Annotated in this window: 51 protein-coding genes (2 of these 51 cut by a window edge); 3 read left to right on the top strand and 48 right to left on the bottom strand. The window is 69.7% G+C overall.

Features of this window, described 5'->3' with window-relative positions; genetic code table 11:
* From MRBLWO14_RS18125 to MRBLWO14_RS17915, 43 genes are all read right to left on the bottom strand, one after another.
* Positions 1-536 carry the 5' portion of an alpha/beta hydrolase gene (locus tag MRBLWO14_RS18125; protein ID WP_341934443.1) on the bottom strand. Its footprint begins 262 nt before the window's first position, so the window shows 536 of its 798 coding nt (coding positions 1-536); the start codon lies at positions 534-536; its stop codon lies beyond the left edge, outside the window.
* A gap of 118 nt (positions 537-654) precedes the next feature.
* On the bottom strand, positions 655-2,106 hold the full coding sequence (gene pyk, locus MRBLWO14_RS18120; protein ID WP_341934442.1) for a pyruvate kinase: 1,452 nt from the start codon (positions 2,104-2,106) through the stop codon (positions 655-657).
* A gap of 54 nt (positions 2,107-2,160) precedes the next feature.
* Positions 2,161-3,627 carry a glutamate synthase subunit beta gene (locus MRBLWO14_RS18115; RefSeq protein WP_341934441.1) on the bottom strand — a complete coding sequence of 489 codons (1,467 nt, stop codon included), beginning with the start codon at positions 3,625-3,627 and terminating at the stop codon, positions 2,161-2,163.
* Complete coding sequence (gene gltB, locus MRBLWO14_RS18110; protein ID WP_341936233.1) at positions 3,620-8,143, bottom strand: glutamate synthase large subunit; 4,524 nt, start codon at positions 8,141-8,143, stop codon at positions 3,620-3,622. Before gltB ends, MRBLWO14_RS18115 begins: the two co-directional genes overlap by 8 nt.
* Before the next feature lie 135 nt (positions 8,144-8,278).
* Positions 8,279-9,307, bottom strand: a complete 1,029-nt coding sequence (gene lgt / locus MRBLWO14_RS18105) for a prolipoprotein diacylglyceryl transferase (RefSeq protein WP_341934440.1) — start codon at positions 9,305-9,307, stop codon at positions 8,279-8,281.
* Positions 9,308-9,317: 10 nt separating this feature from the next.
* Positions 9,318-10,121: a tryptophan synthase subunit alpha gene (gene trpA / locus MRBLWO14_RS18100; protein WP_341934439.1), complete on the bottom strand. Its 804-nt coding sequence runs from the start codon at positions 10,119-10,121 to the stop codon at positions 9,318-9,320.
* Positions 10,118-11,386, bottom strand: coding sequence for a tryptophan synthase subunit beta (gene trpB, locus MRBLWO14_RS18095; RefSeq protein WP_341934438.1), 1,269 nt, complete (start codon positions 11,384-11,386; stop codon positions 10,118-10,120). The genes trpA and trpB overlap by 4 nt, the downstream gene beginning before the upstream one ends.
* Positions 11,386-12,159 carry an indole-3-glycerol phosphate synthase TrpC gene (trpC, locus tag MRBLWO14_RS18090; RefSeq protein ID WP_341934437.1) on the bottom strand — a complete coding sequence of 258 codons (774 nt, stop codon included), beginning with the start codon at positions 12,157-12,159 and terminating at the stop codon, positions 11,386-11,388. Before trpC ends, trpB begins: the two co-directional genes overlap by 1 nt.
* On the bottom strand, positions 12,159-12,404 hold the full coding sequence (locus MRBLWO14_RS18085; RefSeq protein WP_341934436.1) for an HGxxPAAW family protein: 246 nt from the start codon (positions 12,402-12,404) through the stop codon (positions 12,159-12,161). The genes trpC and MRBLWO14_RS18085 overlap by 1 nt, the downstream gene beginning before the upstream one ends.
* Before the next feature lie 47 nt (positions 12,405-12,451).
* Positions 12,452-13,042, bottom strand: a complete 591-nt coding sequence (locus tag MRBLWO14_RS18080; RefSeq protein WP_341934435.1) for a Trp biosynthesis-associated membrane protein — start codon at positions 13,040-13,042, stop codon at positions 12,452-12,454.
* A complete protein-coding gene (gene hisI, locus MRBLWO14_RS18075; protein ID WP_341934434.1) occupies positions 13,039-13,398 on the bottom strand; it encodes a phosphoribosyl-AMP cyclohydrolase in 360 nt (119 codons plus the stop codon). The genes MRBLWO14_RS18080 and hisI overlap by 4 nt, the downstream gene beginning before the upstream one ends.
* Positions 13,395-14,156, bottom strand: coding sequence for an imidazole glycerol phosphate synthase subunit HisF (gene hisF / locus MRBLWO14_RS18070; RefSeq protein ID WP_341934433.1), 762 nt, complete (start codon positions 14,154-14,156; stop codon positions 13,395-13,397). Before hisF ends, hisI begins: the two co-directional genes overlap by 4 nt.
* Positions 14,156-14,998 (bottom strand): ATP phosphoribosyltransferase, encoded by an 843-nt coding sequence (gene hisG / locus MRBLWO14_RS18065; protein WP_341934432.1) that lies wholly within the window; start codon positions 14,996-14,998, stop codon positions 14,156-14,158. Before hisG ends, hisF begins: the two co-directional genes overlap by 1 nt.
* Positions 14,999-15,036: 38 nt before the next feature.
* Positions 15,037-15,300 carry a phosphoribosyl-ATP diphosphatase gene (locus tag MRBLWO14_RS18060; protein ID WP_096716093.1) on the bottom strand — a complete coding sequence of 88 codons (264 nt, stop codon included), beginning with the start codon at positions 15,298-15,300 and terminating at the stop codon, positions 15,037-15,039.
* Entirely contained in the window at positions 15,297-15,977 is a 681-nt protein-coding gene (gene rpe / locus MRBLWO14_RS18055) for a ribulose-phosphate 3-epimerase (RefSeq protein ID WP_341934431.1), read from the bottom strand. The genes MRBLWO14_RS18060 and rpe overlap by 4 nt, the downstream gene beginning before the upstream one ends.
* On the bottom strand, positions 15,964-17,478 hold the full coding sequence (locus MRBLWO14_RS18050) for a transcription antitermination factor NusB (protein ID WP_341934430.1): 1,515 nt from the start codon (positions 17,476-17,478) through the stop codon (positions 15,964-15,966). The genes rpe and MRBLWO14_RS18050 overlap by 14 nt, the downstream gene beginning before the upstream one ends.
* Entirely contained in the window at positions 17,475-18,422 is a 948-nt protein-coding gene (fmt, locus tag MRBLWO14_RS18045; protein WP_341934429.1) for a methionyl-tRNA formyltransferase, read from the bottom strand. The genes MRBLWO14_RS18050 and fmt overlap by 4 nt, the downstream gene beginning before the upstream one ends.
* Positions 18,423-18,487: 65 nt before the next feature.
* Positions 18,488-20,446, bottom strand: a complete 1,959-nt coding sequence (locus MRBLWO14_RS18040; RefSeq protein WP_341934428.1) for a primosomal protein N' — start codon at positions 20,444-20,446, stop codon at positions 18,488-18,490.
* A 7-nt stretch (positions 20,447-20,453) separates the two neighbouring features.
* Entirely contained in the window at positions 20,454-21,647 is a 1,194-nt protein-coding gene (gene metK, locus MRBLWO14_RS18035; protein ID WP_341934427.1) for a methionine adenosyltransferase, read from the bottom strand.
* A 93-nt stretch (positions 21,648-21,740) separates the two neighbouring features.
* The gene (gene rpoZ / locus MRBLWO14_RS18030; protein WP_045258544.1) at positions 21,741-21,998 is read right to left on the bottom strand and encodes a DNA-directed RNA polymerase subunit omega; all 258 of its coding nucleotides are present in this window, start codon (positions 21,996-21,998) and stop codon (positions 21,741-21,743) included.
* 66 nt (positions 21,999-22,064) lie between these two features.
* Positions 22,065-22,973, bottom strand: a complete 909-nt coding sequence (gmk, locus tag MRBLWO14_RS18025; protein WP_341934426.1) for a guanylate kinase — start codon at positions 22,971-22,973, stop codon at positions 22,065-22,067.
* Complete coding sequence (pyrF, locus tag MRBLWO14_RS18020; protein ID WP_341934425.1) at positions 22,966-23,811, bottom strand: orotidine-5'-phosphate decarboxylase; 846 nt, start codon at positions 23,809-23,811, stop codon at positions 22,966-22,968. The genes gmk and pyrF overlap by 8 nt, the downstream gene beginning before the upstream one ends.
* Positions 23,808-27,095 (bottom strand): carbamoyl-phosphate synthase large subunit, encoded by a 3,288-nt coding sequence (gene carB, locus MRBLWO14_RS18015; RefSeq protein ID WP_341934424.1) that lies wholly within the window; start codon positions 27,093-27,095, stop codon positions 23,808-23,810. The genes pyrF and carB overlap by 4 nt, the downstream gene beginning before the upstream one ends.
* A complete protein-coding gene (carA, locus tag MRBLWO14_RS18010; protein WP_341934423.1) occupies positions 27,095-28,240 on the bottom strand; it encodes a glutamine-hydrolyzing carbamoyl-phosphate synthase small subunit in 1,146 nt (381 codons plus the stop codon). The genes carB and carA overlap by 1 nt, the downstream gene beginning before the upstream one ends.
* Positions 28,237-28,773, bottom strand: a complete 537-nt coding sequence (locus MRBLWO14_RS18005; protein WP_341934422.1) for a hypothetical protein — start codon at positions 28,771-28,773, stop codon at positions 28,237-28,239. Before MRBLWO14_RS18005 ends, carA begins: the two co-directional genes overlap by 4 nt.
* On the bottom strand, positions 28,770-30,074 hold the full coding sequence (locus tag MRBLWO14_RS18000) for a dihydroorotase (protein WP_341934421.1): 1,305 nt from the start codon (positions 30,072-30,074) through the stop codon (positions 28,770-28,772). Before MRBLWO14_RS18000 ends, MRBLWO14_RS18005 begins: the two co-directional genes overlap by 4 nt.
* A complete protein-coding gene (locus MRBLWO14_RS17995; protein WP_341934420.1) occupies positions 30,071-31,036 on the bottom strand; it encodes an aspartate carbamoyltransferase catalytic subunit in 966 nt (321 codons plus the stop codon). The genes MRBLWO14_RS18000 and MRBLWO14_RS17995 overlap by 4 nt, the downstream gene beginning before the upstream one ends.
* On the bottom strand, positions 31,033-31,563 hold the full coding sequence (gene pyrR / locus MRBLWO14_RS17990; protein WP_341934419.1) for a bifunctional pyr operon transcriptional regulator/uracil phosphoribosyltransferase PyrR: 531 nt from the start codon (positions 31,561-31,563) through the stop codon (positions 31,033-31,035). The genes MRBLWO14_RS17995 and pyrR overlap by 4 nt, the downstream gene beginning before the upstream one ends.
* Before the next feature lie 82 nt (positions 31,564-31,645).
* On the bottom strand, positions 31,646-33,223 hold the full coding sequence (locus tag MRBLWO14_RS17985) for a Rieske 2Fe-2S domain-containing protein (protein ID WP_341934418.1): 1,578 nt from the start codon (positions 33,221-33,223) through the stop codon (positions 31,646-31,648).
* Positions 33,224-33,297: 74 nt separating this feature from the next.
* A complete protein-coding gene (locus MRBLWO14_RS17980) occupies positions 33,298-36,225 on the bottom strand; it encodes a DEAD/DEAH box helicase (protein ID WP_341934417.1) in 2,928 nt (975 codons plus the stop codon).
* Between the two features lie 63 nt (positions 36,226-36,288).
* Entirely contained in the window at positions 36,289-36,699 is a 411-nt protein-coding gene (nusB, locus tag MRBLWO14_RS17975; RefSeq protein WP_096716109.1) for a transcription antitermination factor NusB, read from the bottom strand.
* A gap of 3 nt (positions 36,700-36,702) precedes the next feature.
* Positions 36,703-37,263 carry an elongation factor P gene (gene efp / locus MRBLWO14_RS17970; RefSeq protein WP_091233358.1) on the bottom strand — a complete coding sequence of 187 codons (561 nt, stop codon included), beginning with the start codon at positions 37,261-37,263 and terminating at the stop codon, positions 36,703-36,705.
* A gap of 75 nt (positions 37,264-37,338) precedes the next feature.
* Positions 37,339-37,776 carry a type II 3-dehydroquinate dehydratase gene (gene aroQ / locus MRBLWO14_RS17965; protein WP_341934416.1) on the bottom strand — a complete coding sequence of 146 codons (438 nt, stop codon included), beginning with the start codon at positions 37,774-37,776 and terminating at the stop codon, positions 37,339-37,341.
* Complete coding sequence (gene aroB, locus MRBLWO14_RS17960; RefSeq protein ID WP_341934415.1) at positions 37,773-38,861, bottom strand: 3-dehydroquinate synthase; 1,089 nt, start codon at positions 38,859-38,861, stop codon at positions 37,773-37,775. The genes aroQ and aroB overlap by 4 nt, the downstream gene beginning before the upstream one ends.
* The gene (locus tag MRBLWO14_RS17955; RefSeq protein ID WP_341934414.1) at positions 38,858-39,376 is read right to left on the bottom strand and encodes a shikimate kinase; all 519 of its coding nucleotides are present in this window, start codon (positions 39,374-39,376) and stop codon (positions 38,858-38,860) included. The genes aroB and MRBLWO14_RS17955 overlap by 4 nt, the downstream gene beginning before the upstream one ends.
* Positions 39,360-40,589 (bottom strand): chorismate synthase, encoded by a 1,230-nt coding sequence (gene aroC, locus MRBLWO14_RS17950; protein ID WP_341934413.1) that lies wholly within the window; start codon positions 40,587-40,589, stop codon positions 39,360-39,362. The genes MRBLWO14_RS17955 and aroC overlap by 17 nt, the downstream gene beginning before the upstream one ends.
* Positions 40,590-40,637: 48 nt before the next feature.
* The gene (locus MRBLWO14_RS17945) at positions 40,638-41,453 is read right to left on the bottom strand and encodes a shikimate dehydrogenase (protein WP_341934412.1); all 816 of its coding nucleotides are present in this window, start codon (positions 41,451-41,453) and stop codon (positions 40,638-40,640) included.
* Complete coding sequence (gene mltG, locus MRBLWO14_RS17940; RefSeq protein WP_341934411.1) at positions 41,450-43,018, bottom strand: endolytic transglycosylase MltG; 1,569 nt, start codon at positions 43,016-43,018, stop codon at positions 41,450-41,452. The genes MRBLWO14_RS17945 and mltG overlap by 4 nt, the downstream gene beginning before the upstream one ends.
* Positions 43,019-43,020: 2 nt before the next feature.
* Complete coding sequence (gene ruvX, locus MRBLWO14_RS17935; RefSeq protein ID WP_341934410.1) at positions 43,021-43,494, bottom strand: Holliday junction resolvase RuvX; 474 nt, start codon at positions 43,492-43,494, stop codon at positions 43,021-43,023.
* On the bottom strand, positions 43,491-46,151 hold the full coding sequence (gene alaS / locus MRBLWO14_RS17930) for an alanine--tRNA ligase (RefSeq protein WP_341934409.1): 2,661 nt from the start codon (positions 46,149-46,151) through the stop codon (positions 43,491-43,493). The genes ruvX and alaS overlap by 4 nt, the downstream gene beginning before the upstream one ends.
* Positions 46,152-46,224: 73 nt before the next feature.
* Positions 46,225-46,413: a hypothetical protein gene (locus MRBLWO14_RS17925; protein WP_096716118.1), complete on the bottom strand. Its 189-nt coding sequence runs from the start codon at positions 46,411-46,413 to the stop codon at positions 46,225-46,227.
* 116 nt (positions 46,414-46,529) lie between these two features.
* Positions 46,530-47,159 (bottom strand): 30S ribosomal protein S4, encoded by a 630-nt coding sequence (gene rpsD / locus MRBLWO14_RS17920; RefSeq protein WP_096716119.1) that lies wholly within the window; start codon positions 47,157-47,159, stop codon positions 46,530-46,532.
* A gap of 160 nt (positions 47,160-47,319) precedes the next feature.
* Positions 47,320-48,693 (bottom strand): replication-associated recombination protein A, encoded by a 1,374-nt coding sequence (locus tag MRBLWO14_RS17915; RefSeq protein WP_341934408.1) that lies wholly within the window; start codon positions 48,691-48,693, stop codon positions 47,320-47,322.
* 109 nt (positions 48,694-48,802) lie between these two features.
* On the opposite strand from MRBLWO14_RS17915, the gene MRBLWO14_RS17910 reads away from it, so the two are divergent.
* From MRBLWO14_RS17910 to MRBLWO14_RS17900, 3 genes are all read left to right on the top strand, one after another.
* Positions 48,803-49,126: a hypothetical protein gene (locus MRBLWO14_RS17910; RefSeq protein WP_341934407.1), complete on the top strand. Its 324-nt coding sequence runs from the start codon at positions 48,803-48,805 to the stop codon at positions 49,124-49,126.
* A gap of 91 nt (positions 49,127-49,217) precedes the next feature.
* Complete coding sequence (locus MRBLWO14_RS17905) at positions 49,218-50,570, top strand: DUF349 domain-containing protein (RefSeq protein WP_341934406.1); 1,353 nt, start codon at positions 49,218-49,220, stop codon at positions 50,568-50,570.
* Positions 50,571-50,631: 61 nt separating this feature from the next.
* Entirely contained in the window at positions 50,632-51,183 is a 552-nt protein-coding gene (locus MRBLWO14_RS17900) for a hypothetical protein (RefSeq protein ID WP_341934405.1), read from the top strand.
* Here MRBLWO14_RS17900 and MRBLWO14_RS17895 read toward each other — a convergent pair.
* The 5 genes from MRBLWO14_RS17895 to ruvB all read right to left on the bottom strand — a co-directional run.
* The gene (locus MRBLWO14_RS17895; RefSeq protein ID WP_341934404.1) at positions 51,170-53,419 is read right to left on the bottom strand and encodes a bifunctional (p)ppGpp synthetase/guanosine-3',5'-bis(diphosphate) 3'-pyrophosphohydrolase; all 2,250 of its coding nucleotides are present in this window, start codon (positions 53,417-53,419) and stop codon (positions 51,170-51,172) included. The genes MRBLWO14_RS17900 and MRBLWO14_RS17895 overlap by 14 nt on opposite strands.
* 68 nt (positions 53,420-53,487) lie before the next feature.
* Complete coding sequence (gene secF / locus MRBLWO14_RS17890; protein ID WP_341934403.1) at positions 53,488-54,477, bottom strand: protein translocase subunit SecF; 990 nt, start codon at positions 54,475-54,477, stop codon at positions 53,488-53,490.
* Positions 54,477-56,207 carry a protein translocase subunit SecD gene (secD, locus tag MRBLWO14_RS17885; RefSeq protein WP_341934402.1) on the bottom strand — a complete coding sequence of 577 codons (1,731 nt, stop codon included), beginning with the start codon at positions 56,205-56,207 and terminating at the stop codon, positions 54,477-54,479. The genes secF and secD overlap by 1 nt, the downstream gene beginning before the upstream one ends.
* 52 nt (positions 56,208-56,259) lie before the next feature.
* Positions 56,260-56,694, bottom strand: a complete 435-nt coding sequence (locus tag MRBLWO14_RS17880; RefSeq protein WP_341934401.1) for a preprotein translocase subunit YajC — start codon at positions 56,692-56,694, stop codon at positions 56,260-56,262.
* A 73-nt stretch (positions 56,695-56,767) separates the two neighbouring features.
* Positions 56,768-57,671, bottom strand: partial view of a Holliday junction branch migration DNA helicase RuvB gene (ruvB, locus tag MRBLWO14_RS17875; RefSeq protein WP_341934400.1) — the 3' portion only. It continues 122 nt past the right edge of the window; 904 of the gene's 1,026 nt are visible here — the last part of the coding sequence; its start codon lies beyond the right edge, outside the window — the gene reads right to left on this strand; its stop codon occupies positions 56,768-56,770.

Genomic DNA, 57,671 nt, shown 5'->3' with positions numbered 1-57,671 from the left:
GTGTCGTACGACGTCATGTGGCGGGCCTGCGTGAGGTACCAGCGGGGTCCGCAGCGCAGGTAGTCGGAGAAGACGAGGGCGTTGGGGGCCGGGGCCTCTCGAACGGTGTCGACGGCGAGGGCGGCGGCTTGCGCGAGGAGCGAGCGATGCGCTGCGTCGACCACCGGGCCGATCAGGACGAGGCCCTCCACACGCGTGGGATCCGCCCGTGCCGCCTCCAGCGCCCACTGCACGCCCATCGAATGCCCGACGAGCACGACTCGGCTCAGATCGAGAGCGCGGAGCGCGCCCGCGAGGATGCAGCCCATCGCCGGGACGTCGAGATCGTCGCGCGGCATCGGAAGCCCACCGAAACCGGGGAGGTCCACGGTCACCACACGACCGCTCCGACTGAGTGCGTCGCGCAACGGCGCGAAGTACCGGTGCGACATGCCGATGCCGTGGACGAGGACGTACGTCTGCTCGGAGGCGGGGCCGCACGTCTCGAACCGGAGCGCCTGCCCACCGATGACGACCCGCTGGCGGGCTGTGCTCATACCCTTCAGGCTAGCCCCGCGCGCGTCGGGCCGCGAAGCCTTGACAACGGCACCCTGCGTTCACGGACGACGAAGGGGCGGGACCGCAGTCCCGCCCCTTCTCGACCGATCGATGCGGTCAGACCGTGGCTTCCTTGTAGATCGGAGCCGCGCCGTTGACGGCGTCTCCGACCTTGTGCACGCGGATGTCGTTGGTCGACCCGACGATCCCGGGAGGGGATCCGGAGATCACGACGACCTTGTCGCCCTCTTCGGCGAGGCCGTGGGAGAGGAGGTAGTCGTCGACCTGCAGGTACATGAGGTCGGTGTGCTGCACCATGTCGACGAGCGTCGACTGGATGCCCCAGGTGAGCGCCATGCGGCGCCGGATGTCGGGCTCGGGGGTGAAGGCCAGCATCGGGATGCGCGAGCGCAGCCGCGACAGGCGACGAGCCGAGTCGCCCGACTGCGTGAAGACGCACAGGAACTTGGCGTCGACGAACTCCGCGACCTCGAGGGCCGCGAGCGTGATCGCACCACCCTGCGTGCGGGGCTTGGCCGTGAGCGGAGCGATGCGCTCGAGACCGTGCTCCTCGGTGGACTCGATGATGCGAGCCATGGTCTCGACGACGACCACAGGGTAGTCGCCGACACTGGTCTCGCCCGAGAGCATCACGGCATCCGCGCCGTCGAGCACGGCGTTCGCGACGTCGGAGGTCTCGGCACGCGTGGGCACGGGGCTGTTGATCATCGACTCGAGCATCTGCGTCGCGACGATGACCGGCTTGGCCATGCGGCGGGCGAGCTCGACGGCGCGCTTCTGCACGATCGGCACCGCCTCGAGGGGAAGCTCGACGCCCAGGTCGCCACGGGCGACCATGATGGCGTCGAATGCGTCCACGATCTCCTCGAGCGCGTCGACCGCCTGCGGCTTCTCGACCTTGGCGATGACGGGGACGCGGACGCCCTCCTCCGCCATGATCTCGTGCACTCGGGTGACGTCGGCGGCGTTGCGCACGAACGACAGGGCGATGAGGTCGGCGCCGGTGCGCAGGCCCCAACGAAGGTCGTCCTCGTCCTTCTCGCTGAGCGCGGGGACGTTGACCGCGACGCCGGGCAGGTTGATGCCCTTGTTGTTCGAGACCGCTCCGGCGACCACGACACGGGTCGTGACGGTGACACCGTCGGTGTCGACGACCTCGACCCGGACCTTGCCGTCGTCGATGAGCAGGAAGTCTCCGGGCTTCACGTCCTGAGGCAGGCCCTTGAAGGTCGTGCCGCAGATCTCGCGGTTCCCGATGATGTCCTCGGTGGTGATCTTGAACGTGTCGCCCACCGCGAGCTCGTAGGGGCCGTCCTCGAAGCGGCCGAGACGGATCTTCGGACCCTGCAGGTCGACGAGGATCGCGACGGCACGACCGGCGTCCTCCGCGGCACGACGCACGTTGGCGTAGTTGTTCTCGTGCACGGAGTAGTCGCCGTGGCTGAGGTTCAGGCGGGCGACGTCCACGCCGGCGTCGATGAGTGCACGCACGGTCTCATAGGTGGAAGTTGCGGGGCCCAGGGTGGCGACGATTTTCGCGCGTCTCAACAGATTCTCCAGGGGGAAGGGGGATAAAAATCGGGCGACGGTGCCTGGCTCAGCCTACGCGTGAGCGAGACCGATCGCGACCTGATGCGGGCCCACCGGCTCCGGCAGCACGGTCTCGCCCATCAGGAAGCGGTCGACGTTCGCCGCGGCCGCACGGCCCTCGGCGATCGCCCATACGATGAGCGACTGGCCACGACCCGCATCGCCGGCGACGAACACGCCGGGGATGCTGGACTCGTAGCCCTCGTCGCGCTGGAACGCTCCCCGGTCGGTCAGCTGCGGGCGGGTGTCGTCCGTGTAGCCGTCCTGCTCGGGCCCGGTGAAGCCCATGGCGATGAGCACCAGGTCCGCGGGGATCTCGCGCTCGGTGCCGCTCTTGGGTACGCGACGACCGTCGACGTACTCCGTCTCGGCCACGCGCAGCGCGCGGACCTCGCCGACCTCGTTCGCGAGGAACTCGACGGTCGACGCGAGGAAGACGCGCTCACCGCCCTCCTCGTGCGCGGACGAGACCTCGAAGATCGTCGGCATCATAGGCCAAGGCTGGTGCGCGGGGCGCTCGGTGCCCGGCTGCACGCCGATCGCGAGGTTGGTCACGCTGAGAGCGCCCTGCCGGTGCGCGGTGCCGATGCAGTCCGCACCGGTGTCACCGCCGCCGATGACGATGACGTGCTTGCCCTCGGCCGTGATCTGCTCGGGGACCTTGTCGCCGGCGACCGCGTGGTTGGACTCGACGAGGTACTCCATGGCGAAGTGCACGCCGTCGAGGTCGCGTCCGGGGATCGCGAGGTCACGGGGAACCGTCGCGCCGGTGGCGATCACGACCGCGTCGTAGCGGGCCCGCAGGTCGGCCCACGAGATGTCCTTGCCGATCTCGACGCCGGCGCGGAAGCGGGTGCCCTCCTCCTGCATCTGACGCAGACGGGCCTCCAACTGTCCCTTCTCCATCTTGAAGTCGGGGATGCCGTAGCGGAGCAGGCCGCCGATGCGGTCGTCGCGCTCGAAGACCGCGACCGTGTGTCCGGCGCGGGTGAGCTGCTGCGCAGCGGCGAGCCCCGCGGGGCCCGATCCGACGACGGCGACCGTCTTGCCGGTGAGGCGCGCGGGCGGCTGCGGCTCGACCCAGCCCTTGGCGAAGGCCTCGTCGATGATCGAGACCTCGATCTGCTTGATCGTCACCGCGGGCTGGTTGATCCCCAGCACGCACGAGCTCTCGCAGGGCGCAGGGCACAGACGGCCCGTGAACTCCGGGAAGTTGTTCGTCGCGTGCAGGCGATCGATGGCCGCGCGACCCTCGCCGCGCCACGTGAGGTCGTTCCACTCCGGGATCAGGTTGCCGAGCGGGCAGCCCTGATGGCAGAACGGCACGCCGCAGTCCATGCAGCGGCCGGCCTGGCGCTTGAGCACCGCCTGATCGCCCGCCTCATAGACCTCTTTCCAGTCCATGATGCGCACGGGGACGGGGCGCCGCGCGGGCACCTCGCGCTCCGTGACCTTCAGAAAACCCTTGGGATCAGCCACCGGTCACCTCCAGGATCCGGTTCCAGACGACGTCGCCGTCAGGGTCGATGCCCTCGGCGACTGCTTCCTCGCGCATGCTCCGCACCGCGGCGTAGTCACGCGGGAGCACCTTCGTGAACTGGCCGGCGATCTCGTCGAACCGCGCCAGGATGTCGGAGCCGAGCGGCGATGCCGTGCGCTCCACGTGCTCGGCGATCAGGCTGCGCAGCACCTCGAGATCGGCCCGGTCGAGGGGCTCGAGCAGCAGCTCGCCGCTGCCGAGGGACTGCGCGTTGATCTTGCCGGTGTCGAGCGACCGGATGTACGCCACTCCTCCGGACATGCCGGCACCGAGGTTCCGCCCCGTCGTACCGAGGATCACCGCGACGCCGCCCGTCATGTACTCGAGCGCGTGGTCTCCGACGCCCTCGACGACGGCCGTCGCACCGGAGTTGCGCACCAGGAACCGCTCGCCGACGACACCGGACAGGAACATGGTCCCTGCGGTGGCGCCGTAGCCGATGACGTTGCCCGCGATCACGTTCTCGTGCGGCGCGATCCTCGACCCGCGCGGCGGGCGGATCGTGATGTCGCCGCCGGAGAGGCCCTTGCCGACATAGTCGTTCGCGTCTCCCTCGAGACGGAGCACGATACCCGACGGCAGGAATGCTCCGAGGGACTGACCGGCCGTGCCGTGCAGCGTGACGTCGATCGTTCCGCGCGGCAGTCCGTCGGCGCCGTGGCGGGACGTGACCTGGTGGCCGAGCATCGTGCCGACCGCGCGCTCGGTGTTCGCGATGGGCAGTTCGGCCACCACGGGCTCGCCGTTCAGCAGAGCGGGTCCCGCGATGTCGATCAGCTGTACGTCGAAGTGCTTGTCGAGCTCGTGATCCTGCGTGCGGCGGCTGCGGCGCGGCTCGCTCGCAGGGAACGCCGGACCCTCGAGCACCGGGCTCAGGTCGAGACCCTCCGCCTTCCAGTGCTCGACGGCCGCGTCGACCTCGAGCAGCTCGGCGCGTCCGATGATCTCGTCGAGCGAGCGGAAGCCGAGCTCGGCGAGGATCTCACGCACCTCTTCCGCGATGAACTCCATGAAGTTGACGACGAACTCGGGCTTGCCGGTGAACCGCTCGCGCAGCACGGGATTCTGCGTCGCGACGCCCACGGGGCACGTGTCGAGGTGACACACGCGCATCATGATGCAGCCGCTCACGACGAGCGGGGCTGTGGCGAAGCCGAACTCCTCGGCGCCCAGCAGAGCGCCGATGATGACGTCGCGACCGGTCTTCAGCTGCCCGTCGACCTGCACGACCACGCGGTCGCGCATGCCGTTCAGCATGAGGGTCTGCTGCGTCTCGGCCAGGCCGAGCTCCCAGGGCGTACCCGCGTGCTTGAGCGAGTTCATCGGGCTCGCGCCCGTCCCTCCGTCATGACCCGAGACGAGGATGACGTCGCTGAGCGCCTTCGCCACGCCCGCCGACACCGCGCCGATGCCGGACTGGCTCACGAGCTTGGTGTGGATGCGCGCCTCGGGGTTAGCCCGCTTCAGGTCGAAGATCAGCTGCTTGAGGTCTTCGATCGAGTAGATGTCATGGTGAGGGGGCGGCGAGATGAGCCCGACGCCCGGCGTCCCGCCGCGGGTGCGAGCCACCCACGGATACACCTTCTGCGGCGGCAGCTGTCCGCCCTCACCGGGCTTGGCGCCCTGCGCGAGCTTGATCTGGATGTCGTCCGCCTCGGTGAGGTAGAGGCTCGTGACGCCGAAGCGTCCGGAGGCGACCTGCTTGATCGCGCTGCGGCGCTCGGGATCCATGAGCCGGTCGACGTCTTCGCCGCCCTCGCCCGTGTTCGACTTGCCGCCGAGGCGGTTCATCGCGATCGCGAGGGTCTCGTGGGCTTCCTTGGAGATCGAGCCGTAGCTCATCGCTCCGGTCGAGAAGCGCTTGACGATCGCCGAGACGGGCTCGACCTCGTCGATCGGCACCGGCTTGCGTGTGCCGGTGCGCAGGGCGAACAGACCGCGCAGCGTCTTCAGCTCGGCGGCCTGATCGTCGACGAGCCTGGTGTACTGACGGAAGATGTCGTACCGACGCTCACGCGTGGAGTGCTGCAGCTTGAACACCGTCTCCGGGTTGAAGAGGTGCGGCGAGCCGTCGCGACGCCACTGGTACTCGCCGCCGCTCCAGAGCCGCTCGTGGGCGCGAGCCGCGGCATCCTCGGGATAGGCGTAGTCGTGACGGGCCTGGTTCTCGGCGAAGATCTCCTCGATGCCGATTCCGCCGAGCTTCGACTCCGTGCGCGTGAAGTACTTGTCGATGAACTCCTCGCTCAGCCCGACCGCCTCGAAGACCTGCGCGCCAGCGTACGACGACACGGTCGAGATGCCCATCTTCGACATGATCTTCAGCACGCCCTTGCCGAGCGCGTAGATCAGGTTCTTGACGGCCTTCTCGGGGCTGATGCCGGTGATGTATCCGGTGCGGACGAGGTGCTCGACCGTCTCCATCGCGAGATAGGGGTTGATGGCCGAGGCGCCGTAGCCGATGAGGGTGGCCACGTGGTGGACCTCGCGCACGTCGCCGGCTTCGACGATCAGACCGACCTTCATGCGATTCTCGCGGCGGATCAGGTGGTGGTGCACTGCCGAGACCATGAGGAGCGACGGGATCGGCGTGAGGTCCTTGTTCGAATCGCGGTCGGACAGGATGATGAACTCCGCGCCGCTCGCGATCGCCTCGTCGACCTCGTCGCACATCTCGGTGAGACGCTTCTCGAGCGTGTTGGAACCGACGTCGAAGTGGTACAGGCCCTTGATCGTCACGCTCGAGCGGTCGGGCAGCGCCTTGTCGATGTGGCGGATCTTCGCGAGCTCGTCGTTGTCGATGACCGGGAAGTCGAGCGACACCGTACGCGTGTGGTCGGGACCCCAGCTGAGCAGGTTGCTCTCGGGGCCGAGACCGAGCTTGAGGCTCGTGACGACCTCTTCGCGGATCGAGTCGAGCGGCGGGTTGGTCACCTGCGCGAACTGCTGCGTGAAGTAGTCGAAGAGCAGACGCGGACGCTTGCTCAGCACCGCGATCGGCGTGTCGGATCCCATCGCGCCCAGCGGCTCGACGCCGTGCTGGCCCATCGGAGTGAGGAGGACGCGGACCTCTTCCTCCGTGTAGCCGAAGGTGCGCTGGCGACGGGTGATCGATGCCGGCGGATGCACGATGTGCTCCCGCTCCGGGAGGTCCGCGAGGCGGACGGCTCCGGCATCCAGCCATTCCTGCCACGGGTGCATCGTGGCGAGGTCGTGCTTGATCTCCTCGTCCTCGATGATGCGCTGCTGCGCGGTGTCGACGAGGAACATCTTGCCGGGCTGCAGGCGTCCGCGGCGCTTGATGCGCTCGGGCTCGAAGGTGAGCACTCCGGTCTCGGAGCCGATGACGATCAGACCGTCGGTCGTCTCGGTCCAGCGTCCCGGGCGCAGTCCGTTGCGGTCGAGGGTCGCTCCGACGAGCGTGCCGTCGGTGAAGATGAGGGCGGCGGGGCCGTCCCAGGGCTCCATCTGGTTGGAGTGGTACTCGTAGAAGGCACGCAGCTCGGGCGAGATGTCCGACTGCTTCTCGTAGGCCTCCGGCACCATCATCATGATCGCGTGGGGCAGGCTCCGACCGGTGAGGGTCAGGAGCTCGAGGACCTCGTCGAACGACGCGGAGTCGCTCGCGCCGTCGGTGCAGATGGGCAGCAGGGGTGAGACGTCGCCGAGCAGCTCGGACTCCAGCTGCGACTGACGAGCGCGCATCCAGTTGCGGTTGCCGCCGACGGTGTTGATCTCGCCGTTGTGCGCGAGCATGCGCAGCGGCTGCGCGAGCGGCCACGACGGGAACGTGTTCGTCGAGTAGCGCGAGTGCACGACGGCGAGCTCCGACATGAACCGCTCGTCCTGCAGGTCGGGGTAGAACGGCTCCAGCTGCAGCGTCGTGACCATGCCTTTGTACCCGAGCGTGCGGGCCGAGAGCGTGACGAAGTAGGCGCCGAGCTCGTGACCCGCGCGCTTGCGCAGACGGTAGGCGACCCGGTCGAGGGCGATGCCCGTGAGCGGCGCGTCGGAGTGCGATGCGCCGCCGGCGCTGACGAAGAGCTGCTCGAACGCGGGGCGGGCCTCATCGGCGAGCTTGCCGAGGTGCTCGTTGGCGGTGGGCACCTCGCGCCAGCCGAGCACGCGGAGACCCTCGGACCTGGCGATCTTCTCGATGCCCGCCTTCTGCTCGCGGCGGACGCTCGAGTCGCGCGGCAGGAAGGCCAGGCCGGCGGCGTACTCCCCCACCGGCGGCAGCTCGAAGTCGGTCACGGCACGGAGGAACGCGTCGGGCATCTGCGTCAGGATGCCGGCGCCGTCTCCGGTGCCCGCGTCGGAGCCGATGGCTCCGCGGTGCTCGAGGTTGCGCAGCGCCTCCAGGGCGAGCGCGATGATGTCGTGGCCCGCCTCACCGCGCAGGGTCGCGACCATGGCGAGGCCGCACGCGTCCTTCTCGAACGCCGGGTTGTACATGCCCTGCTTCGGGGGGTAGGCGCCGGAGGCGCCATGGGGAGGCTGAAAATACACCTGAACCGTCCTCAGATCTACGGATGACCCGGGGACGTCATTGGCCGGGCTGATGCGATGGGGTCCGCACGGACCGGTCGGCTATCGGGCGCCTTCCGTGTCCGTGGGAGCGGTGCTTGTGGCGCTGGCTCCTGCGGCGACTTCTTCGGACGGAGGCTCACTCAGGTCCACGAAGTCGGAGGGATTGTCCTGCGAGTCTACATCAGCGTCCAGATCCTTCCGCCCGCGGCCCGGCTGGTACGGCGAGGGCTCCAGGCCGAGGTGACGCCGCGACTGGACGACGAGGATCGCGAGACCGACGACGATGCCGATGATCGCGGCCCAGACGTTGCTGCGCAGCCCGAGGATGATCTCGCTCGGGTCGATGCGGATCGACTCCCACACGACGCGGCCGGCGCTGTACCAGATGAGGTAGATCGCGAACAGGCGGCCCCACTGGAGGCTGGTGACCTTGCGGCTCAGCCACAGCAGGACGACGACGCCGAGGAGGTTCCAGATGACCTCGTACAGGAACGTCGGGTGGAAGAGCGTTCCCTCCGGGAGGCCAGGGGGGAAGGCGGAGTTGTCCGACTCGATCTCGAGACCCCACGGGAGATCTGTCGGGAGACCGAACAGCTCGTGGTTGAACCAGTTGCCGAAGCGGCCCATGGCCTGGGCGAGCAGCAGTCCGGGTGCGAGGGCGTCGGCGAAGGTCCAGAAGCGGATGCCGGTCCACCGGCATCCGAGGTACGCGCCGATCGCGCCGCCGATGAGAGCGCCGAAGATCGCGATGCCGCCCTCCCAGATCGCCCAGACGGAGCCCGGCTCGAAGGGGTTCCAGGTGTTCTTGCCCTCGCCGAAGTAGAAGCCGGGGTGGGTGAGCACGTGGAAGATGCGCGCGCCGACGATGGCGAGCGGCACGGCGAGGATGGAGATGTCGATGACGACCCACGGCTCCGCACCGCGACGAGTGAGGCGGCGGTTCGTGAGGAACACGGCGGCGATGATGCCGGCGATGATGCACAGCGCGTAGAAGTGGATGCGCAGCGGTCCCACGTCGAAGTACGAGACGGGAGGACTGGGGATGCTGGCGAGCACGCCGCTGAAGGTGCTGTGAAGCGCGTGGGACATGAGTGCGATTCTAGTTCTCGTGTACGGGGCGTGCCGAGACGGTCCCGGCGGCCAGGGTGCGGGTGACCTCGGCGAGAGCGGGGACGCCCCCGTCGCGGAGGGCGCGGACGAGTGCCGTGCCGACGATGGCGCCGTCGGCGTACTCGGAGACGCCGGCGATCTGCTCGGCGGTGGAGATGCCGATGCCGACGCACGCCCGGGTGGCGCCGGCCGCGCGCAGACGGTCGACGAGCGTGCGTGCCGCCCGGTCGAGCTCCGCCCGTTCGCCGGTGATGCCCATGGTCGACACGGTGTAGACGAACCCGGTCGAGGACTCGACGACGAGCGAGAGGCGCTCGTCGGACGAGGTCGGGGCGGCGAGGAACACGCGGTCGAGGCCGGTGCGGTCGCTCGCCGCGATCCACTCCCCTGCGACGTCGGGCGTGATGTCGGGCGTGATGAGCCCCGCGCCGCCTGCCGCGAGCAGGTCGTCGGCGTAACGGTCCACTCCGTACTGGAACACGGGGTTCCAGTAGGTCATCACGAGCACGGGGACGTCGGTCGCCTCGGTGATCGCTCGCACCGCGGTGAACAGGTCTTTCATCTTGAAGCCGTTCGCGAGCGCCGCGGTGGTGGCTTCCTGGATGATGGCGCCGTCCATGACCGGATCGCTGTAGGGCGGGCCGAGCTCGATGATGTCGACGCCGTTCTCGGCGAGGGCGATGGCCGCCTGGATGCTCGTGTCGAGATCCGGGAAGCCGACGGGGAGGTAGCCGACGAACGCGCTGCGGCCCGCCGCGTGCGCGGCCTCGATGGCCTGTTCGACGCGACTCATAGCTCGGGCTCCCCCTTCGACGCTGCGGCCTCGGCCGCGCTCTCCTGCTCGACGTCGTGGTCGAGGGCCGCTCGGTCGTAGAGGTCGAAGTAGCGTGCGGCCGTGTCCATGTCCTTGTCCCCCCGGCCGGACAGGCAGATGGCGAGCACGGCATCCGGGCCCATCTCCCGCCCGAGGCGGAGCGCACCCGCGAGGGCGTGCGCGGACTCGACCGCGGGGATGATCCCCTCGGTGCGGCTGAGCAGGCGCAGCGCCTGCATCGCCTCGTCGTCGGTCGCCGGGATGTACTCGGCGCGACCGAGGTCGGCCAGCCAGGCGTGCTCCGGGCCGACGCCCGGATAGTCGAGGCCTGCGGAGATCGAGTGGGACTCGACCGTCTGCCCGTCCTCGTCCTGCAGGACGTAGGTCTTGGCGCCGTGCAGGATGCCGGGGCGACCCCGCTCGATCGATGCGGCGTGCTTGGGCGTGTCGACCCCGTCGCCTGCGGCCTCCACGCCGTAGAGCTTCACCTCGGGGTCGTCGAGGAAGGCGTCGAACATGCCGATCGCGTTGGATCCGCCGCCGACGCAGGCGATCACGGCGTCGGGGAGACGGCCGGTGACGTCGAGGAGCTGCTGCCTCGCCTCTTCGCCGATGATCTTCTGGAAGTCGCGCACCATCGCGGGAAACGGGTGCGGGCCCGCCGCCGTGCCGAAGATGTAGTTGGTCGTCTCGACGGACGCCACCCAGTCGCGGTACGCGTCGTTGATCGCGTCCTTGAGCGTGCGCGATCCGGACCGCACGGGCACGACCTCCGCGCCGAGCAGGCGCATGCGGGCGACGTTCAGCGCCTGGCGCTCGGTGTCGACCTCGCCCATGTAGATCGTGCAGTCGAGGCCGAACAGGGCGGCGGCGGTCGCGGTGGCGACGCCGTGCTGACCGGCACCGGTCTCGGCGATCACGCGGGTCTTGCCGAGGCGCTTCGTGAGCAGGGCCTGACCGAGCACGTTGTTGATCTTGTGGGAACCGGTGTGGTTGAGGTCCTCGCGCTTGAGGAAGACCCGCGCACCGCCGGCGTGCTCGGCGAAGCGGGCCACCTCGGTGAGAGGCGACGGACGACCCGCGTACGAGCTCAGCAGCGAAGCCAATTCCGACCGGAACTGCGGATCTGCGATCGCCTCGCCGTAGGCGACGGTCAATTCGTCGATGGCCGCGATCAGCGACTCGGGCATGTAGCGCCCGCCGTAGTCGCCGAACAGCGGGCCGTGCTGGTCACGCAGGCTCATCACGCCTCCAGGAAGCTCTTGAGAGTGGCGATCGGGTCGCCCGTCACGAGGGCCTCACCGATCAGGACGACGTCGGCACCCGCGGAGCGGTAGTGCGTGACGTCGGCGGGTGTCAGCACCGCCGACTCGGCGATCTTCACCGCGGAGTCGGGGATGCGCTCGACCAGGCGACCGAAGAGATCCCTGTCGAGCTCGAGGGTCGTCAGGTCCCGAGCGTTGACACCGATGAGGCGCGCTCCGAGATCGATCGCGACGTCGAGTTCATCGGCCGAGTGCGTCTCGACCAGCGGCGTCATCCCGAGCTCGAGCACGAAGTCGTAGAGCTCGCGCAGCACGGCGGGCTCGAGGCCGGCCACGATGAGCAGCACGAGGTCGGCGCCCGCAGCCCGGGCCTCGAGCACCTGGTAGCGGGTCGCGATGAAATCCTTGCGCAGCACCGGCAGGGCGACGCGGGCGGTCACGGCCTCCAGATCGGCGAGACTCCCGCCGAAGCGCCTCTCCTCGGTGAGCACGCTGATCGCGGATGCTCCCCCGAGCTCGTACAGCGAGGCCTGCAGCGCCGGGTCGGGGATCTCGGCGAGGGCGCCGCGAGACGGACTCGCACGCTTGACCTCGGCGATGATCTTCACCCGCTCCGCCGGAGCGAGGAACGACAGCGCATCCTTCGCCGCAGGGCGCGCGAGGGCGACGCGCTCGACATCGGCCAGCGGCCGGGTGAGTGCGCGACGCTCGGCGTCTGCGACAGCGCCGGCCGTGAGGTCGGCGAGGACCACTAGTGGCCCTTCGGGGAGTACTTGGGACCCTTCACGCCGTAGCCGGCCCGGGCGAGCAGCCAGCCGACCAACGCGCCGACCGGGATGATGACGGCACCCACGTAGATCAGCGGCACCCAGAACCCGGCGAACTCGGCGAGGCAGAACGCCACCGTCGCGAGCGTGAACCCGAAGAGCATGATGATCACGGCCGTCCAGGCGGCAGGCGAGTGTCCGTGGCCGGGATCGGCGATCGGGTTGGTCATGTTCTCCTCCGGGGACGGCGTGCGGGATCGGGTCAAGTCTATCGGGGTCAGCGCGTGGGATCGGTTCCGCGCGACAGGTCGTCCCAGGAATCGATCGCGTCGACGGGACCCGCCGTCTCGGCTGCGTGCGGCGCATCGGTGCGGAATCGGCGGCCGCCGGTCTTCCAGCGACGCCACGTGACGAGCACCACCAGGGATGCGGCGAGCAGCACGACCCACCCGATGAGAGCGATCGGCGGCCATGCGGACCGTTCCATCCCGACGACGACATCGGCGATCGCCGCGCTGCCTGCGAGACCGGTCGTCTCCGTCACGGTCGGCCCCACGGCCGCGAGCGGATCGGAGAGGAACAACTGCAGTGTGGTCCAGCCGAGGAAGACGGCGGAGGCCGCGCCCAGCACTCCGAACACGAGGCGGAGCACCGGGCCGACGATCGACATCGCGAGCCCGAGCGCCAGCACGGCGAGGCTCAGCGGTGCGAGCAGCGGCAGCGCGGACGCGCCGGGAACGAGGATCGCCTCCCCGGCATCCGCCCGTTCCACCGTCAGCCAGGTCTGTGTCGACGAGATGATGCCGACGGCCCCCGCGAGGAGGAAGCCGAGCACTGCGATCGAGCGGCCACGACGAGCCAGGCTCATGCGCTCGCGCCCCCGTCGACCGCTTCGAGGTCGGTCGTGTCGAAGCAGGTGCGCGTGCCGGTGTGGCACGCGGGCCCCGTCTGGTCGACACGCAGGAGGATGGCGTCTCCGTCGCAGTCCAGTCGCGCCTCGCGCACGACCTGAGTATTGCCGGAGGTGTCGCCCTTGCGCCAGTACTCACGGCGCGAGCGCGACCAGTACACGGCGCGCCCGGTGGTGAGCGTGCGGCGCAGCGCCTCGGCATCCATCCACGCGAGCATCAGCACCTCGCCGGTGTCCCACTGCTGGACGATCGCCGGCGTGAGCCCGTCGCCATTGAAGACGACCTGGGATATCCGCTCCTCGACCGAGCTCATCGGACCACCACTCCCTCCGCGCGCAGCGCGTCCTTCACCTCTCCGACCGTCAGGGCGCCGGTGTGGAACACGCTGGCGGCGAGCACGGCATCCGCGCCGGCCTTGATGGCGGGTGCGAAGTGCTCGACCGCACCGGCGCCGCCCGAAGCGATCACGGGGACCGCAGCCACCTCGCGCATCAGGCCGACGAGTTCCAGGTCGAACCCGTCGCGGGTGCCGTCGGCGTCGATGGAGTTCACGAGCAGTTCGCCGGCACCGCGCTCAGCCGCCTCGCGTGCCCACTCCAGAGCGTCGAGGGTCGTCTGCGTCCGTCCGCCGTGCGTGGTGACCACGAATCCCGACGGGGTGGAGCCACCGCGTTTGACGTCGAGAGACAGCACGAGCACCTGCGCGCCGAACCGATCCGCGATCTCACCCACGAGGTCGGGTCGGGCGATCGCGGCCGAGTTCACGCCGATCTTGTCGGCGCCGACTGAGAGCAGACGCGCCACGTCGTCGACGGAGCGCACTCCCCCGCCGACCGTCAGCGGCACGAACACCTGCTCGGCGGTCCGCTGCACCACGTCGTACGTCGTCGCGCGGGCGTCGACCGTGGCGGTCACGTCGAGGAAGGTGATCTCGTCCGCGCCCTGGGCCGCATAGTGCCTGGCGAGCTCGACGGGGTCGCCCATGTCTCGGAGGTTCTCGAAGTTCACGCCCTTCACCACACGGCCGGCCGCGACGTCGAGGCACGGGATGACCCGGCTCGCGAGCGTCATCAGAGCCTCGCGTTGTGGATCGCGGTCACGAGGATCGCCCGTGCGCCGAGGGCGTACAGCTCGTCCATGACCGGGTTGACCCTCGACCGCGCGACCATGACGCGCACCGCGACCCACTCCGGATCGCGCAGCGGAGACACGGTCGGCGACTCGATGCCGCCGGCGACCTTCACGGCGTCGTCGAGCAGCGCGACGGGCAGGTCGTAGTCGATCATGACGAAGCGGCGTGCGACCATGACGCCGCGCAGTCGGCGCAGCAGAGTCTCGGATCCCTCGGCATCGTGGGGGCCTGCGATCAACACGGCCTCGGATTCGAGGATCACCGGGCCGAAGACGTCGAGGCCCGCCTGGCGGAGCGTCGTGCCCGTCTCCACCACGTCGGCGACGGCGTCGGCCACCCCGAGCTGCACGGCGGACTCCACTGCGCCGTCGAGCGGAACGAGATCGACCGCGATGCCCCGCTCGTCGAGGAACGAGTCCACGAGACCCGGGTACGACGTCGCGATGCGCAGACCGTCGAGCTGCGCCACGTCGGTGTACCGGCCGGCCGGCGCCGCGAAGCGGAAGGTCGACCCCGCGAAGCCGAGGGCCTCGATCTCACGAGCGCCGGGCATGCGGGCGTCGAGGAGCAGATCACGCCCCGTGATGCCCACGTCGATGGCACCGGATCCGACGTACGTCGCGATGTCCTTGGGGCGGAGGAAGAAGAACTCGACGTCGTTGTCGGCGTCGATCACGTGCAGGGTCTTGGTGTCGCGGCGACCGGCGTACCCGGCCTCCGCGAGCATCTCGGCGGCGGTCTCGGACAGAGACCCCTTGTTGGGAACGGCGATGCGCAGCATGAACGGCTTTCAGTTCGGAGTGGAGGGGTCGGGGCGCATCACAGATGTCGGTAGACGTCCTGCAGGCTCAGGCCCTTCGCGATCATCATCACCTGCACGTGGTACAGCAGCTGCGAGATCTCCTCGGCCGCGGCCTCGTCGGACTCGTACTCCGACGCCATCCAGACCTCGGCGGCCTCTTCGACGATCTTCTTGCCGATCGTGTGCACGCCGCCGTCGAGCTCCGCGACGGTGCCCGATCCCTCGGGACGGGTCTCCGCCTTGTGGCTGAGCTCAGCGAACAGCTCGTCGAAAGTCTTCACGATTCCAGGCTAGCGGCTCGCGCGCGGTCCCTGAGTCGGGTGACGGCGGCCTCCACGTCATCCGCGCCGTAGACCGCCGATCCGGCGACGAACGTGTCGGCGCCGGCCGCAGCGGCCTGCTCGATCGTGGAATCGGAGATGCCGCCGTCGACCTGCAGCCACACGGACGATCCCCGTCGCTTCGCCTCGTCGGCCAATGCCCGGAGCTTCGGCATCGTCTCGGCCATGAATCCCTGCCCGCCGAACCCCGGTTCGACCGTCATGACGAGGATCTGGTCGAACTCGTCGAGCACGGGGTACAGGCCGTCGGCAGGGGTGTCCGGCTTGATCGCCACACCCGCTCGCGCACCGATGCTCCGCAGGTGGCGGGCGAGGGAGATCGGATCCGCCGCGGCCTCGAGGTGGAACGTCACGCTCGCGGCGCCCAGCTCGGCGTATCCGGGCGCCCAGCGATCAGGATCGGTGATCATGAGATGCACGTCGAGCGGGATCGGACTCGTCGCCTGGATGCGCTCCACCATCTGCGGTCCGAAGGTCAGATTCGGCACGAAGTGGTTGTCCATCACGTCGACATGGGCGAAGTCCGCCGACGCGATCTTCGCGAGGTCGCGCTGCATGTTCACGAAGTCCGCGGCGAGGATGCTGGGATTGATGCGCGGGGCGTCAGGCAGTTCCACGGGTGTCGTCTCCTTCTGCGGCCGAGGCGCCGCGTGTCTGCGGGTCAGTGCGCTGCAGGAGCGCAAGGAACATGGCGTCCGTGCCGTGGCGATGCGGCCACAGCTGTACCCGGCCAGTGCCGTCCGAGGCCAGGTCGATCGGAGACCGGGCGACGCGTGCGAGCACCGCACCGGCGTCGAGTTCGGCGATGTCGGCGCGTCCGCGCAGGACCTCCTGCACCACGCCCGTGGTCTCGGCGAGGTGGGGCGAGCACGTGACGTACGCGACGATCCCACCGGGGGCGAGCGCGTCGAGCGCGGCGGTGAGCAGCTCGACCTGGAGCGGCACGAGGTCCGCGACATCGGCCGGCGTCTTCCGCCAGCGGGCTTCCGGGCGCCGACGGAGGGCGCCGAGGCCCGTGCACGGCGCGTCGACGAGGATGCGGTCGAACGACGCGGGATGCTCCGCGGCGAACACGCGTCCGTCCTTCTCGTGCACGACGACGTCGCCGGGGACGGACTGCAGGGCCTTGCGGACGAGACCCGCGCGAGCCGGCACCACCTCGTTGGCCTCCAGAGCGACGCCGTGCTCGCGCGCCACCGCCGCGAGGAGCGCCGTCTTCCCGCCCGGGCCGGCGCAGAGGTCGAGCCACCGCTCCTCGGGACGGATGGGAGCGGCCTCGGCCAGCGCGAGAGCGACGAGCTGCGACCCCTCGTCCTGCACGCGCACGGTGCCGCGGGACTCGGTGAGCACCCGATGCGGGTCTCCTCCGGGAGAACCGTAGGCCGTGGGTGCGTACGGCCGTCGTGGCTCGCCCGGCTCCGCGAGACCGGGCAGCGCGACGAGGGTAACCTCCGGGGAGACGTTGTCGGCGTCGAGCAGCGCGTCGAGCTCATCGGCCCGTCCTTCGGCGGCGAGAGCACGTCGCAGCGCGCGGATGACCCAGACCGGATGCGCCGTGCGCAGCGCGAGCCGTTCGTCGTCCGATCGCGCGGCGTCCTCGATGCGCGTCTGCCACTCCCCCGGCGTCTCGCGGGCGATCCGGCGCAGCACCGCGTTGGCGAAGCCCGCGGCGCCGCGACCCTGGCCGGCGGCGATCAGGTTCACCGACTCGTTCACCGCCGCGTGCGAGGCCACCCGCGTCGCGAGCAGCTGGTGCGCCGCGAGGCGCAGCGCGTCGAGTACGGGCGGGTCGATGTCGGCAGACGGCCGGTCGGCAGCCGCGCTGATGATCGCGTCGTACGTCCCCCGACGGCGCAGCGTGCCGTAGGCGAGCTCGGTGGCCAGAGCGGCGTCCTGCGGCGTCAGACCGGCCTCCGCGATCGCGGACGGGAGCATGAGGTTCGCATACGCGTCCGACTCGGAGACCGCCCTGAGCACCTCGTAGGCCACACGACGGGCTGGCTGCACCGTGCGCTGGGGCCCTCGAACGTCGCCCCGCCGCTCGGAGGGGCGCTGCCGGGCGCCGCTCGGTCCCTTCCGCGGACTGCGCGGGCGACCAGCTCCGCCCAGCTCACTCATGCGCCTGCTCGCAATCCGTCGGTGTCGCGCAGTCCGCGCCACCAGTCCGTCGCGTTCATGGCCCCCTTGCCTGCGGGTTGCAGACGCGTCACGGCCAGCGGCGCATCGGCGGTGCCGATGAGCAACGCCGCCTTCGTCGCGACGATCTCCCCCGGCGCGAGCCCACCTGGGGCGAGATCACCCGACGCGGTGTCGCCGTCGGCCGCGATCGTCGCGGAGAGGATCTTCACCCGCTGACCGCCCACGATCGTGTGCGCGCCCGGTTCCGGGGTCACGCCTCGGTACCGCGCGAAGACCTGCGACGCCGGCTGCGACCAGTCCAGGGCGCCGTCGTCGAGTGTGAGCTTCGGAGCCAGGGTGGCCTCGCCGGTCTGCGGCTCCGCGTGGAGGGTTCCCGCGTCGATGCCCTCGACCACGTCGGACGTGAGGTCGGCGCCGAACGTCGCGAGCGCCTCGAGCGCGGCATCCGCCGTCGCGTCGCGCGGGATGTCCGCCTCGCGCATGGCGAAGACGTCGCCGGCGTCGAGCTCAGGGACGAGCTGGAAGACGCTGGCGCCCAGTCTGTCGTCGCCGGCGATGAGCGCGCGCTGCACCGGAGCCGCGCCCCGCCAACGCGGCAGCAGCGAGAAGTGGAGGTTGATCCATCCGCGTTCAGGTGTCGACAGCAGCGGCTCGCGCACGAGTCCTCCGTAGGCGACGATGACTCCGAGCTCGGGCTCTAGCGCCGAGATGCGTGCGGTGACCTCGTCGTCGAGTCGCGCTGCCTTGATCACGGGCAGGCCGAGCTCGACGGCGGCCGCCGCGACAGCAGAAGGCGTCAGGACGCGCTTACGGCCGAGAGGCGCGTCGGGACGCGTGACGACCGCGAGGATCTCGTGCTCGGCGGCCAGGCGCCGGAGGGTGGGTACGGCGGCCGACGGTGTGCCGGCGAAGACGAGTCGCATGAAGGTGCTCCGGAGGGAAGGCGGGTGGAACGGGGCGGAACCGGGGTCGGGACGATCGGAACCGATCAAAGCTCCGGATCGAGGATATCGAGGCGGACCGTGAGTGTGCTCCGAGAAGAGCGCCCCTTGCCGCGCCGCGCGGCGACCGCCTCGGCGACGACCGCCGCGCGCAGCGTCGTCGCCACTCTCGTGCCGGCTCCGTAGTCGAAGCGCACGAGGGCGCGCACTCGGGGCGGCACGTCGTCCGACTCCACCGGCACGGGACCGAGCACGGCGTCCGGGGGCAGGGAGAGCTCGCGGAGACTGCTCAGCGCCCGTCCGACCGCCGCAGACGAACCCTCGACGAGCGCGACACGCGCTGCAGGGGGCATGTGCAGCGGCGCCCGCTCGGCGAGCTCCGCGCGGGCGTAGGCCGCCTGGTTCCACGTCGCGAGGGCGCGAGCGACGGACCCGTCGACCCCCACGAGGTGCACGGGCGCGCCGGGCGCGGCGAGAGCGGCGGCGTTCGACCACCAGCGCAGGCAGGCCTCGCCGATCCGGAGATCCGGAGCCTGCAGCATCCGCGGACCGTCGAGTAGCACCACCGCCCGGTATCCGCCCTCGGCGATCGGCTCGGCCCCGCGCGTGGCCACGACCAGCGCGGGCTTGTCGGCCACGCGCTCGACGGGATGCGCACTGTCGGCGACGATCACCCGGATGCCGGGGAACGCACGACCGAGTTCGTCGGCGGTGCGCTCGCTCCCCGACGACGCGAGCCGCAGCGTCGTCGACGAGCACACCGGGCAGGTCCAGGCTCGCGCGCCGCGACCGCACCAGCCGCAGACCGGCACAGCGCCGCGGTGCTTCGCCCCGAGCGGTCCACCGCAGTGGGCGCACCGAGCAGGGGCACGGCACTCGGCGCACACGAGGGAGGGGGCGAAGCCCGGTCGCGACACCTGCACGAGCACCGGTCCCTCGGCGGCCGCGTTCCGCGCCGAGAGGAACGCCGACGAGGGCATGCGCTGAGCGGTCGGCTGCTCCATCTCCTGCGGGGTGCTGAGGATGACCCTCGGCAGCACTCGCCTGCCTGCCCGCACGTCCTGCAGCCACCCCCGCGCCACGAGCCGCTCGACATCGGTCGTGCGGGTGTGGCCCACGAACAGCAGCGCGGAGCCCTCCTGCTCCTGTCGGAGCAGCGCCGCGTCCCGCGCGTTCACGTACGGTGCGAGCGGTTCGCCGAGAAGAGGGTCGCCGTCGTCCCAGACCGCCACCAGGCCGGCCTGCACCGGGGCGTAGACGGCAGAGCGGTTGCCGACGACGATGCACGGCGCGTCTTCGAGCGAGCGGAGGAACGCCCGGTACCGATCGGGATTCGTCTGCCGGGAGTCGTAACGGACGACGGACCCCTCCGGCGCCACGGTCTCCAGGGCCGAGAGCAGGCGGTCCAGATCACGGTGGTCCGGCACGATCAGGATGCTGGACGCACCCCCGTCGAGCACGGTCGTCGCCGCCGCCGCGAGCAGCGATGCCCACCCCTGCTCTTCCTCGCGCTGCTGCGGGATCGCCTCGACGGCAGCTCGACCGCGCTGCTCGAGCACGGCACCCAGGCCGTCATAGGCGTCGATGACACCGCGTGCCGCGTCGCGCGCGGCATCCGATGGCCGCACCGGCGGTGCGTCGTTCGTCCAGGCCTTCTCGACCCGCACCTGCCGTTTGGGGATCACGAGGCGGAGGATGTCGGATGCCGATCCCGCAGCGCGGTCGGCCGCGCGTCGAGCCAGCCGGTAGAGCCGATCGGACAGCACCGCCACCGGGGAGACGATGCTCTCGATCTCCGACAGCGGCCTATCCGCGTCGTTCTCGATGTCGAGCTCGACGACGTAGGCGTCGACCACTCGCCCCGCCGTGCGCAGGGGCACGCGCACGCGCACGCCCGTGCCGACCTCGCCGAGTTCGTCGGGGATCGCGTAGTCGAACAGTCGGTCGAGCTGCGGCAGCGGCGATTCGAGGAGCACGCGCGCGATACGCCGGCTCTGCGTCACCATCGCGCGCTCAGAGGCCGGCTGCCCGCCGGAGCTCCTCGGCGCGATCCGTGCGCTCCCAGGTGAAGTCGGGGAGCTCTCGGCCGAAGTGCCCGTAGGCGGCGGTCTGCGCGTAGATCGGCCGCAACAGGTCGAGCTGCTCGATGATCGCCTGCGGGCGCAGGTCGAAGACGTCGAGGATCGCCCGGGTGATCGCCTCGTCGGAGACCGTGCCCGTGCCGAACGTCTCGACGTAGAGTCCGACGGGCCGCGCGACGCCGATCGCGTAGGCGACCTGCACCTCCAAACGCTCGGCGAGACCGGCGGCGACGGCGTTCTTGGCCACCCAGCGCGTGGCGTAGGCGCCCGAACGATCGACCTTCGACGGGTCCTTGCCGCTGAACGCTCCGCCGCCGTGACGCGCGGCACCGCCGTAGGTGTCGATGATGATCTTGCGGCCGGTGAGCCCGGCATCCCCCTTGGGGCCGCCCGTCACGAACGGGCCCGCCGGATTGATGTAGTAGGTGACGTCATCGAGGTCGAGACCCGTGGTCGCGAGAACCGGATCGATGACGTGCTCGCGCACCTGCGCCTGCAGCTCCTCCTGGGAGATGTCGGGGTTGTGCTGCGTGGACAGGACGACGGCGTCGACGGTCCGCGGGGTGAAGCCGTCGTAGCCGAGGGTGACCTGCGTCTTGCCGTCCGGGCGGAGGAACGGCAGCGCGCCCGACCGACGGACCTCGGTGAGGCGCTCGGCGATGCGATGCGCCGTCCACGCGGCCATCGGCATCAGCTGCGGCGTCTCGTTCGTCGCGAAGCCGAACATGATGCCCTGGTCGCCGGCTCCGAGCCCGTCGAGCGGATCGATCGAGGAGCCGTCGCGATGCTCCTGCGCGTTGTCGACGCCGTGGGCGATGTCGGAGGACTGCTCGCCCACCGACACGCTGACACCGCACGAGTCGCCGTCGAAACCGGTGTCGCTCGAGGTGTAGCCGATGCCGTTCACGACCTGACGCACGATCGTCGGGATGTCGACGTAGGCGTCGGTGCGGATCTCACCGGCGACGTGCACGAGGCCGGTGGTCACGAGGGTCTCGACCGCGACGCGGGAGCCCGGGTCCTTGGCGAGGAGCCCGTCGAGGATGCTGTCCGAGATCTGGTCGCAGATCTTGTCCGGGTGCCCTTCGGTGACGGACTCGGACGTGAACAGACGCAGGGCGCTCATCGGTGCTCCAGAACGGGATCGATCGGTGTGCAGGGGATGGTCCCCATTGTGAACCGCGCCGCCGACATCAGCGGGCGGCGCGGTCACAGGAGGTCACTCTGCGTGACGCAGGCGGAGCTTGTCCTCGTTGATCTCGTGCAGAGCGATGGTCAGCGGCTTGTCCTCGACGGAGGAGTCGACGAGCGGGCCGACGTTGTCGAAGAGGTTGCCCTCGTGCAGGTCCGAGTAGTAGTCGTTGATCTGGCGCGCGCGCTTCGCCGCGTAGATGACGAGCTCGTACTTGGAGTCCACTCGGTCGAGAAGGTTGTCGATGGGGGGATCGATGATGCCCTTGTTGTGGTGTCCGGCCATGGTGACCTCCTGATCAGGCGACGGGTTCGTCGCGGCGAAGACGGCGCAATGGGCGCGCGAGAAGACTCAGCGCGCAGAGCTTGAAGACAATTCTACGACCTCGGCGGCCGCAGCGGCGACGTCCTCGTTCACGACGAGGTGATCGAACTCGTTCTGGGCGGCCAGCTCGACCTTCGCCGTGCGCAGACGACGGGCACGCTCCTCCGGCCCCTCCGTCCCGCGTCCGACGAGTCGCTGCACCAGTTCGTCCCAGGTGGGCGGCAGCAGGAAGATCAGCGTCGCGCTCGGCTCCGCCTTGCGCACCTGGCGCGCGCCCTGCAGGTCGATCTCCAGCAGCACGGTCTTCCCGGCGGCCAGAGCGGCGTCGATCGGCGCACGAGGGGTCCCGTACCGGGAGCGATTGTGCACCACGGCGTACTCGAGCAGTTCGCCGGCCTCGATGAGCCGATCGAACTCCGCATCGTCGACGAAGAAGTAGTGCACGCCGTCGATCTCTCCGGGGCGCGGCGCACGCGTCGTCGCCGACACCGACAGGTGGATCTCGGGATTGTGCTCGCGGATGTACGCAGCCACGGTCCCCTTGCCGACCGCCGTCGGACCCGCGAGGACGAGAAGGCGGCTACGACCGCCGCGCGGCTCGATCACCGGGAAGCGCTCGTCGAGCCAGCGCGACAACGCCGCACGCTGACGAACGCCGAGGCCGCCGAGTCGCTTGACCGGCGAGATGCCCAGGTCGTCGAGGATGCGGTCGCGCTTGCCCGCCCCGATCGCCGGGAGAGCGAGCAGGAAGTCGGTGATGCGCATCGACCCCTCGACCGAGTCGGGGTCGGCGGTCGCGCGAGCGAGCACGCTCTGCGGCGTCGTCACGCGCATCGTGAGGTCGCGCTTCAGCGCAGCACGCGCGCGTCGGCGCTCCACGGCCTTGCGGGCGGCGGCGGCGCGGTCGACTTCGGGAACGGGACGAGCCTCAGCCACGGCTGACCTCTCTGTACTCGGCGACGCGGGCGTCGATGGCGGCAGCGAGATCATGCGGACCCGCCTTCAGGATGCTGCGGCTCTCGCTCGCGATGACAGCGGCGCTCATCGAGCCGAAGCGACGGTGCACATCGACGGGCGAGGCGCCCTGTGCCCCGAAGCCCGGAGCGAGGATGGGGGCAACCGGGGTGTACGCGGCGAGTCCCGCATCCGTCCAGTCGACGGTCGCGCCGATGACGAAGCCGATGCTCCCCCACTCCCCCGTACGGCCTTGCTCGGCGTTGCGCGCGGACACCACGGAGACGATGTCCGCCGACACCGAGCGGCCCGTCGCGGACTGCGAGCGCTGCAGCGACTCCGCCTCGGGGTTGCTGGTCGCCGCGAGCACGAACACGCCCTTGCCGTGCGCGTGCGCGAGGTCGAACGTGCCGTCGAGCGCGCCGACCCCGAGGAACGGATTGACGGTCAGCGCGTCGGCCTCGAGCGACGAACCCGGTGTGAGCCAGGCCGCGGCGTACGCGTCCATCGTGGTACCGATGTCGCCGCGCTTGGCGTCGGCGATCACGATCAGCCCTGCTGCCCGTGCCGCTGACAGGACGTCCTCCAGAGCGGCGAATCCCGCGGAGCCGAAGCGCTCGAAGAACGACACCTGCGGCTTCACGATGCCCGCCCGCCCCGCAGCCGCCTCGACCGTGCGCAGACCGAAGTCGCGCACACCCGACGCGTCCTGCCCGAGCCCCCAGTCGTCGAGCAGCCCGGGGTGCGGATCGATGCCGACGCAGAGCGGGCCGCGCTCGTCGACGACGGCGCGGACCCGCTCACCGAAAGGAGTGGTCACACCGCGACCTTCCGGTCGAGTGCGTACTCCTGGAGGCTCTTCACCTGGAACCCCTCGTGTGCCGCATCCATGCCGCTCACGGCCGCACCGAGCACAGCCATCGTGGTGAACAGCGCCTTGTCGGCGGCGACCGCTGCGGCGCGGATCTCATAGCCGTCGGCACGTGCCGCACCACCCGACGGCGTGTTCACGACGATGTCGATCTCGCCGTCGTTGATGAGGTCGACGATGTTGCGGGCGCCCGACTCCTGCGTGTCGCTGTACTTCTCGACCACGGTCACGGCGATGCCGTTGCGCGAGAGGATCTCGGCCGTGCCCTCGGTCGCGACGATCGTGAAGCCCAGCTGCTGCAGGCGGTGAGCCGGCAGGATGACGGCGCGCTTGTCTGAGTCGGCGACCGAGATGAACACGGTGCCCGAGGTCGGCATCCCCCCGTACGCCGCGGCCTGGCTCTTCGCGAACGCCGTGGGGAAGTCGCGGTCGATGCCCATGACCTCGCCCGTGGAGCGCATCTCCGGCCCGAGGACCGAGTCGACGGTCTTGCCGTCGGCGGTGCGGAAGCGCTTGAACGGCAGCACGGCCTCCTTGACCGACACCGGGGCGTCGAGGGGCACGCGCGATCCGTCCTGCTCTGGCAGCATGCCCTCGGCGCGGAGCTCGGCAATGGTCGCACCGGCCATGATGCGACTCGCGGCCTTCGCCATCGGGATCCCCAGGGCCTTCGACACGAACGGCACGGTGCGGCTCGCACGCGGGTTCGCCTCGATGACGTAGAGCACGCCGGCGCTGATCGCGAACTGCACGTTGAGCAGGCCGCGCACGCCCACGCCCTTCGCGATGGCCAGGGTGGCCTCGCGGACGCGGTCGACGTCGCTGCGACCGAGCGACACGGGAGGCAGGGTGCAGCTCGAGTCGCCGGAGTGGATGCCGGCTTCCTCCAGGTGCTCCATCACGCCGCCGATGAACAGGTCGGTGCCGTCGTACAGCGCGTCGACGTCGAGCTCGATCGCGTCGTCGAGGAAGCGGTCGACGAGCAGGGGCTTGCCCTCCTCGATCACGACCTCGTCGGCGGTGCGCACGAAGTAGTCGCGCAGCGACTCGGTGGAGTAGACGATCTCCATGCCGCGTCCGCCGAGCACGAAGCTCGGACGCACCAGCACCGGGTAGCCGATCTCCTCGGCCACGGCCACGGCGCCCTCCACGTCGATCGCCGTGCCGTGGCGCGGCGCGAGCAGGCCGGCGGAGTCGAGCAGCTGCGAGAAGAGCTCGCGCTCCTCCGCGATGTCGATCGCCTCGGGGCTGGTGCCCAGCACCGTGTATCCGGCCGCCTCGATGCCCTTCGCCAGGCCGAGCGGCGTCTGACCGCCCAGCTGGCAGACCACGCCGAGGATCGTGCCGCTCGCCGCTTCGGCGTCGAGCACCTCGAGCACGTCCTCGAGCGTCAGCGGTTCGAAGTACAGACGGTCGGAGGTGTCGTAGTCGGTCGACACGGTCTCCGGGTTGCAGTTGACCATGACGGTCTCGAAGCCCGCGTCCGCGAGAGCGAACGACGCGTGCACGCAGGAGTAGTCGAACTCGACACCCTGACCGATGCGGTTGGGACCGGACCCGATGATCACGACCTTCGTGCGCTCGGAGGGCTGCACCTCGGTCTCGAAGTCGTAGCTCGAGTAGTGGTACGGAGTGAGGGCGGGGAACTCGCCAGCGCACGTGTCGACCGTCTTGTACACCGGGCGGATGCCGAGGCCGTGCCTGACCCCGCGGATCTCCGCCTCCGTCTCGCCGCGCAGCTGCGCGAGCTGTGCGTCGGAGAAGCCGTGCTCCTTGGCGTACCGCAGGATCGCCGCGTCGAGCTCTGGCGCCGTGCGCACGAGCTCGGCGACCTCGTTGATGAGCACGATCTGGTCGAGGAACCACGGGTCCATCGCCGTCGACTCGAAGGCCTGCTCGACGGTCGCGCCCTTGCGCAGCGCCTGCTGCAGCGTGACGATGCGTCCGTCCGTCGGGGTCTTCGCGATCTCCAGGAGCTCCTCGACCGACCGGTCCTCCGCGCCCCAGTGGAAGCTGGAGCCGCGCTTCTCGAGCGAGCGGAGCGCCTTCTGCAGCGCGGTCGCGTAGTTGCGGCCGATTGCCATGGCCTCGCCGACCGACTTCATGGTCGTGGTGAGCGTGGCGTCGGCGGCCGGGAACTTCTCGAACGCGAAGCGCGGGACCTTCACGACCACGTAGTCGAGCGTCGGCTCGAAGCTCGCGGGCGTCACGCCGGTGATGTCGTTCGGGATCTCGTCGAGTCGGTATCCGAGGGCGAGCTTCGCGGCGAGCTTCGCGATCGGGAACCCGGTCGCCTTGGAGGCGAGCGCACTCGAGCGGGAGACACGCGGGTTCATCTCGATGACGATGATGCGCCCGTTCGTCGGGTCGACCGCGAACTGGATGTTGCAGCCTCCGGTGTCGACGCCGACCGCGCGGATGATGTCGATGCCGATGTCGCGCATCTTCTGGTACTCGCGGTCGGTGAGCGTCAGCGCGGGGGCGACCGTGATCGAGTCGCCCGTGTGCACGCCGACGGGGTCGACGTTCTCGATCGAGCACACGACCACCGTGTTGTCGGCGGTGTCGCGCATGAGCTCGAGCTCGTACTCCTTCCATCCGAGGATCGACTCCTCGAGGAGCACCTCCGTCGTCGGGGAGTCGCGCAGTCCGGCCCCGCCGATGCGGCGGAGGTCCTCCTCGTCGTAGGCGAAGCCCGAGCCGAGGCCGCCCATCGTGAACGAGGGGCGCACCACGAGCGGGTAGCCGAGCTTCTCGGCCCCCGCGAGCAGGTCGTCCATGGTGTGCGCGATGACGCTCTTGGCGACATCCGCGCCCGCTTCGAGCACGAGCTCCTTGAAGACCTGGCGGTCCTCGCCCTTCTTGATCGCGTCGACCTTGGCGCCGATGAGCTCCACCCCGTACTTGGCGAGGATGCCGCGCTCATCGAGAGCCATCGCCGCGTTCAGAGCGGTCTGGCCGCCGAGGGTCGGCAGGATGGCGTCCGGCTTCTCCTTGGCGATGATCGTCTCGATGACCTCGGGGGTGATCGGCTCGATGTACGTCGCGTCGGCGAAGTCGGGGTCGGTCATGATCGTGGCGGGGTTCGAGTTCACGAGGATGACGCGGACGCCCTCCTCGCGCAGCACCCGGCAGGCCTGAGTGCCCGAGTAGTCGAACTCGCAGGCCTGACCGATGACGATCGGGCCGGATCCGATGACGAGAACGGAGTTGATGTCGTCGCGCTTGGGCATTACTGAGCGTCCTTCTTGTTCGCGATGACCATCTCGCGGAAGCGGTCGAAGAGATAGTTGGCGTCGTGCGGACCGGCCGCGGCCTCCGGGTGGTACTGCACCGAGAAGGCGGGGATGTCGAGGGCGCGGAGACCTTCGACGACGTTGTCGTTGAGGCCGACGTGGCTCACCTCGACCTTGCCGTAGCCGTGCGGGCTGTCGAAGGAGCCGTCGAGCGGGGCGTCGACCGCGAACCCGTGGTTGTGGGCGGTGATCTCGACCCGACCGGTCTGCTTGTCGAGCACAGGCTGGTTGATCCCTCGGTGGCCGAACGGCAGCTTGTAGGTGCCGAGACCGAGCGCGCGTCCGAGCAGCTGGTTGCCGAAGCAGATGCCGAAGAACGGCAGCCCGTCGTCGAGGACGGAGCGCAGGAGCTCGACGTGATCGCCGGACGCGGCCGGGTCGCCAGGGCCGTTCGAGTAGAACACGGCGACGGGGTCGATCGCCCGGACCTCGTCGATGGTGACGTCCTGCGGCAGCACGTGCACCTCGAAGCCGCGCGCGGCGAGGTTGTCGATCGTCGCCTGCTTGACGCCGAGGTCGAGGACGGCGAGGTTGCCGACCTTCTCGCCCACGGCATCCGTCACCGTGGCGACCTCGACCGACACCTGAGCCGAGAGGTTCTGGCCGGCCATCTGCGGGGCTTCGCGCACGATGCGCAGCTGCTCGTCGGCGTCGAGGCGCGCCGCCTCGCCCGAGAAGATGCCGCCGCGCATCGAGCCGGCCGAGCGGATGTGACGCGTGATCGAGCGGGTGTCGATGCCGCTGATGCCGACGATGCCGTCCTGCACGAGGATCTCGTCGAGGGAGGCGTTCGCGCGCCAGTTCGACACGACCCGCGAGGGGTCGCGCACGATGTAGCCGGCGACCCAGATGCGACGCGACTCGGGGTCCTCGTCGTTCATGCCGGTGTTGCCGATGTGCGGGGCCGTCTGCAGGACGATCTGTCCGGCGTACGACGGGTCGGTGAGCGTCTCCTGGTAGCCGGACATGCCGGTCGCGAAGACGACCTCGCCGAGCGTGGTGCCCAGGGCGCCGTATGCGCGGCCGCTGTGGCGGGTGCCGTCCTCGAGGACCAGGACGGCGGGTTCGGGGAGGGAGGTCATGACTGTTCTCCTGTGTCGGTCGTGGCGATGTCGTCACCGGCGCCGGAGGCGGGGACGAGTCGCTGCAGTTCTGAGATGAAGTTCTTCGGGTCGCCGTCGGTGAGGCGCAGGTAGGAGTCGACGACCGTGTCGTCGGCGGCGTTCCAGGCCACCCTGACGAGGCCGCCCGGCTCGACCACGCGGTCGATCGTGACCGTGGCCCGATCAACACCGGCGAGTCGCTCCTTGGCGAGGAACACGGTGGGTGCGCCGTCGAGGCAGAGGGCGAGACCGCGATCCGTGACCGCGACCTCTCCCCGTGCCCGGTAGGCGAGCGGAGACATGGTGAGGCGCTCGAGCGGCTGATCGTGCTTCGTCGTGGACACGTACAGCACCTCGTGCCGATCGAGGACCTCGGCGTGCTCGGGGACGCCGAGCGGGGCCGCGAGCCCCGCGTCGCGTCGGAGCCGGCGCCGCCAGGCGACGAGCATGGCGAGGAGCGCGAGCGCGGCCAGCGCGATCATCACGGCGATCGCGACGTCCCTGGGGATCATGCGCGCAGCTCCTCGACCACCGAGCCCGCTTCGACGGTCACCGTGCCACCGTGGATCGTGTACTCGACGCGTCCGGGCAGATCGCGGCCCAGGTACGGCGAGTTCGCGCTGCGGCCGTGCAGGTCCGCTTCGGTGAACACGCCGGCGACCGATGCGTCGTACAGCGTGATCTGCGCGGGGGCTCCCACCTCGAGCGCGGTGCCGTGACCCGCGAGGCGACCGATCCGGGCGGGAGCGGCGCTCATGACGCGCGCGACGTCGCTCCACCCGATCAGTCCGGTCTGCACCATCGACTGGTGCACGACGCGCAGTGCGCTCTCGAGTCCGACCATGCCGTTCGCGGCGGCCTGCCACTCGCACGCCTTGTGCTCGCTCGGGTGCGGGGCGTGGTCGGTGGCCACGATGTCGATCGTGCCGTCGGCGAGGCCCTCGCGCACGGCGAGCACGTCCTCCTCGCGCCGGAGCGGCGGGTTGACCTTGTACCGGGCGTCGTAGCCGCGGACGAGCTCGTCGGTGAGCAGCAGGTGGTGAGGCGTCACCTCGGCGGTCACCGCGATCCCCCGCTTCTTCGCCCAGCGGATGATGTCGACCGAGCCCGCCGTCGAGAGGTGGCAGACGTGCAGGCGCGAGCCGACGTGCTCGGCCAGGAGCACGTCGCGCGCGATGATCGACTCCTCGGCGACCGCCGGCCATCCGGCGAGCCCGAGCTCGGCGGAGACGACGCCCTCGTTCATCTGGGCGCCCTCGGTGAGACGGGGGTCCTGAGCATGCTGAGCGATGACGCCGTCGAACGACTTCACGTACTCCAGGGCGCGCCGCATGATCAGCGGATCGAACACGCAGAAGCCGTCGTCGCTGAACACCCGCACCTGAGCGCGCGACGAGGCCATCGCACCGAGCTCGGCCAGCCGCTCGCCCTTCTGCCCCACGGTGACGGCGCCGATCGGCTGCACGGTGGCGTACCCGGCGGCCTCCCCGAGCGCGAGCTCCTGCTCGACGACCCCGGCGGTGTCGGCGACCGGCGAGGTGTTCGGCATCGCGAAGACGGCGGTGAAGCCGCCGGCCGCCGCGGCGCGCGTTCCCGTGAGGATGGTCTCCGACGCCTCGTAGCCCGGCTCCCGGAGGTGCGTGTGCAGGTCGACCAGGCCGGGCAGGGCGACCAGGCCGGAGGCGTCGATGACGCGGGCGCCCGCCCGCTGGAGTCCTGACCCGATCTCGGCGATCCGCCCGTCCTCCACGATGATGTCGGCGCTCTCGGCGCCGAGAAGCTGTGCGCCGGTGATGACGAGGGTCTCGCTCACAGGTCTCCCCCTCGTTCGTCGTCTCGTTCGCCCGCAAGGAGCAGGTACAGCACTGCCATCCGGATGGACACCCCGTTCGTGACCTGCTCCAGCACGGTGGAGCGCGGCGAATCGGCGGCTTCGGAGGAGATCTCCAACCCGCGGTTCATGGGTCCGGGATGCATGACAATGCTATCGTCCGGCAGAGCGGCCACGCGCCGTGCGTCGAGTCCCCACCGACGGGAATACTCCCGCTCAGTCGGGAAATACGCGGCGTTCATCCGCTCCAGTTGGATTCGCAGCATCATGACGGCATCCGGCTCGTCGGCGAGCGCCTGGTCGAGGTCGTACACCACGCGCACCGGCCAGAGCGACACGTTCTGCGGAACCAGCGTCGGCGGCGAGACGAGAGTCACCTCGGCACCCAACGTGGTGAGCAGCCAGACGTTGGATCGGGCCACCCGCGAGTGCAGGACGTCGCCGACGATCACCACCCGGATGCCGGAGAGATCGCGCCCGCGGCTCTCCGAGCCGAAGCGGCGCTTGCGGATGGTGAAGGCGTCGAGCAGCGCCTGGGTGGGGTGCTCGTGCGTACCGTCTCCCGCGTTCACCACTCCCGCCGAGATCCATCCGCTCGTCGCGAGGGTCTGCGGGGCGCCCGAGGCGTGGTGGCGGATGACGACGGCATCCGCGCCCATGGCCTGCAGCGTCTGGGCCGTGTCCTTCAGGCTCTCGCCCTTGGAGACGCTCGACCCCTTCGCGGCGAAGTTGATCACATCGGCCGAGAGGCGCTTGGCGGCGGCCTCGAAGGAGATGCGGGTGCGGGTGGAGTCCTCGAAGAAGAGGTTCACGACGGTCTTGCCGCGCAGGGTCGGGAGCTTCTTGATCTCGCGCGACTGCGTGTCGGACATGTCCTCGGCGACGTCGAGGATGCGAAGGGCGGTCGCGCGATCGAGAGTGCGGGTGTCGAGGAGATGCCTCATGCCTCGATCGTCACCTCCTCGGCGTCGTCGTACTCGCGCAGGCGCACGTTGACTCGTTCCTGCCGCGAGGACGGGATGTTCTTGCCGACGAAATCGGGACGGATCGGCAGCTCGCGGTGGCCGCGGTCGACCAGGATCGCGAGGCGCACGACCGCGGGACGCCCGATCGACTGCAGAGCATCGAGGGCGGCCCTGATGCTGCGGCCGGAGAACAGCACGTCGTCGACGAGCACGACGGTGCGTCCGTCGATGCCGCCGGCAGGGATGTCGGTCGGATGCGGCGACCTGGTCGGATGCTTCGCGAGATCGTCGCGGAAGAGAGTGACGTCGAGCGCCCCGACGGGGACGGACGTCTGCGCGATCTCGCCGATCAGACGGGCGAGGCGCTGGGCGAGAGCCACTCCGCGGGTCGGAATGCCCAGCAGGACGAGGTTCTCAGATCCACGATTCGACTCGAGGATCTCATGCGCGATGCGGGTCAGTGCCCGCGTGATATCGGCGTCGTGCAGCACGGTTCGTGCGCCCATCAGCCGCTCCCTTCTCCGCCTCACGGGACGGTGTTAAAGGTTGCTTGCCTCTCCACTCTATCGGACGCGCAGGACGCGTCTCTCAGCTGGCTTCGCGGAGCACGGCGTCGGTGACCTCGTCGATCTTCTTCGAGCGGATCGGATGACCCGTGGTCGAGAGGCATCGACCGGTCTTGAGGTCCCACTTCCAGTCGTGCATGCTGCACGTCAGGATGCCGTCGTCGTCGACCTTCCCCGTCTTGGTGAGGTCGGCGCGAAGGTGCGGGCATCGCCGCTGCACGACCCAGTCGCCGATCTCAGCATCCTCGGTCTGGTCGGTCTGCTCCTGGTACCAGTTCTCGACGTACTCGATGCGGTCGACCGAGAGGCACTTGAGGAACGTGGTGAGGAACTCGTTGAACTTGCCGCTGCGACCGACCTGGAACTGCATCGACAGGAAGATCGAGTTCGACCAGTCGATCTCGTGGTCGCGGATGTTGGTGGAGACGAGGTCGGCGGGGATCGTGTACCAGTAGATGCAGTCCTCGCCGGCGTACTCGCGCACCTTCGCGCGCGGGAAGTCCACGACCATGTCGAGGTCGCCGATCTTGAAGCGCACGTTGCCGCCCACACCGAGGCGGATGGTGCGGGACTTCTTCAGCAGCGGCTCCCACCAGGCCTTGAGCTCCTCCAAGATCTCCTGGGCGGGCAGCACCTCGGCACGCGACGCCACTTCGTCACGGATCTCCTGCTGGCGGCTGGCGCGCTGCTCCTCGAGGTAGTCCCACTTCTCGTCGAAGATGTGCGCGAGCTCGGCGTCCGAGTAGAGCGTCTGCTCGGTCGTGACCTCGCCGTCGTCGACGGTGACGACTGTGCCGGGGACGAACAGCTGGCCGTCGTACTGGGGCGCGAGCTCGCGCATGTGCGCGAGGAACTGCTTCTGGTCCGTGAAGATCGACTCCCCGTTGCGCCCGATCCCGTTGAAGTCGAACAGGTCGTCGCGCAGGAACATGGGCGGCCCCGCCATGGGGAACACGTGGGGCGCATCGACCTTCTCGATGTAGTACATCGCGCGCTTGTTCTGCGCCTCGCGCTTGAGCTTCGCGAAGTTCTGCTTCGCGTCCAGCGGCAGGTCGTAGACCATGGGCCACCAGATCGCTCCGGAGACCTGCGTGAAATACGCATCCGGCTTGCCGAAGTGCAACAGGCTCTCGAGGTCGAGCGGGTGCGAGTCGTTCTGGTTGAGCACTGAGCCCGTGCCGTCGTCGACGCTCAGCGAGGAGTCGCCGATCGGCCCGTCGCTGGGCGCGCGGAGAGGCGTGATCATGATCTTCAGGTCGCCCCGCTCGATGATCTCGCCCGCCGGCGCGTACGTGATGTTCGTGTACCCGAGCGCACGGATGTCCTGCTCGAGGTCGTCGATCGGGTACTCCGGGAGAAGCACCTCGATGTCCTTGCGGATGTAGCGCTCCAGCAGCTTCGGATCGAAGTGGTCGCGGTGCCGGTGCGAGATGTAGAGGAAGTCGGCCTCGCGGCCGAAGCGCTCCCAGTCGAGACCGCGGTTGTCGGGGAACGGGAACCACGAGCCGAAGAAAGAGGGCCCGAGGACGGGGTCGCAGATGATGTTCCCGCCGACTGTCTCGATGAACATCCCGGCGTGGCCGAGTCCCGTGATCCGCATGCATTCCTCCTGAGGTGAACCGTTCGATTCTACCGGCGCGCTCCTGGACGACCGCGGTGACCGGCCGGGAGAAATCACCCGGCGTCGAAGAGACCGCGGATGTCGTCGGCCGTGAGTGTCTGCGCGAACAGCTCGTCGTCGTCGAGGACCGCCGTGAAGAGGCGCGCCTTGCGCCGCTGCAGGTCGAGCACCTTCTCCTCGATCGTGCCCGCCGCGATCATCCGGTACACCATCACCTGCTCGGTCTGTCCGATGCGGTGGGTGCGGTCTATCGCCTGCTCCTCGGCCGCCGGGTTCCACCACGGGTCGAGCAGGAAGACGTAGTCGGCCTGCGTGAGGGTGATCCCGAATCCTCCGGCCTTGAGACTGATGAGGAACACGGGCTGCTCCCCCGCGGCGAAACCGTCGACGACCTCCTGCCGTCTCCTGGTCGACCCGTCGAGCCGGGCGAACGGCACGGACTCCTTCTCCAGTCGTTCCGCCGCCATGTCGAGGAAGGACGTGAACTGGCTGAACACCAGCGCGCGGTGCCCTTCGGCCTGCAGCTCGGCGACGCGTTCGAGGAGCACGTCGAGCTTGCGCGAGCCGACACCCGCGTCGCTCGCGTCGATCAATCCGGGGGCGAGGCTCAGCATGCGCAGGAGGGTGAGCGAACGGAAGACGATGAAGCGGTTCCGATCGAGATCCTGCAGCAGACCGAGAACCTTCTGCCGCTCGCGCTGAAGCACGACGTCGTAGACCGCCCGGTGGGCAGGGCTCAGCTCGATCTCGAGCACCTGCTCCTGCTTCGGTGGCAGCTCGGGGGCGACGGACTCCTTGGTGCGACGCAGCACGAGCGGGCGGATCCGACGCCGCAGCTGTTCCAGTCGACGACGCCGGTACTGACCTCCCTCGGCGTTCTCCGGCACCTTCCCCTGCTCGATCGGCTGGATGTACCGCTCGCGGAACGCCCTGGCCGACGCGAACAGTCCAGGAGCCGTCAGCGCGAGCAGCGCCCAGAGCTCCGACAGGCTGTTCTCCAGAGGAGTCCCCGTGACGGCGTACGTCACTTCGGCGGGGAATCCGGCGACGGCGCGGTGCAGTCTCGTGGCCGGATTCTTCACGAACTGGGCCTCGTCGAGCACCAGGGCGGCCCACTCGACGGCGCTGAAATCCCGCTCGTCGAGCCGGGCCACCGCGTACGACGTCACGACGAGATCCGCCGTCGACGCGATCTCGTCGAGTCGCATGCCACCGCGCGTCGCCGACGTCGCCTCGACCACGGCGACCCGAAGTCCCGGGGCGAAGCGCCTCGCCTCGGAGCGCCAGGCCCCGACCACCGAGGTCGGCGCGATCACGAGGAACGGGCGCACCTCCCCGGCATCCCGCGCGTGCTGCGCGAGCGCGAGCATCTGCAGAGTCTTGCCGAGGCCCATGTCATCCGCGAGGATCCCGCCGAGGCGATGCGCCCACAGGAATGCGAGCCACTCGAAGCCCTGCTGCTGATACGGGCGGAGCCCGACGGTCAGCGACGCGGGAGCCGGCACGTGCGGCACGCCCTCCGCGCCGCGGAGAGCGTCGGCGGTCGCCCGCCATGTGACCGCGGGGATAGCCTCATCGGCGAGATCCTCGAAGTCCTCCCAGAGGGCGAGCTGGTGCCGGTTGATCCGCGGACCCGTCTCCCACTCGTCCAGCTCGCCCGCCTCGTCGATGAGATCGCGCAGGCGACCGAGCGCAGGATGCGCGAGCGAGAAATAGCTGCCGTCGACGAGCAGCAGCTTCTTCCGCCCCTTACTCAGCGCGGAGAACAGCGGTTCGAATGGGATGCTGCGCCCGTCGATGCGCACGATCACGCCGAGGTCGAACCAGTCCGCATCCGTCGACTCGACCGTGGTGACGGTGATCTCCGGCTCTCCGCTCAATTCGTTGTAGGTCTTGCGGCGCCCCGTGGACTCCGTGCGCACGCCGATCGCCTCCAGCGCGGGAACGACATGGGTCGCGAACTCCGCCGCGTCGACGTCGTGCAGCGTGCCGCCTCCGTCGAACGGGATCCCGGAGGCCGTCGGCCACGCCGTCTCGATCGCCGTCAGGAGCGCGCGCTCAGCCACGGCGTCCCGCACCGCGTCGGCGGAGCTCGAGAGCGGAAAGCGACCGAACCCGGGGTATTCCCAGCCGAGGGAGAAGCGGATGCTGTCGCCCCGGAGGTGGTCGACCGAGAGCACGGCGACCGGAGCGGGCAGCGAGGGCGGCGTGAAGCCGCCCTCACCGCGAAGGGCCACGGTGCGGGCGAGAAGGGGGTAGGCGTCGCGGAGGAAGGCGCTCTCCTCCCCCTCCGGCACGACAACGGACCCGGCCACTCCGAGCAGCGGCAGCACCGAGGGCGCGAGCGCCACGCCGCCGAGGCGCAGTCGCATCCTGGTCCCCTCGACGGATGCCGCGTACACGCCGGTGCGCCCGATCGCCCTCGTGTCGGCGGCCGGGACGGCGACGTCGTCGAAAGAGACCTGCGCTCGCAGGTGGAGGGCGCCGTCGTCGCCGCGACGCAGACCGCCGGTCACGACCGCGCGCTCGGCGAGCTCGACTGTGACGTCCTTCCGCGTCGAGACGAGCGCCACGCCGTGCTCGTCCGCCGCCCGCAGATGGGGCCAGAGGAGCGGCGACTCGACATGATCGAGGATGAGCCACTCCCCCGACGCCCCGGAGAGCAGGGAGTCGCGGGAGATGTTCAGCAGATCCGCGAACCAGCGTGAGGCGATGGCCGGGAACTGCGAGCCGGGGCGTCGGACGGCATCCCACGACGCCTGTCCCTGGATCCACGCCCCCGTGGCCTCGCTGCGTACGAGCGGGCGCACGCCGAGCAGGATCTCCCCCTCGCGCTTGGCGACGTCGCGCGGGCTCGCCGCTCGCTGCGGACGTGCCGACCACGAGCCGCGCGCGTCGCGCAGACGCAGCTCGACACCGAGCGCGAGCGGGGTGTCGCCGTCACGGACCTTCGCCGGGAGCAGAGACCGCCAGTCGTTCATCTGGTCATCGTCTCCCGGACCACCGACAGCGACGCCGCGGTGCCGCGGTGCCGCGACGGCAGCTCAGGCCGCTCGGGCCACCCGCGCGAGCACGCCGTGCACGAACGCGCCCGAATCGTCGGTCGAGAACTCCTTGGCGAGCTCGACCGCCTCGTCGATCGCGACGGCCGTCGGCACCTCGTCGTTGAAGAGGATCTCCCAGACGCCGATCCGCAGCAGGGCCCGGTCGACCGCGGGCATCCGCTCCAACTTCCAGTCGCGGCTGTGGGTGGTGATGTGTTCGTCGATCTCGTCGCGGTGGTCGATGATGCCGTCGACCACCTCGCGGGCGTACAGCCAGGAGGCCTCGCGAGCGGGCTCGCTGGCAGCGCGCGACGCCTCGGCGGCGAGGGTGACCGCCAGGTCGTCGCCGCGGACGTCGGACGAGAACAGGATGTCGAGTGCGCGCTTGCGCGCCTTCGTGCGGGCGCTCACGCCTTACTTCTCGCGGCCGAGGTAGTCGCCCGTGCGGGTGTCGACCTTGACCTTCGTGCCCGCCTCGACGAACAGCGGGACCTGGATCTCGTAGCCGGTCTCGAGCGTCGCGGGCTTCGTGCCGGCCGACGAGCGGTCGCCCTGCAGACCGGGCTCGGTGTAGGTGATCTCGAGGATGACCGACGCGGGGAGGTCGATGTACAGCGGGTTGCCGTTGTTGAGCGCGATCGTCACCTGCTGGTTCTCGAGCAGGAAGTTCTTCGCGTCGCCGACCGTCGGAGCGCCGACCGTGATCTGATCGAAGTCGGTCTGGTCCATGAAGACGTAGCCGTCGCCGTCGGTGTACAGGTAGGTGAAGTCGCGGCGGTCGACGTTCTCGATCTCGATCTTCGCGCCGGCGTTGTAGGTGCGGTCGACGACCTTGCCGGAGACGACGTTCTTCAGCTTGGTGCGCACGAACGCACCGCCCTTGCCGGGCTTCACGTGCTGGAACTCGATGACGCTCCAGAGCTGTCCATCGATGCTGAGGACGACGCCGTTCTTGATGTCTGCGGTAGATGCCATGCGCGGAAGTTCCGTTTCGTGAGTCCGTGGGGCCGCTCTCATCCGGGTGGAGACCGGGGCGGCCGACAGTCGATTCTACGGGATGAGCGCGGCGAGCTGTCGCACGGCGGTCTCGTAGCCCGAGACGCCCTCCCCGATCACGCGCACGGCCGCCACGTCATCGAGGTACGAGTGGTGGCGGAACTCCTCGCGGGCGTAGACGTCCGAGATGTGCACCTCGGCGAACGGGAGAGCCACCCCGGTGAGGGCGTCTCGCAGCGACACCGAGGTGTGCGTGAGGCCACCGGGGTTGATGACGATCGCCGCGCAGTCCTCCCGCGCGGCGTGGATCGCGTCGATCAGGACGCCCTCGTGATTGCTCTGGATCGCGCGGAGCTCGAACCCGCGCGAGGCCGCGGCGTCGGTCGTGAGGGCGACGACGTCGGCGAGCGTCGCGGTGCCGTAGAGCTCCGGTTCCCTGGTTCCGAGAAGATTGAGGTTCGGACCGTTGACGAGGAGGATCCGCCGCGTCACGCCCCCACCTCCTGGTACGCCGCGAACAGCAGCGACTCGTCGGGTGCCTGGAGCACGGTGGGCTTCGCGATGTCGTCGAGCAGGATGAAGCGCAGCATGCCGCCCCGGCTCTTCTTGTCGCGCTGCATCGTCGCGAGCAGCTGCGGCCACGCGCCGGCGCGGTACGAGGTGGGCAGACCGAGGGATTCGAGGACCGACCGGTGGCGCTCTGCCGCGGCGTCGGGGAGGCGCCCCGCGAGGCGGGAGAGCTCGGCGGCGTACAGCATCCCGACCGAGATGGCGGCGCCGTGCCGCCAGCGGTAGCGCTCCGCGTGCTCGATCGCGTGACCGAGCGTGTGACCGTAGTTCAGGATCTCCCTCTGACCGGCCTCGCGGAAGTCGTCGGAGACGACCTCCGCCTTCATGCCGATGGCCAGCTCGACCGCGCGGCGGAACTCGTCCGTCGTGGTGTCGACGGCGCGCTGCGGGTCGGCCTCGATGATGTCGAGGATCTCCGGGGCCCAGATGAACCCGGCCTTCACGACCTCCGCGTAGCCCGCGGTCGCCTCGTTCGGGCTCAGGCTGCCGAGTTCGTCGAGGTCTCCGATCACCGCACGCGGTGCCCAGAACGCGCCGACGAGGTTCTTGCCCTCGGCGGTGTTGATCCCGGTCTTGCCGCCTACGGCGGCATCGACCAGCCCGAGCACCGTCGTCGGGACCTGCACGACCTGCACGCCGCGCAGCCATGTCGCGGCGACGAAGCCGGCGAGGTCGGTCACGGCGCCGCCGCCGTACCCGATCACGGCATCCGTCCGTGTGAAGTCGGCCTGCCCCATCACCTGCCAGCAGAACGCCGCGACCTCGATGCGCTTGCCCTGCTCCGCGTCCGGCACCTCGGCGAGGAGCACTTCGCGCTGGCCGTTCGCCGTGTCGGCGAGCAATCGGTCACGCAGCTCGGCGGCGCGGGCGGCCAGCGTCGGCGGATGCACGACGAGCACCTTGCGCACTCCGGGATCCAGCGCCCCCGACACCCGGTCGAGGATGCCGCGGCCGATCGCGATGTCGTACGGGGTCTCCCCCGTCACGCTGATGGTCGTGGTGCTCATTCCAGTCCTCTCCTCCACGCGGCGATCTCCTCCGCGATCCGCTGCATCGGTCGACGCGACGTGTCGACCGTGACCGATGCCACTTCTTCGTACCAGCCCCGGCGCTCCTCGAAGATGCGAGTCCACGCGGTCACGGGGTCGTCTCCCGCGAGAAGCGGTCGCCCTCCCCCGCCGATCCGATGCACGACCGCCTCGGGCGCGACGGTCAGGAACACGACGGGGTGCTCGGCGAGCAGGGCCCGTGTGTCCGCGTCCGTGACAGCTCCTCCGCCCAGGGAGATCACGCCGCCCTCGGCCAGCGCCGCGGCGACCGCCTCCCGCTCGAGCTCGCGGAACCGCGACTCCCCGAACTCGGCGAAGATCTTCGGGATCGGACCGTGCGCGCTGACGACCCGCTTGTCGGTGTCGACGAAGGGGACACCGAGTCGGCGTGCCACCCGACGACCCACACTGGTCTTGCCGGCGGCCATCGGGCCGACCAGCACCAGCGTCAGCGGGTCAGCCTCGCTCGTCATGCGCGATGAGCGCCGCCTCGGAGGCCGGAGCCGTGCGCAGCTCGGCCGGGATGGCGTCGAGGTACGACTCGAGGTTGCGCCGGGTCTCGCCGACGCTGTCGCCGCCGAACTTCTCGAGCACGGCACGGGCGAGTTCGATCGCGACCATGGCCTCCGCGACCACGCCGGCTGCGGGGACCGCGCACACGTCGGAGCGCTGGTGGTGCGCCGTGGCGTCCTCACCGGTCGCGACGTCGATCGTGCGCAGCGCGTGCGGCACGGTGGCGATCGGCTTCATCCCAGCGCGGACGCGCAGGACGGTACCCGTCGACATCCCTCCCTCGGTGCCGCCTGCGCGGTCGGAACCGCGTGTGATGCCGTCGCCCGTCGCGAACAGCTCGTCATGGGCGGCCGAGCCGCGGCGGCGGGTCGTCTCGAAGCCGTCGCCGACCTCGACCCCCTTGATCGCCTGGATGCTCATGAGCGCCTGCGCCAGACGTGCGTCGAGGCGGCGGTCCCAGTGCACGTGCGATCCGAGCCCCGGCGGCAGGCCGTACGCGAGCACCTCGACGATGCCGCCCAGCGTGTCGCCGTCCTTCTTCGCGTCGTCGACCTCGGCGACCATGCGTGCGGAGGTCTCGGCGTCGAAGCAGCGCAGCGGATCGGCGTCCAGAGCCTCGACGTCGTCTGGCGTGGGCAGCTCGGCGTCCTCCGGCACCCGCACGGGGCCGATCGACAGGGTGTGACTGACGAGACGGATGCCGAGCTCGCCGAGGAACGACCGCGCGACCGCTCCGAGTGCCACGCGGGCTGCCGTCTCCCGGGCGCTGGCACGCTCCAGGATCGGTCGGGCCTCGTCGAAGTCGTACTTCTGCATGCCGACGAGGTCGGCGTGACCCGGCCGCGGGCGGGTGAGCGGGGCGCTCCGTCCCCGCGACCGGTCGGTGAGCTCGATGGGCTCGGGGTTCATGACCTCGATCCACTTCGGCCACTCGGTGTTGCCGATGCGCAGGGCGATCGGGCTGCCGAGCGTCTTGCCGTGCCGCACGCCGCCCGAGATGGAGAGCTCGTCCTGCTCGAACTTCATGCGCGATCCCCGGCCATAGCCGAGCTTCCGTCGCGCCAGGTCGGCCTGAATGGCCTCGGACGACACCGGAACACCCGAGGGCAGTCCCTCCATGACGGCAATGAGTTCTGGGCCGTGCGATTCGCCGGCCGTGAGCACGCGGAGCATTGCTCTAGTCTCCCATGAGCCGCGACCCCGCTCGTGCCCCGTGTCGTCCTAAGACCGCAGAACCCCGCGCATCGCCTCGACCATGCTCTCTTCGTCGGGCAGGGCGCGGTCCTGATCGCCGTGGTGGAAGATGCGGATCTGACGCACGGCCTGGTGCAACAGCATCCCGAGACCCGAGATCGATCGACCAGGCCATCGCGCGGCGAGGGTGGACGGCCACGGCGCGTACGCGACGTCGAACAGCACGCCGCCGTTCTCGCCGAGCCGTGCGACCACGCGCTCGTCGAGCGACGTCCCGCTGGGCAGCGTGGCGATCGTCACGGACACAGGCTCGGCCGGCACGTCGAAGGTCTGCACGGAGCCGGTGAGCCCCAGACGCACGGCAAGAGCGAGCAGCCCCTCGGCGCGGCGCGGTCGACGTGCGCGCACGTCGACCCGTCGCGCGCCCATCTCGGCGACGGCCACGAGAGCGGATGCCGCCGTCGCGCCGGCCCCGAGGATCCGAACCGAGTCGACGTCCGCGACGCCGTCCTCACCCAGTGCGTCGATGATCCCGCCCACATCGGTGTTGAAGCCCTGCGGCCCGTCGGCGAGGAGCAGGGTGTTCACGGCGCCCGTGAGGTCGGCGTGCCGGTCGCGGATCACCGCCGCCCGGTGCGCCTGCTCCTTCAAGGGCATCGTGAGCGAGAGGCCCCGCCAGGAGTCGTCGAGAGACGCCAGCGCATCGCCGAACGCGACCTCGTCGACCCGGCGCCTGGTGTACTCCCAGTCCAGGCCGAGTGCGCGGTAGGCCGCGCTGTGCAGCTGCGGGGAGCGGGAGTGCGCGATCGGGTCGCCCCAGACAGCGAGGTTCGACCGGGTCATCCCGCCGAGCATCCTCCGTCGGGGTTCTCCTGGCACCACTTCTCCCACTTCTCCACGCCCTGGAGGTGCTCCTCGTAGGTTTCCGAGAACTGCGTCTCACCGGTCGCGAGGTTGATGGTGACGAAGTAGAGCCATGGCCCCTCGGCCGGGCTCATCGCCGCCTTGATGGCCGCGTCGCTCGGGCTCGCGATCGGTGTCACGGGAAGCCCGACGTTGACGTAGGTGTTCCACGGGTTCGGATCAGCGAGCGCCTCGGCGGAGCTCGACACGACGCCCTCATGCAGCGAGCCGTAGCCGTACTGCGCCGTCGAGTCCATCTGCAGCTTCATGTCGATGTCGAGACGGTTCTGGATCACGCGAGACACCTTCGCGAAGTCTGCCGTGGCTCCCTCGCGCTGGATGATGGAGGCGATCGTGAGGATGCGCTGGGCATCCTCCGCCGGCACGCCCGCCGCGTTCAGCGACTCCCACGTGCGGTCCACCATGCGCTGAATGACCTGCTGGGCCGTGACGCCGGGGTCGAACGTGTAGACGGCGGGGAACAACCAGCCCTCGAGGCTCTGCGCGTCGACGCCGTAGGCGGCCGGCCCGAGGTCGATGGCCGCCTGGAAGTCCTCCACCGGCATCCCCAGCGACTCCGCGATCGTCGGGAGCGACGACTCGATGGTCGCCCCCTCGGACACGCTCGCCGAGTTCTCCCTCTTGTTCTCCGGGTTCTGGAGGGCCTCGAGCGCTGCTTCCGCGGTCATCTTCTCCTGCAGGCTGTAGATGCCCGGGTAGAACGTGACCGCGATGTTCTCGTCGACGAGGTAGTTGTAGAAGACGTCCTCGGTTCGGGTGACGCCCGCGTCGAACAGCGACTTGGAGACCGGGCCTCCCGTGTCACCCTCCTTGATCGTGACGAGCACCTCGCCGGTGGCCTGACCGGCCTCCCAGTCGTCGGGCTCGCCCCATCCCATCGCGTCGCTGATCTTGTCGCCGTAGGTGTTCCACGCCCACACGCCGCCGGCGACGATGCCGCCGATCACGACGAGCACGATGATGAGCGCCACGAGACACCCGGTGCGGCGCTTCTTGTTGGGGGCGGCGGGCCTGTCGTGGTCTCGAGAGTCGTCGTGGAAGAGGTCGTCGAGGCTGCCGCTGCGAGCCGGCGTCTCCGTCGCGAGGTCATCGGAACGCGGAGACCCTGCGGCGTGTGCCGGCTCTGCGGATCGCGCGGGCTCGGCAGCCCGGGCACTGCTCGACGTCGCGTCCGGCTCCCCCGATGCGGCGGGCATGGCTGGCGTGGTCGACGCCGTTACCGGAACAGCGCGCGTCGGTGTGCCTGCCTCCTCATGACCGACGGGAGACGCGTGCGCCCCGTCGTCGGCGGGGCCGGCGGATGGCTCGTCGAGCCTGGCGCCCGAACGCGTCGCGGCCTCGCGCGCCGCACGACGCGAGCCCGGGGCCGGCGGGGTGTTGTCCACCGTCGGGCTCTGCTGCGTGGGGTCGGGGAGGTTCTCGAACAGGTCACCCAGGCGGGCGTCCGGATCGTGCTGAGGGGAGGCACTCTCACGTTCGGGCATTGTCAGGGGGACTCCTCGTCGAGCGGAATCGTGGCTCCGGGCGGGTTTCCGGTGCTCTTCTCCGTGTCTATCGCCTGCTGCAGCAGCACCACGGCGGCGACCTGATCCACAATGCTACGAGAATTCTTCTGGGTTCTGCCCGAAGATCTCAGGGCGGCGTGTGCCGTCACCGTGCTCAGTCTCTCGTCGACCAGGCGGATCGGCAGGCCGAGACGGTCCGCCAGGGCCGCCGCGAAGTCGCGCGCGTCCGTGGTGGAAGCGGTGTCGGCGCCCTGCAGGTTCACCGGCAGACCCACGACCACTTCGAGGGGTTCGTGCTCCGCGACGATCTCCGAGATCCGAGCGATCGACGCGTCGTCCCGCGTGACCGTCTCGACGGGCACAGCGAGCATGCCGTCGGGGTCGCACCTCGCGACGCCGATCCGTGCGCGACCGACGTCGATCCCGATCCGCACACCGCGCCGGAAGCCGGTCACGCTGCCTGCAGCTCCTGCGAGACGGCCTCGAGCGCCGCACCGAGCGCTGCGGCGTCGGTGCCTCCGCCCTGCGCGACGTCGTCGCGTCCGCCTCCGCCACCGCCGAGCACCGATGCGGCGCGCTTCGCCAGGGCACCCGCCTTGGCACCGGCGGAGCGGGCGGCGTCGTTCGTGGCGACCACGACGACCGGCCGACCGTTCACCACTCCGCCGAGCGCGACGACCGCGGCATCGGAGCCGAGTCGGTCGCGCACACCGAGGACGATGTCGCGCAGGTCGTCCGCCGAGGCGAGCTCGCCGAGCGACTGCGCAGCGAGGCGGAAGGATCCGACGCGCGTCGCGGCGTCGGCGATCGCGGGCACCTGACCGGCGCGCTCCTTCGCCTCGAACTGGGCGATGCGCTTCTCGGCGGCCTTGAGGCTCGACGACAGGTCGGCGACGCGCTCGACGAGCTGGTCGCGCGGTGCCTTCAACGACGCGGTGAGCTGCGACACGAGAGCACGCTCGGCGGCGAGCTCGCGGAAGGCGTCCTGTCCGACGAGTGCCTCGATGCGGCGGTTGGAGGCGCCGACCGACGACTCCCCCACCAGGCTCACGAGACCGATCTCGGAACTGCTCGCGACATGCGTGCCTGCGCAGAGCTCACGCGACCAGGGACCGCCGATGTCGACCATCCGCACGACGTCGCCGTACTTCTCGCCGAACAGCGCCATGGCGCCGGCTTCCTTCGCCTCGTCCAGCGTGACGATGCGCGTGGTGACCTCGAGCGCGTCGTGGACGGCGCGGTTCGTGATCTCCTCGATCTCGGTCTTGGTGTCGGCGGACAGCGCCTGCGACCAGGAGAAGTCGAAGCGCATGTACCCGGCTCGGTTCAGCGAGCCGGCCTGAGTGGCCGTCGGGCCCAGGGTGTCGCGCAGCGCGGCGTGCACCAGGTGCGTCGCCGAGTGCGCCTGCCTGGCCGCGCGTCGGTTCGCTGCGTCCACGATCGTCGTCGCGGTGTCGTCGACCGACACGGATCCGCGGGTCACCTCGACCGTGTGGCTGATCAGACCCGGTACGGGCTTCTGCACGTCGAGGACCTCGAGCTCGTACCCGGGGCCGACGATCACGCCCTTGTCGGCCACCTGACCGCCCGACTCCGCGTACAGCGTCGTCTCGGCGAGCACGACCTCGGCGATCTGGCCCTCGGAGGCGCTGCGGACGACCTGGCCGTCGACGAGGATGCCCAGCACGCGCGAGTCGACCTCGAGCTCGGAGTAGCCGTCGAAGCCGGTCTCGCCCAGCGCCCGGAGGTCGCGGTAGACCGAGACGTCGGCGAGCTGACGCTTGCGGTTGCGGGCGTCGGCCTTGGCGCGGTCGCGCTGCTCCTTCATGAGCGAGTCGAAAGCCGCACGGTCGACCTCGAGCCCTGCTTCCTCGGCGACCTCGAGCGTCAGGTCGATCGGGAAACCGTACGTGTCGTGCAGCAGGAACGCCTCGCGACCGCTGAGCGCGCTGCCGCCGCCCTTCTTCGTCTCGTCGAGCGCGAGATCGAGGATGGTCGATCCCTGCGCGAGGGTGCGCCGGAAGGTCTCCTCCTCGGCGAATGCCGCGGCGGAGAGCGTCGACCAGTCGGACTCGAGCACCGGGTACGCCGTCTTCATGGCGTCGCGCGACGCGGCGAACAGCTCGGGGAACGACGGGGCGTCGACACCCAGCAGCCGCATCGCGCGGACCGTGCGGCGCATCAGGCGGCGCAGGATGTAGCCGCGCCCCTCGTTCGAGGGACGGACGCCGTCGGACAGCAGCATGAGCGACGAACGCACGTGATCGGCGACCACACGGAACCGCACATCGTCCTCGTGCGCCGCCCCATAGCGTCGACCGGACAGCTCGACCGCGCGGTCGAGCACCGGACGCACCTGGTCGGTCTCGTACATGTTCTCGACGCCCTGCTTGAGGAAGGCGACGCGCTCGAGGCCCATGCCGGTGTCGATGTTCTTCATCGGCAGCTCGCCGACGATGTCGAACTCCGTCTTGCCGCGGATGTTCTCGATGAAGTCCTGCATGAACACGAGGTTCCAGATCTCCAGGAACCGGGTGTCGTCGGCGGCCGGACCGCCGTCCTTGCCGTATGAGGGTCCGCGGTCGAAGAAGATCTCGGAGTCGGGGCCGCCCGGACCCGGCTGACCCGTGTTCCAGTAGTTGTCGGCGCGTCCCAGGCGCTGGATGCGCTCGGGCTTCAGACCGATGATGTCGCGCCAGATGGACTCCGCCTCGTCGTCGGTCTCGTAGACGGTGACCCAGAGGTCCTTCTCATCGAAGCCCAGACCGCCGTCGGACTCGGAGCTGGTGAGCAGCTCCCAGGCGTAGCGGATCGCCCCCTCCTTGAAGTAGTCGCCGAACGACCAGTTGCCCAGCATCTGGAAGAACGTGCCGTGCCGGGCCGTGCGACCGACCTCTTCGATGTCGTTCGTGCGGATGCACTTCTGCAGGTCGGCGATGCGCGGGTGCGGCGCGGGAACGACGCCCGTGAGATACGGGATCATCGGCACCATGCCGGCGACGGTGAACAGCAGCGACGGGTCGTCGCTGACGAGCGACGAGGACGGGACGATGAGGTGGTCGTTCTTCTCGAAGTAGTCGAGGTAGCGCTGCGCGATCTCCGCAGTGTTCATGGGTGTGCCGGGTGTCCTTGCGTACGGGATGGGGGATGCGGGCAGGCGGATGGCGCGTCGAGGCGCCGCCCGCTCAGTCGTCTGCGGGGTCGGTGAGTCGCGCCTGCTGCTCGCGGTAGGCGTCGCCGATGATCGTCGTGAACTCGTTGATCCGGGCGTCGACCTCGGCGAGGATGTCGTGCCCGCGCGGGTCCTTGTTCATGAAATGCGCCGCGACGAAGCCGCCGATCACGCCGATCAGGAACCACAGCACGTTCTTCATGTCGTCATCCTCGTGTCAGACCCGCGGAGGCGCGGTCTCTCCATCGTATGCGGAAACGGCAGAAGGCGCCGGGTGACCCCGACGCCTTCTGCTGTGTTGCGGATCCTGTGTGGGGATCAGCGAGCTGCGTAGTACTCGACGACGAGCTGCACTTCACAGGTCACGGGGACCTCGGCGCGCTTCGGGCGACGGACCAGGCGAGCCTGCAGCTTGTCGAGCTCGACCTCGAGGTAGCCCGGAACGGGAGGCAGGACCTCGGCGTGACCGCCGGCGGCTGCGACCTGGAAGGGCTCGGTGCCCTCGCTCTTGGCCTTGACGTGGATGAGCTGACCCGGCTTCACACGGAACGACGGGCGGTCGACGAGCTGACCGTCGACGAGGATGTGACGGTGCACGACGAGCTGGCGAGCCTGCGCGGTGGTGCGGGCGAAGCCCGAACGCAGCACGAGGGCGTCGAGACGCATCTCGAGGAGCTCGACGAGGTTCTCACCGGTCAGGCCGTCCTGACGACGCGCCTCGTTGAAGGTGTTGCGCATCTGCTTCTCGCGGATGCCGTACTGCTCGCGAAGACGCTGCTTCTCGCGCAGGCGGACGGCGTAGTCGCTGTCTGCCTTGCGCTTGGTGCGGCCGTGCTCGCCGGGAGCGTAGGGACGCTTCTCGAGGTAGCGGGCGGCCTTCGGGGTGAGGGCCACGCCGAGGGCGCGGCTGAGACGGACCTTGCGGCGGTCCTGGGACTTCGTGGTCACGAAGCTGTCCTTCCGATGACGCGGTCGCGGCTTTCGCGACTCGCGGACGTATCGCCGCGTTCTGCCTCGGAGCGCACGCCGGGGCGCTGTCGAGGTGTGGTGTGAACGAGGAGATGCCCGAAAACTCGGTTTCGAGCCGCTCGATCTTATCAGATCCGACTCAACGCCCGTCGAGGATGCGCCGGATCCGCTCCAGTCGCGCGGAGATGTCGCGCTCGGCGCCGAGGTTCTTCGGCTCGTAGTAGCGACGACCGCGCAGCTCGTCGGGGAGGTACTGCTGCGGGAGGATGCCGAACTCGCTGTCGTGCGGATAGACGTAGCCGCGTCCGTGACCCAGGCGCTTCGCACCCGGGTAGTGCGCGTCGCGGAGGTGCAGCGGCACCCGCCCGAAGCCTCCGGCGCGGATATCGGCGATCGCGGCATCGATGCCCGAGTAGGCGGCGTTCGACTTCGCGGTCGTCGCGAGATAGACGGTGGCCTCCGCCAGCGGGATCCGCCCCTCCGGCATACCGATGAACGCCACGGCATCCGCCGCCGCGACGGCGATCGAGAGCGCCTGCGGATCGGCGAGACCGACGTCTTCCGACGCGGAGATCACGAGCCTCCTGGCGATGAAACGCGGATCCTCCCCCGCCTCGATCATCCGGGCGAGGTAGTGGAGGGCGGCGTCGGGGTCGGAGCCGCGGATCGACTTGATGAAGGCGCTGATGACGTCGTAGTGCTCATCGCCCTGACGGTCGTAGCGGAGCAGGGCCTTGTCGACGGCCTGCGCGACGTCGTCGGCCGTGACCGCCGGGGCAGCCGCAACCTCGTCCCCGGCGTCGGAGTCGTCCTCGGTGCGGGGCGACCCGCTCGCATGCGACAGCGCGACCGCCGCTGCGGCCTCCAGACCCGTCAGCGCACGACGGGCGTCGCCGGAGGCGAGACGGATGAGGGCCGACCGCGCGTCGTCGGCGAGCGTCACGGCGCCGTTCAGACCTCGCGCGTCACCCACCGCCCGATCGACGAGCACGCCGATGTCGTCGTCCGTGAGCGGCTGCAGCGTGAGCAGCAGCGAGCGGGACAGCAGCGGGGAGATGACCGAGAACGACGGGTTCTCGGTGGTCGCGGCGATGAGGATGACCCAGCCGTTCTCGACGCCGGGCAGGAGTGCGTCCTGCTGCGCCTTCGTGAACCGGTGGATCTCGTCGAGGAAGAGGATGGTGGTCTGGCCGTACAGGTCGCGCTGGGTGATCGCCTCCTGCATCACCTCGCGCACGTCCTTCACGCCGGCCGTGATCGCCGAGAGCTCGACGAAACGGCGCCCCGACGAGCGGGCGATGGCCTGCGCGAGGGTGGTCTTCCCTGTGCCGGGTGGGCCCCACAGGATGATCGACACGGCCCCGGGCGACGACGCGGCCGGGTCCGCCAACGCCACGATCGGCGACCCGGCGCGGAGAAGATGCTTCTGACCGGCGACCTCGTCGAGCGACACCGGGCGCATGCGCACGGCGAGGGGCGTCTGCCCGGAGAGCAGAGCGGCGGCGGAGGTCATCGTCCCAGGCTAACGCGGCCCGCCGACACGGTGACCGGCTCGAACGGACCGCGCGGCGGCGATAGGCTCTCAGGCGACGCGCCGTCGCGCGTCGGAGAGGGAGTGGGGCATGGCCGCACGCGGGTCCAGGAACGCACAGCGTGCACGCACCGAAGCGGAGCGCGCACGCCTTCACAACGCCCGACGCGACTGGCACGACCGTCAGATCGCTCGGCGGACGCGCGACAACGTGATCGCCGTCGTCGTGGGTGTCGTCATCGTGGCTGGCGCGATCGTGAGCCAGGTCGTGCACGCGCAGGTGACCGCTCCCGAGCCGACCCCTACCCCTACCCCCAGCCCCGGCGTCGAGCAGACCGAGGACCCCGGCGAGCAGATCCTGCCGAGCGAGACCCCGGTACCCGAGCCGATCCTCACGGAGACCCCGGCCGAGTGAGTCCGGTCGGCCACACGCGCGGACGCCGCGCGTACTAGGCTGAGGCTCGTCCTTTCCGCCTCCCGCGGTACGACCGCGCAAGGAGAATCACGTGTCTGCCAACGAGCCCGCGAAGCCGACTCCCCCCGTTCCCGCTCCCCCGGCGAAGCCCATGCCGCGGAAGCTGCCGACCCCGGCCGCCGCTCCGGTCGCCGCCGCGATCCCGACGCCGTCGACAGACGCCGCCGAGTGGGGTCGGGTCTCCGAAGACGGAACCGTGGAGGTCCGCGAGGGCGACACGTGGCGCGTCGTCGGACAGTACCCCGACGGCACGCCCGACGAGGCGCTGGCCTACTTCGTGCGCAAGTACGACGACATCGCGTTCAAGGTCGTCGCGCTCGAGCAGCGCCACCAGGCCGGCGGCGCTTCGGCAGCCGACCTCGTGAAGCAGGCGAACCACCTGATCGAGGAGGCGACGGATGCCGCCGCGGTCGGCGACCTCGCGGGTCTCCGCGATCGCCTCACCGCGCTGACCTCCTCGCTGTCGGAGGCCACCGCGCAGGAGGCCCAGCAGGCGAAGGAGCTCGTCGAGCAGGCCATCGCCGAGCGCACCGCCCTCGTCGAGCGCGCCGAGGCGATCGCGGCCCGCGACCTCTCCAAGGTGCAGTGGAAGCAGGTCACCGCCGAGCTCACCGAGCTCTTCGAGACGTGGCAGGCACAGCAGCAGTCGGGTCCCCGCCTGTCCAAGGGCATCTCCCAGCAGCTCTGGAAGCGATTCCGCGACGCCCGCTCGACCGTCGACAAGGCGCGCCGCGCGTTCTACTCCGAGCTCGACGATGCGCACAAGACCGCCCGCGACGCGAAGACCCGCCTCGTCGAGCGTGCCGAAGCCCTCGCTCCGCGCGGCGTCGACGGCATCCCCTCGTACCGCTCCCTGCTCGACGAGTGGAAGAACGCGGGACGCGCCGGCCGCAAGGCCGACGACGCACTGTGGGCGCGTTTCAAGGCCGCCGGCGACGCGCTCTACGCCGCGCGCGCCGAGCAGGCTGCGGCCGAGGAGGCCGATTCCGCCCCGAAGATCGAGGCCCGTCAGGCGCTCCTCGAAGAGGCCAAGGCCGTCGCCGATGAGCGCGACATCAAGCGCGCCCGCGCACTGCTCACCCGCATCCAGCGTCAGTGGGACGAGATCGGCCGCATCTTCCCGCGCGACAAGGAGCGCGCGCTCGACGACCGCCTGCGCGTGATCGAGCAGGCGCTCAAGGCCCGCGAGGACGTCGACTGGAAGAAGAACAACCCCGAGACCAAGGCGCGTGCCAACGACATGAGCTCGCAGCTGCTCGAGGCGATCGAGAAGCTCGAGTCCGAGCTCGCCGCCGCCGAGAAGTCCGGCGACAAGAAGGCCGTCAAGGCGGCATCCGAGGCCCTCGAGGCACGTCGCACGTGGCTCAGCGCCCTGGGCGGCTGATCTCTCCACAGATCCCACCGCGCTGACGGAGGAGCGGGATGCACTGCGCCACACTGGCGTGATGCATCCCGCTCTCCTGTATCTGCCCGGCGGACGGCTCAGTCTTCCCGAGCTGTCGGCCGCCCGACTCGACGGCCACCTCGTGGAGCTCGGCGAAGGATACGTGCCGGCGGACCTCGTCGACTCGCCCCAGGCCCGGGCTGCGGCGATCGCCGGCATCGTCCCCCCGAGCACCGCCGCCTGCGGCCCGTCCGCCGCCTGGGTGCATGGAGCGGGTGACCGCCCGCCGGCCCGTCACCACGTGCGACGCGCGGTGCCGCACCGCCTGCGGCTGGATCTGCCGCCGCGCATCGTGCTGCACGACACCGCACTCCCGCAGGGAGATGTCGTGCAGCTCGGCGGCATCCTCGTCATGAGTCCGGTACGCACGATGGTCGATCTGGCGCTGGGTCTGCACAGGGACCCGACCCGACGCCAGTGGATCGACCTCCTCGCCGACACGGACCCCGGGCTGCTCGACCGGGCCGCGACGACGATAGACGCGATGCAGCGCATGCCCGGGGCGAGAGTCGCCAGGGCCGCGCTGCAGCGTGCGATCGTCAGGACGAGGTGACGCGGTACACGTCGTACACCGCGTCGATGCGGCGGACCGCGTTGAGGACCCGGTCGAGGTGCACGGCGTCGCCCATCTCGAAGACGAAGCGGCTGAGAGCGAGGCGCTCGTCGGTCGTGCTGACGGTCGCCGAGAGGATGTTGACGTGATGCTCGCTGAGCACGCGGGTGACGTCGGAGAGCAGACCGGAGCGGTCGAGCGCCTCGACCTGGATCTGCACACGGAAGACGCTCTTGGTCGTCGGTGCCCAGGACACGTCGACGAAGCGGTCCTCCTCACTCGACAGCGCCTTGACGTTCACGCAGTCGGCGCGGTGCACGGAGACGCCGCTGCCGCGCGTGACGAAGCCGACGATGTCGTCGCCGGGCACCGGCGTGCAGCACTTGGCGAGCTTCACGAGGATGTCGGCGGCGCCGCGCACGAGCACGCCGGAGTCGCCGCTGCGCGGCTCACGCGACGGCATCGTGCCGGGGAGGTCGATCGGCCCCGTGGCAGGATCGTCGGTGGCGACGAGAGCGGTGACCTTCTCGAGCACCGACTGCGTGGACACATGTCCCTCGCCGACGGCGGCGTAGAGCCCCGAGACGTCCTCGTAGTGCAGCTGGTGCGCGACCTCGGCGAACGAGTCCTGGTTCATGAGGCGCTGCAGCGGCAGGTTCTGTCTGCGCATCGCGCGAGCGATGGCCTCCTTGCCCTGCTCGATGGCCTCTTCGCGACGCTCCTTCGTGAACCAGCCGCGGATCTTGTTCCGGGCTCGCGTGCTCTTGACGAAGCCGAGCCAATCCTGGCTCGGGCCCGCGTCGGGGTTCTTCGAGGTGAACACCTCGACCACGTCGCCGCTCTTGAGCTCCGATTCGAGCGGCACCAGGCGCCCGTTCACCTTCGACCCCATCGTGCGGTGGCCGATCTCGGTGTGGACGGCGTAGGCGAAGTCGACGGGGGTCGCACCCGCCGGCAGCCCGATGACGCGGCCCTTCGGAGTGAAGACGTAGACCTCTTTCGCGCCGATCTCGAAGCGTAACGAGTCGAGGAACTCCCCCGGATCGGCCGTCTCGGCCTGCCAGTCGGAGATGTGGGCGAGCCACGCCATGTCGCGGTCGGCCGCGCGGACCTCGGCCTTGCCGCCGTTCATCCGCTCCTTGTACATCCAGTGCGCGGCGACGCCGTACTCCGCCTGCTGGTGCATCTCGTGCGTACGGATCTGGATCTCGACCGTGCGACCGGAAGGACCGATCACCGTCGTGTGCAGCGACTGGTACAGGTTGAACTTCGGGGTCGCGATGTAGTCCTTGAACCGACCGGGCAGCGGCGTCCACCGCGCATGGATGGCGCCGAGGACCGCATAGCAGTCGCGGACCGAGGACACGAGCACACGGATGCCGATGAGGTCGTAGATGTCGTCGAACTCGCGACCGCGCACGACCATCTTCTGGTACACGGAGTAGAGCTGCTTGGGACGCCCGACCACCTTGCCGCGGATGCGCAGATCGCGCAGGTCCTCGTCGATCTCCTCGACGACCTGGCCGAGATACTTCTCGCGCTGCGGCGTGCGCTGCGCGATGAGGTTGTGGATCTCGTTGTAGATCTTCGGGTGCAGTACCGCGAACGACAGATCCTCGAGTTCGGACTTGATCGCCTGGATTCCGAGTCGGTTCGCCAGGGGCGCGTAGATCTCGAGAGTCTCCTTGGCCTTCTTCGCCGCCTTCTCCGGCGGCACGAAGCCCCAGGTGCGCGCGTTGTGCAGCCGGTCGGCGAGCTTGATGAGGAGGACGCGGATGTCCTTCGACATCGCGACGATCATCTTGCGGACCGTCTCGGCCTGGGCGCTCTCGCCGTACTTGACCTTGTCGAGCTTGGTGACGCCGTCGACGAGCATCGCCACCTCGTCGCCGAACTCGGCGGTGAGGTCGGTCAGGGCATACCCCGTGTCCTCGACCGTGTCGTGCAGCAGCGCAGCAGCGATCGCGCGGGGACCGAGGCCCATCTCGCCGAGGATCTGAGCGACGGCGAGCGGGTGCGTGATGTAGGGCTCACCGCTCTGCCGCTTCTGGCCCTCGTGCTTCTCCTTGGCGACCGCGTACGCCCGCTCGATCACGGCCAGGTCGCCCTTGGGGTGATTCGCGCGGACGGTGCGGATCAGGTTGTCCAGGTCGTTGACCCGGGGCGCACGGGAGAAGATGCGGGGAACCAGTCGCCTCAGGCTCGATCCCTGCGACGTCGTCTGCGGTTCCGCCATCCGCTCACCTCCCCAATCTCACCAGTTTACGCGTGCTCAGCGGGGTGCGGCCCCGCTGAGCGGGACGATCAGACCTCGACGGCCGCGCGCTCGCGCGACTCGCGCACGCGCGCGTCACGAGCCTTGATCTGCGGCTCGTTCTCACGGAACAGCGAGTAGAGCGGAGCGGCGACGAACAGCGTCGAGTACGTCGCGACCAGGATGCCGACGAAGATCGACAGCGAGATGTCGGTGAGCGTCTCGGCGCCGAGCCAGAACGAGCCGATGAAGAGGATCGCGCCGACGGGCAGAGCAGCCACCACGGAGGTGTTGATCGACCGGACGAGCGTCTGGTTGACGGCGAGGTTGACGGACTCCCCGAACAGGCGCGCCGACTTCTCACCGTCCTCCGTGGTGTTCTCGCGGATCTTGTCGAACACGACCGTGGTGTCGTACAGCGAGTACGCGAGGATCGTGAGGAACCCGATCACAGCCGCGGGAGAGATCTCGAACCCGGCCAGCGCGTACACGCCGACGGTGATCACGAGCACATCCAGCAGACCGAGGATGGCCGCGGCGGACATCTTCCACGTGCGGAAGTAGATCGCGAGGATGAGGAAGGTGAGCGCGAGGAAGATCGCGAGGCCCCACAGCGACTGCTTCGTGACGTTCTCGCCCCACGCCGGGCCGATGAACGACGAGGTGACGGCATCCCCGTCGACCTTGTAGGCGTCGGCCAGAGCCGCGGAGACCTGCTGGGTCTCGGCCGCGCTCATCTGGTCGGTCTGGACGCGGATGTCGGAGCCGTTGACGACGACCACCTTGGTGGCCGCCTCAGGGACGACGGACTGCACGGCATCCGTCGCCGTCTGCTGGTCGGTCGTTTCGGGAGCCTGCACCGTGAACTGGGATCCGCCCGTGAACTCGATCGAGAACTGGATGGGACGGATCAGCGGCACGAGGGCCGAGCCCACGACGAGGGCGATCGCGATGATGAACCACAGGCGGCGCTTGCCGACGAACGGGAAGGACGTCTTGCCCGTGTAGAGGTTGTTTCCGAACTCGTTCATGGAAGCCATCACGCGTCCCCCTCACTTCCCGTGCTGGTGCGTTTCTCACCGGCGAGTGCCTCGGCGCGCTTGCGCTCTGCGATGGTCTGACGACGATCGGCCTCCCCGCGCGAACGCGCGTTCTTCGCGTTGCGCCCCGTCGAGGTCGTCGCGACCTCGCGGAACTGCGAACGGCTGCGGTACACGGCGCCCAGGGACTCCGGGTCGAGCCCGGAGAGCTTGTGGCCGCCGCCGAAGAAGCGCGTGCGTGCGAGGATCTGCATCACCGGGTGCGTGAAGATCACGAAGATGAGCACGTCGATGATGGTGGTGAGGCCGAGCGTGAACGCGAAGCCCTTCACGGTCGCATCCGCGAGGATGTACAGCACGACGGCCGCGAGCACGTTGATCGACTTCGAGATGTAGATCGTGCGCTTGGCTCGACCCCATCCGTCCTCGACCGCCGCCGTGATCGACTTGCCGTCTCGCAACTCGTCTCGGATGCGTTCGAAGTAGACGATGAACGAGTCGGCGGTGAATCCGATCGACACGATCAGACCCGCGACGCCGGCCAGCGAGAGGCGGAAGCCGAGACGCCACGCGAGGATGCAGATGACGATGTACGTGAGAACCGCCATCACCGCGATCGACGCGATGATCACCGTACCGAGCGCGCGGTAGGAGAAGAGCGAGTACACCGCGACGAGCGCGAGGCCGATGAGGCCGGCGATGAGGCCGATCTGCAGCTGCTGCGTGCCGAGCGTCGCCGACACCGTGTCGGAGCTCTGCACCTCGAAGCTGAGCGGCAGCGCACCGAACTTCAGCTGGTCGGCGAGTGTGGTCGCGGTCTCCTGCGTGAAGCTGCCCGAGATGCTGGGGCGTCCGTCGAGGATCTGCCCGTTCATGACCGGCGCGCTGATGACGGAGCCGTCGAGCACGAACGCGAACTGGTCGCGCGGCGAGAGGTTGGCGATGCGGTTCTGGTTGAGACGCGTGCTGACCTTGCCGAACGCGTCGGTGCCGTCGGCGTTCATCGTCAGCTGCACGATCCACGCACCGGAGCGCGGGTCACGGCCGGCCTGTGCGTCGGTGATGGCCTGGCCGGTGAGCTCGGTCGGGCCGAGGATGTACTTCGCCTGACCGGTCGGGTCGCACGCGATGAGCGGCTGGTCGGCCGGCTCACGGGACGGGTCGTTCTCCGGGTTCGCGCAGTCGTACGCCTGGAACTCCGCGGCCAGCTTCTCGCTCACCCAGGACAGGTCGCTCGGATCGGTCGGCTCCGCCGTCGGGGTGTCGCTGAGCGAGTCGTCGGGCGTCGGGTACGGCGTCTCGTTTCCGTCCTCGCCGATGAACGTGTTCGTCCCCGCGGTGGTCGCGAGCACGGGCCGGAACTGGAGCTGCGCGCTCGACTGGATGCGCTCGCGCGTCTGGTCGTCGGCCGCACCGGGGATCTGCACCACGATGTTGCGGCCGCCCTCGGTGGTGATGTCGGCCTCGGCGACACCGGACGCGTCCACGCGCTGGCGGATGATGGCCGCGGCCTGGTCGAGCTGCTCGGACGACGGCGCAGCGCCGTCCTCGGTCTCGGCACTGAGGATGATCTGCGTTCCGCCCTGGAGATCGAGCGCGAGCTCAGGAGCCCAGGAGCTCTTCTGGAAGCCGTAGACGCCGATCGCGTTGATGCCGAACAGGACGCCCGTCACCAGAAGGAGTCCGAGGAGGACCCGCCAGGCGTGACGGACCGGGGAGGAAGTGGCCACGTGTGATCAGCTTTCTGAGATGCCGGAGTGCCGAGTGCTGCGGAGAGCGGTCTTACTTGTCGTCGGCGTCCCGCTCGAGACGGCGACGCGTCTCCTCGGGGGTCTCGACGGCGGGAGCGTCGTCGACGACGGGGGTCTCTTCGACGACGGGGGTCTCTTCGACGACGACGGGCGTCTCGTCGCCCACGACGTCGACGCCGTCGGTGAGGTCCTTGGGCTCGACGATGCGGAGGATGGCCTGGCTGTGCACCTCGATGACCGTGCCGGGGGCGATCTCGACGAGCGCGGGCGAGTCGAGGTCGTCGTGGTCGTAGGCGACGATGGTGCCGTAGATGCCGCCCTGCAGGAGCACCTTCACTCCGGGCACCGTCTTGGTCGCCTTCTCCTCCTGCTCCGCCTTCATCTGCTTCTGGCGACGACGGCCGTTCACGAACATGAAGACGACGAGGACGGCGAGGAGGCCGAAGAGGAGGATTTCCATGGGCATGAGGGCAAGCGCCTTTCTCAGGTGCACGCACCAGCCATGGGCGCACAGTTCTATCGGGGGAAGTCTTCAGCGATTATAGGTCATCGAGGCGAAGCACCCCGTCCGGGTGCGCGACGCCGAGATGGGTGTACGCCTCCGGCATCGCGACGCGTCCGCGCGGGGTACGTCCGAGGAAGCCGATCCGCACCAGATAGGGCTCGACCACGCTCTCGACGGTCTCGGCCTCTTCGCCGACCGCGACGGCGAGCGTGCTGAGCCCGACCGGACCTCCGCGGAATCGCCGCACGAGGGCTTCGAGCACGGCACGGTCGAGGCGGTCCAGCCCGATCGGGTCGACGTCGTAGAGCTCCAGCGCCGCGCGCACGTCGGCGAGCGAGGCGGCGCCTCCGCCGTGCACGAGAGCGTAATCCCGCACCCGGCGCAGCAGCCGGTTCGCGATGCGGGGCGTGCCGCGCGAGCGACGGGCGATCTCGGCGAGAGAGTCGCCGGGGAGGTCGACCCCGAGCACCAGCGCCGACCGCGCGATCACCTGCTCCAACTCGGTCTCGTCGTAGAACTCCAGGTGCCCCGTGAACCCGAAGCGGTCGCGCAGCGGATTCGGCAGGAGTCCCGACCGCGTCGTCGCTCCCACGAGAGTGAACGGCGCGAGATCGAGCGGGATGCTCGTGGCCCCGGCGCCCTTGCCGACCATGATGTCGATCCGGAAGTCCTCCATCGCGAGATACAGCATCTCCTCGGCGGAGCGCGCCATGCGGTGGATCTCGTCGATGAAGAGCACCTCGCCCGGAACCAGGCTCGACAGGAGCGCTGCGAGATCGCCGGCGTGCTGGATCGCCGGGCCGCTGGAGAGGCGCAACGGCCTCTCGCTCTCGTGCGCGACGATCATCGCGAGCGTCGTCTTGCCGAGGCCCGGTGGGCCGGCGAGGAGGATGTGGTCCGGCGGGCGACTCTGGATGCGGGCGGCGTCGAGCAGGAGC

The sequence above is a fragment of the Microbacterium sp. LWO14-1.2 genome, from assembly GCF_038397715.1.
Lineage (GTDB): Bacteria > Actinomycetota > Actinomycetes > Actinomycetales > Microbacteriaceae > Microbacterium.
This window is presented reverse-complemented; position numbering and strand designations above follow the sequence as displayed.

Coding starts and splice junctions, on each gene's coding strand:
- gltB (WP_341936233.1), bottom strand. CDS start 8,143: ATGTACAACCCGGCGTTCGAGAAGGACGCGTGCGGCCTCGCCATGGTC.
- lgt (WP_341934440.1), bottom strand. CDS start 9,307: ATGTCCCACGCGCTTCACAGCACCTTCAGCGGCGTGCTCGCCAGCATC.
- trpA (WP_341934439.1), bottom strand. CDS start 10,121: ATGAGTCGCGTCGAACAGGCCATCGAGGCCGCGCACGCGGCGGGCCGC.
- trpB (WP_341934438.1), bottom strand. CDS start 11,386: ATGAGCCTGCGTGACCAGCACGGCCCGCTGTTCGGCGACTACGGCGGG.
- MRBLWO14_RS18085 (WP_341934436.1), bottom strand. CDS start 12,404: ATGACCAACCCGATCGCCGATCCCGGCCACGGACACTCGCCTGCCGCC.
- MRBLWO14_RS18080 (WP_341934435.1), bottom strand. CDS start 13,042: ATGAGCCTGGCTCGTCGTGGCCGCTCGATCGCAGTGCTCGGCTTCCTC.
- hisI (WP_341934434.1), bottom strand. CDS start 13,398: ATGAGCTCGGTCGAGGAGCGGATATCCCAGGTCGTCTTCAATGGCGAC.
- hisF (WP_341934433.1), bottom strand. CDS start 14,156: ATGACGCTCGCGAGCCGGGTCATCCCGTGCCTCGACGTCGCGGCCGGC.
- hisG (WP_341934432.1), bottom strand. CDS start 14,998: ATGCTGCGCATCGCCGTTCCCAACAAGGGGTCTCTGTCCGAGACCGCC.
- MRBLWO14_RS18050 (WP_341934430.1), bottom strand. CDS start 17,478: ATGAGTGAGCTGGGCGGAGCTGGTCGCCCGCGCAGTCCGCGGAAGGGA.
- fmt (WP_341934429.1), bottom strand. CDS start 18,422: ATGCGACTCGTCTTCGCCGGCACACCGTCGGCCGCCGTACCCACCCTC.
- MRBLWO14_RS18040 (WP_341934428.1), bottom strand. CDS start 20,446: ATGGTGACGCAGAGCCGGCGTATCGCGCGCGTGCTCCTCGAATCGCCG.
- metK (WP_341934427.1), bottom strand. CDS start 21,647: ATGAGCGCCCTGCGTCTGTTCACGTCCGAGTCCGTCACCGAAGGGCAC.
- rpoZ (WP_045258544.1), bottom strand. CDS start 21,998: ATGGCCGGACACCACAACAAGGGCATCATCGATCCCCCCATCGACAAC.
- carB (WP_341934424.1), bottom strand. CDS start 27,095: ATGCCCAAGCGCGACGACATCAACTCCGTTCTCGTCATCGGATCCGGC.
- carA (WP_341934423.1), bottom strand. CDS start 28,240: ATGACCTCCCTCCCCGAACCCGCCGTCCTGGTCCTCGAGGACGGCACC.
- MRBLWO14_RS18005 (WP_341934422.1), bottom strand. CDS start 28,773: ATGATCCCCAGGGACGTCGCGATCGCCGTGATGATCGCGCTGGCCGCG.
- MRBLWO14_RS17995 (WP_341934420.1), bottom strand. CDS start 31,036: ATGAGGCATCTCCTCGACACCCGCACTCTCGATCGCGCGACCGCCCTT.
- pyrR (WP_341934419.1), bottom strand. CDS start 31,563: ATGGGCGCACGAACCGTGCTGCACGACGCCGATATCACGCGGGCACTG.
- MRBLWO14_RS17985 (WP_341934418.1), bottom strand. CDS start 33,223: ATGCGGATCACGGGACTCGGCCACGCCGGGATGTTCATCGAGACAGTC.
- MRBLWO14_RS17980 (WP_341934417.1), bottom strand. CDS start 36,225: ATGAACGACTGGCGGTCTCTGCTCCCGGCGAAGGTCCGTGACGGCGAC.
- efp (WP_091233358.1), bottom strand. CDS start 37,263: ATGGCATCTACCGCAGACATCAAGAACGGCGTCGTCCTCAGCATCGAT.
- aroB (WP_341934415.1), bottom strand. CDS start 38,861: ATGAGCACCACGACCATCAGCGTGACGGGGGAGACCCCGTACGACATC.
- MRBLWO14_RS17955 (WP_341934414.1), bottom strand. CDS start 39,376: ATGACGAGCGAGGCTGACCCGCTGACGCTGGTGCTGGTCGGCCCGATG.
- aroC (WP_341934413.1), bottom strand. CDS start 40,589: ATGCTCCGCGTGCTCACGGCCGGCGAATCGCACGGCCCAGAACTCATT.
- MRBLWO14_RS17945 (WP_341934412.1), bottom strand. CDS start 41,453: ATGACCCGGTCGAACCTCGCTGTCTGGGGCGACCCGATCGCGCACTCC.
- mltG (WP_341934411.1), bottom strand. CDS start 43,018: ATGCCCGAACGTGAGAGTGCCTCCCCTCAGCACGATCCGGACGCCCGC.
- alaS (WP_341934409.1), bottom strand. CDS start 46,151: ATGAACACTGCGGAGATCGCGCAGCGCTACCTCGACTACTTCGAGAAG.
- MRBLWO14_RS17925 (WP_096716118.1), bottom strand. CDS start 46,413: ATGAAGAACGTGCTGTGGTTCCTGATCGGCGTGATCGGCGGCTTCGTC.
- MRBLWO14_RS17915 (WP_341934408.1), bottom strand. CDS start 48,693: ATGACCTCCGCCGCCGCTCTGCTCTCCGGGCAGACGCCCCTCGCCGTG.
- MRBLWO14_RS17910 (WP_341934407.1), top strand. CDS start 48,803: ATGGCCGCACGCGGGTCCAGGAACGCACAGCGTGCACGCACCGAAGCG.
- MRBLWO14_RS17900 (WP_341934405.1), top strand. CDS start 50,632: ATGCATCCCGCTCTCCTGTATCTGCCCGGCGGACGGCTCAGTCTTCCC.
- MRBLWO14_RS17895 (WP_341934404.1), bottom strand. CDS start 53,419: ATGGCGGAACCGCAGACGACGTCGCAGGGATCGAGCCTGAGGCGACTG.
- secF (WP_341934403.1), bottom strand. CDS start 54,477: ATGGCTTCCATGAACGAGTTCGGAAACAACCTCTACACGGGCAAGACG.
- MRBLWO14_RS17880 (WP_341934401.1), bottom strand. CDS start 56,694: ATGCCCATGGAAATCCTCCTCTTCGGCCTCCTCGCCGTCCTCGTCGTC.